58 protein-coding genes, 1 tRNA gene and 1 riboswitch (2 of these 60 only partly in view) are annotated in these 55,743 nt (G+C 60.0%); of the genes, 30 read left to right on the plus strand and 29 right to left on the minus strand.

Annotated features, from left to right (window positions below):
* A protein-coding gene (locus OP496_RS03050; protein ID WP_280562373.1) for a site-specific integrase crosses the window boundary here: on the minus strand, positions 1-275 show its beginning. 856 nt of this gene lie to the left of the window's left edge; 275 of the gene's 1,131 nt are visible here — the first part of the coding sequence; its start codon is at positions 273-275; its stop codon lies off the left edge, out of view.
* 304 nt (positions 276-579) lie between these two features.
* Here OP496_RS03050 and OP496_RS03055 point away from each other — a divergent pair, with 304 nt between their 5' ends.
* Positions 580-1,545 carry a DNA-binding protein gene (locus OP496_RS03055; RefSeq protein WP_280561986.1) on the plus strand — a complete coding sequence of 322 codons (966 nt, stop codon included), beginning with the start codon at positions 580-582 and terminating at the stop codon, positions 1,543-1,545.
* Between the two features lie 118 nt (positions 1,546-1,663).
* On the opposite strand, the gene nfuA is transcribed toward OP496_RS03055, so the two are convergent.
* Positions 1,664-2,254 carry a Fe-S biogenesis protein NfuA gene (gene nfuA, locus OP496_RS03060; protein ID WP_280561989.1) on the minus strand — a complete coding sequence of 197 codons (591 nt, stop codon included), beginning with the start codon at positions 2,252-2,254 and terminating at the stop codon, positions 1,664-1,666.
* Between the two features lie 215 nt (positions 2,255-2,469).
* On the opposite strand from nfuA, the gene metH reads away from it, so the two are divergent.
* The 3 genes from metH (at position 2,470) to OP496_RS03075 (ending at position 8,483) form a co-directional block, all read left to right on the plus strand.
* Complete coding sequence (gene metH / locus OP496_RS03065) at positions 2,470-6,207, plus strand: methionine synthase (RefSeq protein WP_280561991.1); 3,738 nt, start codon at positions 2,470-2,472, stop codon at positions 6,205-6,207.
* Between the two features lie 133 nt (positions 6,208-6,340).
* Complete coding sequence (locus OP496_RS03070; RefSeq protein WP_280561993.1) at positions 6,341-7,993, plus strand: nitrite/sulfite reductase; 1,653 nt, start codon at positions 6,341-6,343, stop codon at positions 7,991-7,993.
* Complete coding sequence (locus tag OP496_RS03075; RefSeq protein ID WP_280561995.1) at positions 7,986-8,483, plus strand: DUF934 domain-containing protein; 498 nt, start codon at positions 7,986-7,988, stop codon at positions 8,481-8,483. The genes OP496_RS03070 and OP496_RS03075 overlap by 8 nt, the downstream gene beginning before the upstream one ends.
* 115 nt (positions 8,484-8,598) lie before the next feature.
* On the opposite strand, the gene smrA is transcribed toward OP496_RS03075, so the two are convergent.
* Positions 8,599-9,192 (minus strand): DNA endonuclease SmrA, encoded by a 594-nt coding sequence (gene smrA / locus OP496_RS03080; protein WP_280561996.1) that lies wholly within the window; start codon positions 9,190-9,192, stop codon positions 8,599-8,601.
* 157 nt (positions 9,193-9,349) lie between these two features.
* Here smrA and OP496_RS03085 point away from each other — a divergent pair, with 157 nt between their 5' ends.
* The gene (locus OP496_RS03085; protein ID WP_280561997.1) at positions 9,350-9,772 is read left to right on the plus strand and encodes a gamma-glutamylcyclotransferase; all 423 of its coding nucleotides are present in this window, start codon (positions 9,350-9,352) and stop codon (positions 9,770-9,772) included.
* 72 nt (positions 9,773-9,844) lie between these two features.
* Here OP496_RS03085 and OP496_RS03090 read toward each other — a convergent pair whose 3' ends face one another.
* A complete protein-coding gene (locus tag OP496_RS03090; RefSeq protein ID WP_280561999.1) occupies positions 9,845-11,065 on the minus strand; it encodes a YihY family inner membrane protein in 1,221 nt (406 codons plus the stop codon).
* Between the two features lie 63 nt (positions 11,066-11,128).
* Here OP496_RS03090 and arsC point away from each other — a divergent pair, with 63 nt between their 5' ends.
* From arsC to pdxH, 6 genes are read left to right on the plus strand one after another with little or no spacing between them, the layout of a single operon-like run.
* Entirely contained in the window at positions 11,129-11,476 is a 348-nt protein-coding gene (gene arsC, locus OP496_RS03095) for an arsenate reductase (glutaredoxin) (protein WP_280562000.1), read from the plus strand.
* A 27-nt stretch (positions 11,477-11,503) separates the two neighbouring features.
* A complete protein-coding gene (gene wrbA, locus OP496_RS03100) occupies positions 11,504-12,133 on the plus strand; it encodes an NAD(P)H:quinone oxidoreductase (RefSeq protein WP_280562002.1) in 630 nt (209 codons plus the stop codon).
* Complete coding sequence (locus OP496_RS03105) at positions 12,130-12,525, plus strand: DUF2069 domain-containing protein (RefSeq protein ID WP_280562003.1); 396 nt, start codon at positions 12,130-12,132, stop codon at positions 12,523-12,525. The genes wrbA and OP496_RS03105 overlap by 4 nt, the downstream gene beginning before the upstream one ends.
* Positions 12,526-12,528: 3 nt before the next feature.
* Entirely contained in the window at positions 12,529-13,797 is a 1,269-nt protein-coding gene (locus OP496_RS03110; protein ID WP_280562004.1) for a hypothetical protein, read from the plus strand.
* A gap of 26 nt (positions 13,798-13,823) precedes the next feature.
* Positions 13,824-14,015, plus strand: a complete 192-nt coding sequence (locus OP496_RS03115; RefSeq protein ID WP_280562005.1) for a hypothetical protein — start codon at positions 13,824-13,826, stop codon at positions 14,013-14,015.
* On the plus strand, positions 14,012-14,659 hold the full coding sequence (gene pdxH, locus OP496_RS03120) for a pyridoxamine 5'-phosphate oxidase (RefSeq protein ID WP_280562006.1): 648 nt from the start codon (positions 14,012-14,014) through the stop codon (positions 14,657-14,659). Before OP496_RS03115 ends, pdxH begins: the two co-directional genes overlap by 4 nt.
* Before the next feature lie 118 nt (positions 14,660-14,777).
* On the opposite strand, the gene OP496_RS03125 is transcribed toward pdxH, so the two are convergent.
* The 4 genes from OP496_RS03125 to OP496_RS03140 all read right to left on the minus strand — a co-directional run bounded on the left by OP496_RS03125 (position 14,778) and on the right by OP496_RS03140 (position 20,908).
* Positions 14,778-15,662 (minus strand): glycine betaine ABC transporter substrate-binding protein, encoded by an 885-nt coding sequence (locus OP496_RS03125; protein ID WP_280562007.1) that lies wholly within the window; start codon positions 15,660-15,662, stop codon positions 14,778-14,780.
* Positions 15,663-15,765: 103 nt separating this feature from the next.
* Positions 15,766-16,611: a proline/glycine betaine ABC transporter permease gene (locus tag OP496_RS03130; protein ID WP_280562008.1), complete on the minus strand. Its 846-nt coding sequence runs from the start codon at positions 16,609-16,611 to the stop codon at positions 15,766-15,768.
* Entirely contained in the window at positions 16,611-17,819 is a 1,209-nt protein-coding gene (locus tag OP496_RS03135) for a glycine betaine/L-proline ABC transporter ATP-binding protein (protein WP_280562010.1), read from the minus strand. Before OP496_RS03135 ends, OP496_RS03130 begins: the two co-directional genes overlap by 1 nt.
* A gap of 341 nt (positions 17,820-18,160) precedes the next feature.
* Positions 18,161-20,908, minus strand: coding sequence for a bifunctional acetate--CoA ligase family protein/GNAT family N-acetyltransferase (locus tag OP496_RS03140; protein ID WP_280562011.1), 2,748 nt, complete (start codon positions 20,906-20,908; stop codon positions 18,161-18,163).
* A gap of 199 nt (positions 20,909-21,107) precedes the next feature.
* On the opposite strand from OP496_RS03140, the gene OP496_RS03145 reads away from it, so the two are divergent.
* Together OP496_RS03145 and OP496_RS03150 are read left to right on the plus strand one after the other, a co-directional pair.
* Entirely contained in the window at positions 21,108-22,046 is a 939-nt protein-coding gene (locus tag OP496_RS03145) for a histone deacetylase family protein (RefSeq protein WP_280562012.1), read from the plus strand.
* Positions 22,047-22,128: 82 nt separating this feature from the next.
* Positions 22,129-22,761 carry an XRE family transcriptional regulator gene (locus OP496_RS03150; RefSeq protein ID WP_280562013.1) on the plus strand — a complete coding sequence of 211 codons (633 nt, stop codon included), beginning with the start codon at positions 22,129-22,131 and terminating at the stop codon, positions 22,759-22,761.
* A gap of 91 nt (positions 22,762-22,852) precedes the next feature.
* Here OP496_RS03150 and OP496_RS03155 read toward each other — a convergent pair whose 3' ends face one another.
* Complete coding sequence (locus OP496_RS03155) at positions 22,853-24,301, minus strand: APC family permease (RefSeq protein ID WP_280562014.1); 1,449 nt, start codon at positions 24,299-24,301, stop codon at positions 22,853-22,855.
* 266 nt (positions 24,302-24,567) lie between these two features.
* Between OP496_RS03155 and OP496_RS03160 the strand changes: the two genes are divergently transcribed.
* From OP496_RS03160 to glp, 3 genes are read left to right on the plus strand one after another with little or no spacing between them, the layout of a single operon-like run.
* The gene (locus OP496_RS03160; RefSeq protein ID WP_280562015.1) at positions 24,568-24,888 is read left to right on the plus strand and encodes a DUF1244 domain-containing protein; all 321 of its coding nucleotides are present in this window, start codon (positions 24,568-24,570) and stop codon (positions 24,886-24,888) included.
* Complete coding sequence (gene moaB / locus OP496_RS03165) at positions 24,885-25,409, plus strand: molybdenum cofactor biosynthesis protein B (protein ID WP_280562017.1); 525 nt, start codon at positions 24,885-24,887, stop codon at positions 25,407-25,409. The genes OP496_RS03160 and moaB overlap by 4 nt, the downstream gene beginning before the upstream one ends.
* Positions 25,402-26,592, plus strand: coding sequence for a gephyrin-like molybdotransferase Glp (gene glp / locus OP496_RS03170; RefSeq protein ID WP_280562019.1), 1,191 nt, complete (start codon positions 25,402-25,404; stop codon positions 26,590-26,592). The genes moaB and glp overlap by 8 nt, the downstream gene beginning before the upstream one ends.
* 19 nt (positions 26,593-26,611) lie before the next feature.
* On the opposite strand, the gene OP496_RS03175 is transcribed toward glp, so the two are convergent.
* The 6 genes from OP496_RS03175 to OP496_RS03200 form a co-directional block, all read right to left on the minus strand.
* Positions 26,612-27,166, minus strand: a complete 555-nt coding sequence (locus OP496_RS03175; RefSeq protein WP_280562020.1) for an ACP phosphodiesterase — start codon at positions 27,164-27,166, stop codon at positions 26,612-26,614.
* A 33-nt stretch (positions 27,167-27,199) separates the two neighbouring features.
* Positions 27,200-27,553, minus strand: coding sequence for a TusE/DsrC/DsvC family sulfur relay protein (locus OP496_RS03180; protein WP_280562021.1), 354 nt, complete (start codon positions 27,551-27,553; stop codon positions 27,200-27,202).
* Positions 27,553-27,843, minus strand: coding sequence for a sulfurtransferase complex subunit TusB (gene tusB, locus OP496_RS03185; RefSeq protein ID WP_280562022.1), 291 nt, complete (start codon positions 27,841-27,843; stop codon positions 27,553-27,555). The genes OP496_RS03180 and tusB overlap by 1 nt, the downstream gene beginning before the upstream one ends.
* A 53-nt stretch (positions 27,844-27,896) precedes the next feature.
* Positions 27,897-28,277: a sulfurtransferase complex subunit TusC gene (gene tusC / locus OP496_RS03190; protein WP_280562023.1), complete on the minus strand. Its 381-nt coding sequence runs from the start codon at positions 28,275-28,277 to the stop codon at positions 27,897-27,899.
* 36 nt (positions 28,278-28,313) lie between these two features.
* Positions 28,314-28,706, minus strand: coding sequence for a sulfurtransferase complex subunit TusD (gene tusD / locus OP496_RS03195; RefSeq protein WP_280562024.1), 393 nt, complete (start codon positions 28,704-28,706; stop codon positions 28,314-28,316).
* Positions 28,707-29,258: 552 nt separating this feature from the next.
* Entirely contained in the window at positions 29,259-29,930 is a 672-nt protein-coding gene (locus OP496_RS03200; RefSeq protein ID WP_280562025.1) for a Bax inhibitor-1/YccA family protein, read from the minus strand.
* 171 nt (positions 29,931-30,101) lie between these two features.
* On the opposite strand from OP496_RS03200, the gene OP496_RS03205 reads away from it, so the two are divergent.
* Positions 30,102-30,192 (plus strand) — tRNA-Ser (locus tag OP496_RS03205).
* Between the two features lie 63 nt (positions 30,193-30,255).
* On the opposite strand, the gene OP496_RS03210 is transcribed toward OP496_RS03205, so the two are convergent.
* The 4 genes from OP496_RS03210 to OP496_RS03225 form a co-directional block, all read right to left on the minus strand.
* Positions 30,256-30,933: a metallophosphoesterase gene (locus OP496_RS03210; protein ID WP_280562026.1), complete on the minus strand. Its 678-nt coding sequence runs from the start codon at positions 30,931-30,933 to the stop codon at positions 30,256-30,258.
* 44 nt (positions 30,934-30,977) lie between these two features.
* Positions 30,978-31,232 carry a hypothetical protein gene (locus tag OP496_RS03215; protein WP_280562027.1) on the minus strand — a complete coding sequence of 85 codons (255 nt, stop codon included), beginning with the start codon at positions 31,230-31,232 and terminating at the stop codon, positions 30,978-30,980.
* Between the two features lie 82 nt (positions 31,233-31,314).
* Entirely contained in the window at positions 31,315-33,024 is a 1,710-nt protein-coding gene (locus OP496_RS03220; protein WP_280562028.1) for a potassium/proton antiporter, read from the minus strand.
* A 66-nt stretch (positions 33,025-33,090) separates the two neighbouring features.
* Positions 33,091-33,933, minus strand: coding sequence for a hypothetical protein (locus tag OP496_RS03225; protein ID WP_280562029.1), 843 nt, complete (start codon positions 33,931-33,933; stop codon positions 33,091-33,093).
* A gap of 84 nt (positions 33,934-34,017) precedes the next feature.
* A riboswitch (TPP riboswitch) is annotated at positions 34,018-34,122 on the plus strand.
* A 33-nt stretch (positions 34,123-34,155) separates the two neighbouring features.
* Here OP496_RS03225 and OP496_RS03230 point away from each other — a divergent pair.
* From OP496_RS03230 to OP496_RS03240, 3 genes are all read left to right on the plus strand, one after another.
* Positions 34,156-34,920, plus strand: coding sequence for an ABC transporter ATP-binding protein (locus OP496_RS03230; RefSeq protein ID WP_280562030.1), 765 nt, complete (start codon positions 34,156-34,158; stop codon positions 34,918-34,920).
* Positions 34,917-35,684: an ABC transporter permease gene (locus tag OP496_RS03235; RefSeq protein WP_280562031.1), complete on the plus strand. Its 768-nt coding sequence runs from the start codon at positions 34,917-34,919 to the stop codon at positions 35,682-35,684. The genes OP496_RS03230 and OP496_RS03235 overlap by 4 nt, the downstream gene beginning before the upstream one ends.
* 117 nt (positions 35,685-35,801) lie before the next feature.
* Entirely contained in the window at positions 35,802-36,785 is a 984-nt protein-coding gene (locus tag OP496_RS03240) for an ABC transporter substrate-binding protein (RefSeq protein ID WP_280562032.1), read from the plus strand.
* A gap of 55 nt (positions 36,786-36,840) precedes the next feature.
* On the opposite strand, the gene OP496_RS03245 is transcribed toward OP496_RS03240, so the two are convergent.
* Positions 36,841-37,608, minus strand: a complete 768-nt coding sequence (locus OP496_RS03245) for an alpha/beta fold hydrolase (protein ID WP_280562033.1) — start codon at positions 37,606-37,608, stop codon at positions 36,841-36,843.
* Positions 37,609-37,659: 51 nt separating this feature from the next.
* Positions 37,660-38,334: a 7-cyano-7-deazaguanine/7-aminomethyl-7-deazaguanine transporter gene (locus tag OP496_RS03250; protein WP_280562034.1), complete on the minus strand. Its 675-nt coding sequence runs from the start codon at positions 38,332-38,334 to the stop codon at positions 37,660-37,662.
* A gap of 496 nt (positions 38,335-38,830) precedes the next feature.
* On the opposite strand from OP496_RS03250, the gene OP496_RS03255 reads away from it, so the two are divergent.
* Positions 38,831-39,154, plus strand: a complete 324-nt coding sequence (locus OP496_RS03255) for a metalloregulator ArsR/SmtB family transcription factor (protein WP_280562035.1) — start codon at positions 38,831-38,833, stop codon at positions 39,152-39,154.
* Positions 39,155-39,172: 18 nt separating this feature from the next.
* Here OP496_RS03255 and sohB read toward each other — a convergent pair whose 3' ends face one another.
* Positions 39,173-40,222 (minus strand): protease SohB, encoded by a 1,050-nt coding sequence (gene sohB, locus OP496_RS03260; protein WP_280562036.1) that lies wholly within the window; start codon positions 40,220-40,222, stop codon positions 39,173-39,175.
* A 100-nt stretch (positions 40,223-40,322) separates the two neighbouring features.
* On the opposite strand from sohB, the gene OP496_RS03265 reads away from it, so the two are divergent.
* Entirely contained in the window at positions 40,323-40,640 is a 318-nt protein-coding gene (locus OP496_RS03265; RefSeq protein ID WP_280562037.1) for an SCP2 sterol-binding domain-containing protein, read from the plus strand.
* A 35-nt stretch (positions 40,641-40,675) separates the two neighbouring features.
* Here OP496_RS03265 and nudC read toward each other — a convergent pair whose 3' ends face one another.
* From nudC to OP496_RS03285, 4 genes are read right to left on the minus strand one after another with little or no spacing between them, the layout of a single operon-like run.
* Positions 40,676-41,470, minus strand: coding sequence for an NAD(+) diphosphatase (gene nudC, locus OP496_RS03270; protein ID WP_280562038.1), 795 nt, complete (start codon positions 41,468-41,470; stop codon positions 40,676-40,678).
* Entirely contained in the window at positions 41,467-42,228 is a 762-nt protein-coding gene (gene dnaQ / locus OP496_RS03275; protein WP_280562039.1) for a DNA polymerase III subunit epsilon, read from the minus strand. Before dnaQ ends, nudC begins: the two co-directional genes overlap by 4 nt.
* 3 nt (positions 42,229-42,231) lie before the next feature.
* On the minus strand, positions 42,232-42,699 hold the full coding sequence (gene rnhA / locus OP496_RS03280) for a ribonuclease HI (RefSeq protein WP_280562374.1): 468 nt from the start codon (positions 42,697-42,699) through the stop codon (positions 42,232-42,234).
* A gap of 19 nt (positions 42,700-42,718) precedes the next feature.
* Positions 42,719-43,522: a methyltransferase domain-containing protein gene (locus tag OP496_RS03285; protein ID WP_280562040.1), complete on the minus strand. Its 804-nt coding sequence runs from the start codon at positions 43,520-43,522 to the stop codon at positions 42,719-42,721.
* A gap of 105 nt (positions 43,523-43,627) precedes the next feature.
* On the opposite strand from OP496_RS03285, the gene gloB reads away from it, so the two are divergent.
* The 6 genes from gloB to OP496_RS03315 all read left to right on the plus strand — a co-directional run bounded on the left by gloB (position 43,628) and on the right by OP496_RS03315 (position 51,482).
* The gene (gene gloB, locus OP496_RS03290; RefSeq protein ID WP_280562041.1) at positions 43,628-44,395 is read left to right on the plus strand and encodes a hydroxyacylglutathione hydrolase; all 768 of its coding nucleotides are present in this window, start codon (positions 43,628-43,630) and stop codon (positions 44,393-44,395) included.
* A gap of 48 nt (positions 44,396-44,443) precedes the next feature.
* Positions 44,444-45,775, plus strand: coding sequence for a LysM peptidoglycan-binding domain-containing protein (locus OP496_RS03295; RefSeq protein ID WP_280562042.1), 1,332 nt, complete (start codon positions 44,444-44,446; stop codon positions 45,773-45,775).
* Between the two features lie 105 nt (positions 45,776-45,880).
* Positions 45,881-47,716, plus strand: coding sequence for an extracellular solute-binding protein (locus OP496_RS03300; RefSeq protein ID WP_280562043.1), 1,836 nt, complete (start codon positions 45,881-45,883; stop codon positions 47,714-47,716).
* A gap of 10 nt (positions 47,717-47,726) precedes the next feature.
* Entirely contained in the window at positions 47,727-48,794 is a 1,068-nt protein-coding gene (locus OP496_RS03305) for a microcin C ABC transporter permease YejB (protein ID WP_280562044.1), read from the plus strand.
* 11 nt (positions 48,795-48,805) lie between these two features.
* Positions 48,806-49,897, plus strand: a complete 1,092-nt coding sequence (locus OP496_RS03310) for an ABC transporter permease (protein ID WP_280562045.1) — start codon at positions 48,806-48,808, stop codon at positions 49,895-49,897.
* Positions 49,887-51,482: a dipeptide ABC transporter ATP-binding protein gene (locus OP496_RS03315; RefSeq protein ID WP_280562046.1), complete on the plus strand. Its 1,596-nt coding sequence runs from the start codon at positions 49,887-49,889 to the stop codon at positions 51,480-51,482. The genes OP496_RS03310 and OP496_RS03315 overlap by 11 nt, the downstream gene beginning before the upstream one ends.
* A 75-nt stretch (positions 51,483-51,557) precedes the next feature.
* Here OP496_RS03315 and rsuA read toward each other — a convergent pair whose 3' ends face one another.
* Together rsuA and OP496_RS03325 are read right to left on the minus strand one after the other, a co-directional pair.
* Positions 51,558-52,265, minus strand: a complete 708-nt coding sequence (gene rsuA / locus OP496_RS03320) for a 16S rRNA pseudouridine(516) synthase RsuA (RefSeq protein WP_280562047.1) — start codon at positions 52,263-52,265, stop codon at positions 51,558-51,560.
* 9 nt (positions 52,266-52,274) lie between these two features.
* Positions 52,275-53,078: an amidohydrolase gene (locus OP496_RS03325; RefSeq protein ID WP_280562048.1), complete on the minus strand. Its 804-nt coding sequence runs from the start codon at positions 53,076-53,078 to the stop codon at positions 52,275-52,277.
* A 211-nt stretch (positions 53,079-53,289) separates the two neighbouring features.
* Between OP496_RS03325 and rarD the strand changes: the two genes are divergently transcribed.
* Both rarD and OP496_RS03335 read left to right on the plus strand, forming a co-directional pair.
* The gene (gene rarD / locus OP496_RS03330) at positions 53,290-54,147 is read left to right on the plus strand and encodes an EamA family transporter RarD (RefSeq protein WP_280562375.1); all 858 of its coding nucleotides are present in this window, start codon (positions 53,290-53,292) and stop codon (positions 54,145-54,147) included.
* Between the two features lie 94 nt (positions 54,148-54,241).
* Positions 54,242-55,342, plus strand: coding sequence for an FAD-dependent oxidoreductase (locus OP496_RS03335; protein ID WP_280562049.1), 1,101 nt, complete (start codon positions 54,242-54,244; stop codon positions 55,340-55,342).
* Positions 55,343-55,442: 100 nt separating this feature from the next.
* On the opposite strand, the gene fliE is transcribed toward OP496_RS03335, so the two are convergent.
* Positions 55,443-55,743 carry the 3' portion of a flagellar hook-basal body complex protein FliE gene (gene fliE / locus OP496_RS03340; protein WP_280562050.1) on the minus strand. 23 nt of this gene lie beyond the right edge of the window, so 301 of the gene's 324 nt are visible here — the last part of the coding sequence; its start codon lies beyond the right edge, outside the window — the gene reads right to left on this strand; the stop codon is at positions 55,443-55,445.

A 55,743-nucleotide genomic window follows, 5' to 3' on the forward strand; every position in this document is an offset into this window, starting at 1 on the left:
GACGGTCCCTGCCACAATGCCGCCGGTTGCGGATCGGCCAGGAATCGCTCATAGGTGTCCAGGGTGTCACGTTGGACGTCGACCAACGCCTCGCCGCGCCGCTGAAGCCACAACAACAAACGTTCGGCTTCCTTGCGATACGCGCGCCAGGTCTGAGGACTCGACTGGAATTCACGCAACCAGGACGCCACGGCTTCCACATCGGTATGGGCCGAGATGTGCGCCCCACGCCTTGTGCCGCGCACCTCAACCGCTTCCTTCGCTGTTGACTCCATCGCGACGGCTCCCGTTTCGAGCGCGACGATCGCCTCGAGTTGTCCTTCCTGCTCAGGTTCTTCTGGCTTCTGCCCTCGCTCGTTCTGCATGGCGCTTGATGTCTTCTCTATCCCTATTGCCGGGCAGTGTCCGGTGTTACGCCCAAAAAATCAAGATAATGCGCGTAATCTTGAATTTTTTGCCAATTTCATAATGTATTTTACGTATTATGTTTAATGTAATATTGGCCAATTCCGAGTAACGAGGTATGCTGCAAGGAATAATCAAACGCCCTGTGTGGCGGCCGGTACATAAGGACTCGACATGGCCCGCAACGGCATTCAATACGAGGACGTGCAACACGCGATCGATACGCTGCTACGTCAAAACGACGCGCCCACCGTCCAGAAGATCCGCGACATCCTGGGCACGGGGAGCTTCACGACGATCAGCGATCATTTGCGGGAGTGGCGTTTACGGCGGGAGAAGAACCGGGATGTCACGACGAGCGACACCCCGCCTGAGGCGCTACAGGCATGGATGACGGATCTCTGGGAAAAAGCCCAGTCACTGGCGGCTGAATCCCTGGCGCATTACCGCCAGGAAGCCGATCAGCGTATCGAAGAAACGCAAGCCGAGGCCCAAGCCGCCGCTCGCAAGGCAGCGGACGCCGAAGAACGTCTAGCGGCGTTGAACACGCACTTCGAGCAGGCCCAGGCACGGCTGGAAGAAAAGGCAATGCAGCTGGCCAACGCACAAAGCGAACTGCAAGCGGCCCATCAGCAGGAAACCCAGCAAGCACGACGCGTGAAGCAGCTCGACGAGGAATGCCAGAAACATCAGCGCCAACTGGAAACCGCTCGTAGCGAGCATCGCGACGCCGTGGCGGAACTTTCGCGCGAGCATCAAACTCAGTTGAAACAAGAAGAACAGCGCCACGAAGCGGCGGAAGCACGTTTGATGGGGCTTCTCGATGACGCGCGCCAAGAGCGCCAGAATATCGAAAAACAGGCCCAAAAACGCACGGCGTCCCAGGAACAGAAACTCGAGCGTGTGCAGGCCGAACTCGCCGAGCAGCGCCGTCAGTACACGACGCTGGAGGAGAAAGCGCGCAGCGAAACCTCCCAGCGGCAGGCATTGGAAAGCAAATTGCGGGAGAGCGAAGGTCAATTACAGCAAACGCAAAGCGACAACCGGCGCGCAGAGCGTGAGCTCGAGCAGCAGCACGCCATCAATCGCGAGTTGCGCGAAAAGCTGGCGCGTCTGCCACTACCGCCCTTCGTCGTCTAGCTCGAATAAGGACACTCCCCGGCTGCCAGAGCTAGAAATGAAGAAAGCCCGCACATGGCGGGCTTTCGATACTGGCTTGGGACTTCCACGATTTGGGAGTGGTCGCGCCCAGCGCCGATCAGCGGTAATAGGCGTTGGTATCATCGGTATGGTCAGTGACGTCACGGATACCGACCAGCTCGGGGACGCGCTCGACCAGCGTCTTTTCGACCCCGTCTTTAAGGGTGATATCGACCGCAGCGCACCCTTGGCAACCCCCGCCGAACTGCAGTACGGCGAGATTCTCCTCGGTCAACTGCATCAGACGAACTTCACCACCATGCGCCGCCAGGCCGGGATTGATTTCACTGTAAAGCACGTAGTTGACGCGATCCTCAAGCGGGCTGTCGGCGTTAACCTGCGGCATCTTGGCATTAGGCGCCTTGATGGTCAGCTGGCCACCCATGCGGTCCGAGTTGAAGTCGACTACCGCCTCTTCAAGGAATGTAATGCTATTTTTCTCAAGATACACCGCGATCTTGTCCAGGTCGAGCCTTTCGTCACTCGGCTCTTCCTCACCCGGCCGGCAGTAAGCCAGGCACGTTTCGGCGTATGGCGTCCCCGGCTGGGTAATGAAGATGCGCACCGCGATGCCTTCGACGTTCTGCTTAGCCAACAGCTCGGCAAGGTACTCTTGAGCGCTGTCGGTAATTTGGATGGGCTGGCTCATAAAACGTTACTCTCTACCTGAGATGTTGTCCTCATGGTATGAAAAAGCATCGCCCGACACAATCCCGAGTATTTTGCTGGGTCTTGTCGACTGCTCACATTGCGGCGCCTCTGGTACCATTCCCGTCTCGTATACTGTCTGCGTGACATCGGCCTCGTGCCGATCTCGCTGACGTTCGCCCTATCGCTCGGATCCCGCTGGAGAAATACGTCGACATGCCTGCCGCCACTGCTTCGTCATTGACACTCGCCGCTTCGTTCTCGTCGCTTCACGAACAGCTGGCACGGCGCATCATGATCCTCGATGGCGGCATGGGCACCATGCTCCAGGGCCACGAGCTGAATGAAGACGACTTTCGGGGACAACGCTTCGCCGGCTGGCCGGGCGATCTCAAGGGCAACAATGACTTGCTGGTGCTGACGCGTCCTGATGTGGTGCGTGACATTCATCGCGCCTATCTCGAAGCTGGCGCGGACATCGTCGAGACCAATACCTTCAACAGCACCCAATTGTCGCAATCCGATTACGGCATGCAGGCCCTGGTGCCCGAGATCAACCGTGAAGCGGCGCGCCTGGCCAAGGACGTCTGCGAGGCAGTGGGCTCGGAAACCGGCGTGCCCCGTTATGTGGCTGGCGTACTGGGGCCAACCTCACGCACGGCGTCACTCTCGCCGGATGTCAACGATCCCGCCAAGCGCAATGTCACGTTCGATCAGTTGTTCGACAACTACTACGAGGCGGCCGACGCCCTGATCGACGGCGGTGTCGATCTGTTCATGCTCGAGACCATCTTCGACACACTCAACGCCAAGGCAGCCATCTATGCGCTCGAAAGGCTATTCGAGGCGCGCGGCGCGCGTTGGCCGGTGATGATATCGGGCACCATCACCGACGCCTCCGGGCGCACGCTTTCCGGACAGACCACCGAGGCGTTCTGGAACTCGATCCGTCACGCTCAACCGCTGTCCGTAGGGCTCAATTGCGCCCTTGGCGCGGCAGAACTGCGTCCCTATCTCGAAGAACTTTCCCACAAGGCCGATACTTTTGTCTCGGCGCACCCCAACGCGGGGCTGCCCAACGAGTTCGGTGAATACGACCAGACCGCCGAGGAAATGGCATCGATCGTGCGTGAATTCGCCGAAAGCGGCATGGTCAATATCATCGGCGGCTGTTGCGGTACCGCGCCGGAGCATATTGCCGCCATTCGCGAGGCGGTGAGCGAGCTGGCGCCCCGTCACGTCGCCGAGCGCCCCAAGGCCTGCCGTCTCGCAGGGTTGGAGCCATTCAACATCGAAGCGGACTCGCTATTCGTCAACGTCGGCGAGCGTACCAACGTCACTGGGTCGGCACGCTTCAAGCGCTTGATCAAGGAAGAAGACTACACCACCGCTCTCGAAGTCGCGCTGGAGCAGGTCGAGAACGGCGCTCAGGTCATCGACATCAACATGGACGAGGGCATGCTCGAGTCCCAGGAAGCCATGGTGCGCTTTTTGAACCTGATCGCCTCGGAGCCTGATATCTCGCGCGTACCGATCATGCTCGACTCTTCGAAGTGGGAGATCATCGAGGCGGGGCTTAAATGCGTCCAGGGCAAGGCGGTGGTCAACTCGATCTCGCTCAAGGAAGGCGAAGACGCCTTTCGCCAACAGGCCATGGCCTGCCATCGCTACGGGGCTGCCATCGTGGTCATGGCCTTCGACGAGCAAGGCCAGGCGGACACCTTCCAGCGCAAGACGCAGATATGCGAGCGCGCCTACCGACTGCTGGTCGACGACATCGGCTTTCCGGCCGAAGACATCATCTTCGATCCCAATATCTTCGCCATCGCTACGGGCATCGAGGAGCACAACAACTACGCCGTCGATTTCATCGAGGCTTCGCAGTGGATTCGCGAGCATCTGCCGCATGCCATGCTCTCGGGTGGCGTGTCCAACGTCTCGTTCTCGTTTCGCGGGAACAACGCGGTGCGCGAAGCGATCCACTCGGTGTTCCTCTACCATGCCATCAAGGCCGGACTGAGCATGGGCATCGTCAACGCCGGGCAGCTCGCGGTCTACGACGACCTGCCCGCTGAACTGCGCGACGCAGTCGAAGACGTGGTCCTCAACCGTCGCGACGACGGTACGGAGCGCTTGCTCGACATCGCCGACAAGTACAAGGGCGACGGGAGCGGTGGCGAGAAGAAGGAAGACCTGGAATGGCGTAGCTGGGAAGTCGAGAAACGCATCGAGCATGCCTTGATCAAGGGCATTACCGCGTACATCGAAGACGACACCGAACTGGCGCGACAACGTGCCGAGCGCCCGATCGAGGTCATCGAAGGCCCGTTGATGGATGGCATGAACGTGGTCGGCGACCTGTTCGGCGATGGCAAGATGTTCCTGCCCCAGGTGGTCAAGTCGGCGCGGGTCATGAAACAGGCGGTCGCCTATCTCATCCCTTACATCGAAGCCGAGAAGAGCGCGGGAACCCAGGCCAAGGGCAAGATCGTCATGGCCACGGTCAAGGGCGACGTTCATGATATCGGCAAGAACATCGTCGGCGTGGTTCTACAGTGCAACAACTACGAGGTCATCGACCTCGGAGTGATGATGCCGGCGGAGCAAGTCTTCGCCGCCGCGCGCGAGCACAACGCCGATATCATCGGCCTATCCGGGCTGATTACGCCGTCGCTGGACGAGATGGTCCATGTGGCCAAGGAAATGCAACGCCTGGGATTCACCATCCCATTGCTGATCGGCGGCGCGACGACCTCCAAGGCCCACACCTCAGTCAAGATCGCGCCACAGTACGAACAACCGGTCATCTACGTCAGCGATGCCTCGCGCGCCGTCGGCGTCGCCAGCCGTTTGCTATCGCCGACCCTCAAGCCGAGTTATGTCGAGGAGATACGCGAGGAATACGACAAGGTCCGCGAGCGCAACGCCAAGCGTCGCCCCAAGGCCGCCGACCTCGCTTACAATGAGGCGCGCGAACGCCAACCCGCGCTCGATTGGGCCGATTACACGCCGCCCGAACCGACCTTCAGCGGGCTCAAGATATTCGATGATTATCCGCTGGAAGAGCTGGTCGAACGCATCGACTGGACGCCCTTCTTCATGAGCTGGCAGCTATCCGGCAAGTATCCCAAGATTCTCGAGGATAAGGTGGTTGGCGAGGCGGCCCGCAGCCTGTTTGCCGATGCTCGGACGATGCTGCGCAAGCTGATCGACGAGCATCACATAACGGCGCGTGGCGTGATCGGCATGTGGCCGGCCAACAGCGTCGATGACGACAGCCTCGAGATCTATGCCGACGCCTCGCGCCGCGAGGTGATCGAGCGTCTTCATCATATTCGCCAACAGACCACCAAGAACCGCGACGGTATCTGCCAGAGCCTTGCCGACTTCATCGCGCCGCGAGACCTGGAAAACGGCGAGCCCAGCGGCAAGCAGGACTGGATCGGCGGTTTCGCAGTGACTACCGGACACGGCGCGGACGAGCTGGCAAAGCAATACGAAGCGGCCGGCGACGACTACAACGCCATCATGGTCAAGGCCCTGGCCGATCGCTTGGCGGAAGCTTTCGCCGAACGCATGCACGAGCGTGTACGCAAGGAATTCTGGGGCTATGTGCCCAATGAAGCCCTGGACAACGACGCACTGATCGCCGAGAAATACCAGGGCATCCGCCCTGCTCCCGGCTATCCCGCCTGCCCGGATCATACCGAAAAGGCGACGCTCTTCCGGCTGTTGGATGCCACGGCCAAGACGGGAATCGAGCTGACCGACAGCTACGCCATGTGGCCTTCGGCAGCGGTCTCCGGTTGGTATTTCTCGCATCCGCACTCGAAGTACTTCTCCACCGGCAAGATCGGGCGGGATCAGGTCGAATCGCTGTCGATGCGCAAGCAGATGCCGTTGAAGGAGCTCGAGCTCTGGCTGTCGCCCGTGCTGTCCTACGATCCTGAATGAGCGACGTCATCGCATGATCTTTTTAATAACATAAATGCAATAAGCTATTATTATTTATTCTTTCAAAGAATATAGAAGGCAGGGTAAGGTGCCCTGCTACGGCAATCCATGTGACTAGCAGGACACCGCCTGTATGTATCGGTACGACACGTACGACCAAACGCTCGTCGACGAGCGCGTCGCCCAGTTCCGCGACCAGATGCGCCGCTATCTCGAAGGCAAGATCAGCGACGAGGAATTTCTACCGCTGCGCGTGCAGAACGGTCTTTATGTTCAGCGCTATGCGCCGATGCTGCGTATTGCCATTCCATACGGCATGCTGGCCTCCTATCAGCTGCGCAAGCTGGGCGAGATCGCCGCACGCTACGATCGCGGCTATGGCCATTTCACTACGCGCACCAACCTGCAGCTGAACTGGCCGAAACTCGAGGACGTACCGGACATCCTGGCCGACCTGGCTAGCGTGCAAATGCATGCCATTCAGACCAGCGGCAACGACATCCGCAACACCACGACCGATCAATTCTCCGGCATCGCCGGCGACGAAGATGTCGATCCCCGCCCTTGGTGTGAGTTGATTCGTCAGTGGTCGACCTTTCATCCGGAGTTCGCCTACTTGCCACGCAAGTTCAAGATCGCCGTCACCGGTGCCGAAGAAGACCGCGCAGCTATCCAGGTACACGATGTGGGTCTTCGATTCTGGCGCAATGAAGCGGGTGAGGTCCGCGTCAAGGTGCTGGCCGGTGGCGGGCTGGGCCGCACGCCGATGATCGGCGCCGTGATGTGTGAAGACCTGCCGTGGCAGCACCTGCTGACGTATCTCGAAGCCATCCTGCGCGTCTACAACCAATACGGACGGCGCGACAACAAATTCAAGGCGCGTATCAAGATTCTGGTCAAGGCGCTGGGCATCGACGAATTCCGGCGTCGCGCCGAAGCGGAATGGGCGCATCTTAAAGATGGTCCTCAGACGCTGACCGACGAGGCGATTTCCGCCGTGGCTGACCACTTCGTCGAGCCGCCACGTCGTGCCGTGGCTGAGGATGCCATCCAGGCCTACGAGCGGTTGCGTGGTGAAAACCGCGGCTTCGCACGTTTCGTGACCAATAACGTCACCGATCACAAAGTCCCCGGTTACAAAGCCGTGACGCTATCGCTCAAGCGCCACGACCATTCGCCCGGCGACGTGACCTCCGGAGACATGGCTGCCGTCGCGGACCTGGCCGACGAATTCGGTCATGGCGAGCTGCGCGTCACGCACGAGCAGAACCTAGTGCTAACCGATGTGCCAGTTGATCGTATGGAAGCACTCTGGCAACGACTCGAGACGCTGGGCATGGCCAATCCCACTGTAGGTACCCTGGCCGACCTGATTTGCTGCCCCGGTGGCGATTACTGTTCGCTGGCCAATGCTAAGTCGATCCCGGTTGCCCAGGAAATCCAGCAGCGCTTCGAGAACCTCGACTTCCTGTATGACCTGGGGCCGCTGGAGCTCAATATCTCCGGCTGCATGAACGCCTGCGGACATCACCACGTGGGTCACATCGGCATTCTTGGCGTCGACAAGAAAGGCGAAGAGTATTACCAGATTTCACTGGGTGGTAGTCAGGGCAACGAGTCTTCACTGGGCAAGATTCTGGGTCCGTCTTTCTACCGGGAAGACGTGACCAACGTGATCGACAAACTGTTGCAAGTCTATGTCGGCGAACGTACGCCCGACGAGACGTTCATCGACACCTATCGCCGCATCGGCTTGAAACCCTTCAAGGAGCATGTCTATGCCTGATCAGTCACGCACCCTGATCGCCGAGCGCCGCGTCCAGGACGATGAATGGGTACTTTGCGAGGCAGATGCATCACGCCCCCAGAACGAGCGCATCATCGTCCCGCTGGTGGAATGGCAGGAAATGTCCCGCGACGACGTCGCGCCGTTGCTGGCCAGCGATACCGAGCTCACACCCGCACTCGCCGAGCAACTGCTCGATGCGCCGCTGATTGCCATCGACTTTCCCAAATTCACCGATGGACGCGGCTACAGCATTGCGCGTCAGCTTCGAGAGCGTCATGGGTATCAGGGGCAGATTCGCGCAGTCGGCGACGTCCTGATCGATCAACTTTATTACATGTCGCGCTGTGGCTTCGATGCCTTCCTGCTACGCGAAGATCAAGTCATCGAGGACGCACTCAATGCCCTGGACACGTTCAGCCTCAGCTATCAGCCTGGCACTGACACGCTGGAGCCTCTGTTCAGACGGCGTATGCGCGAAAGCGCCTGATCTGGCCAGGCATTGGCCGACACGCTCACACGAGAACGTCGTCGGCCTTTTCCTCGCTTCTTCCCCCGTTTTTTCTCTCCGACAGCCCGCTTTTTCTCCCCCTACAGAAAGGGAGTCAGCCACGCCGTTTCTGCTGGCGCTCGCGATTTCTGGCGCGGGCACGCTCCGACTTTCGCAACATGGCATAGGTGGCGCCCAAGCCACTATGACTTTTATGCGCCGAGGCATAGGCCTGCACATCGTCGAACTGCGCTAGCCACTTACCGACATAGGAACGCACGATATTCGCATGCCCTTCGGCTTCCTTGCTGCGACCATGCACGATCAACACACAGCGCAAATCATGCTCGCGCGCGTCTCTTATGAACCGGAACAGTTCGCGGCGGCATACCTCAAGCGGCCTCTTCTGTACGTGCAAATACGCCTCCGGGGCATAACCACCATGTCGCAAACGCTCGAGCACACCGATCTGAATGCCATCTCGGCGATACTCGATGGGGTCGGCCGGCCCTATCAGATCGACGAATTCATCGGATAAGAAATTGCTCTCCTTGTCGTCGGCCTCGGCCTGAGCACGGCGTGTCAATTGAGCCTCGGAAGGGGCGGAGGGTGAATGCTCGACATCCGCCTTGTCGCGTCCTTTGGTCAAGGGCTGAACGTCTTCTCCTAACGCCTGCCGAAATAGATCGTCCCGCATGTGCTGGCTCATTGGTTTGCTCTCCTATGGCCCACGATCTCGGGAAGCCTTGACGATTCCCAAGCTAACGAGATAATGCCACACTCCCCGCCCTTGGCGGCAAGTACAAACGTCGGTGTCCTACCTCATTCGTCCGCTTCCTCGCACTTCAAGAGCTCGGGAGATGTCAATGCGCTGGGTTTATAGAATCGGGGGTGCCGCTGTGATCGTTATCGTCTCCGTGTTCGGCTACCTCTGGTATACCTTCCAGAGCCCCTATGGCTATGAGGCGCCTACCAATCCACCGATCATGGATGGTCGTCTCGAGCATCATACGGTGTTCGTGTATGGCACCCTGCGTTATGCGCCGATCCGCTGGCTGGTCATGCGACGTGCCGGCCCCAAGACACCCTCCAGGCTTCGAGGTTATGCGCGTGATGAGCTGGATATTTCACCGGCACCAAACCAGCAGGTCGATGGATACACCCTTTCGGTCACTAGCGATGAGCTCAAACGCTTGGACCGATACGAACACTTGGGAGAGCGTTATCGACGCGTAAACGTCAAACTCGCTAGTGGGCAAAGTGCTTGGGTCTATCAACGCTTGCAATGAACCGAGAAGTTTTAGCCTTGAGCATTAATGATAGATAACGGTATAAAAGTATTTTGCTGCAATGAAACTTCATCATTCGCGCACCGAGTGCAGTAAGTACTCCATAGGCTGCGTCAATATCTGCTGGCGGTGATCTTCGGCTTCCTGGAGTGCAGCATGCACGAGCGTCATTTCACTCGTCGGCGCATTTTCGCCGAGTGGCACCGGCCACGGCATGGCGCGCTGAAACTCCCAGAGCGTCAGCACGCTCAGGTCGCGCCCCAGCATCCAGCGATCATTGTCGAGCTGAGCGGCAACTCCCAGCTTTTCCAGAGGCACCATCACTTGCGTGTACCGCGATCCCAGGCACATCACCAATTCTCGATCAGCCAGAGACCGTCCATGCTGATGCGCTTCATGAAGCCGGGACACTACCCCAAAAGCTTGCCAGAACGGCGGCCAATAGCGCCATTCGACACGTCGCCGCTCACTCAGCCAAGCGGCCAGCTCGGCTCCGACCAAAACAATCGTCCAGGACAGAAACACCCATATCAGAAACAAGGGCACGGCAGCGAAGGTGCCGTAGATCACCTGATAGGAGGGAAAATAGGTGACATACAGCGAAAAGGCGCCCTTGGCAAGCTCCAGCGCCAGTGCCGCCATCCCCGCCCCGGCCACAGCATGCCGAAATCGTACGCGGCAATTGGGGACTGCCATGTAGATGAAGACGAAGGCCGTGAAACTCAACGTCAACGGCAATAAGCGCAAGAAGGTTGCCGGCCCGCCCAGTACATCAGCAGCGCCGCGTACCAGCGTCAATGACGCCAGATAGGAAGACAACAGAAACCCCGAACCGATCAACAGCGGACCGAGCGTCAACACCGCCCAATAGAGCAGAAAGCTGGACACTCCCCGCCGACTGCGCGACACATGCCAGATCGTGTTGAATGCCCTTTCGACGGTCACCATCATCATGACGGCCGTCACCAACAGGAAGATCAGCCCGATCAACGTCAGGCTACGCGCCTGGCGAGAGAAGTCACGCAGGTGCTCGACCAGCGCCGATCCCGTGGCGGGCACGAACTGGCTGAAGATCAGGCCCTGAAGTTGTTCGCTGATTCCCTGAAAGCTGGGGATGGCCGACAGCATCGCATAAACGACGGTCATGAAAGGAACCACGGCGAACAAAGTGGTATAGGTCAACGCCGAGGCAGTCTTGAGCCCATCGTGAGAATCGAAACGCTGTATCAGTTCGCGCAGGCTACGCAGAATGAAGGCGGGCCAGCGGCGGTCGAGGAGTTGTGGGCGTCGCATGTGGCACTCTACAATGCTTGGCTAATTATTTGATTGGTCGCCCCCAACTGCCGGAGTCAAGGCATGACGACTTTTACACTTTACCACAACCCGCGCTGTTCCAAGTCGCGAGAGGCCTTGGCCCTGCTCGAGGCCCGCCACATCGACGTCAACGTGCATCGCTATCTCGATGCGCCACTCGACATCTCGCACCTTCGTGGACTCGCACAGCGCCTCGAGGGTGGCGTGCCGGCCCTGATGCGCACCAACGAGGCCCAATGGAAAGCTTTGGCGCTCCAGAATCCCAGCGACGAGGAACGCTTGCAGGCCATTGCCGACTATCCTCGGCTCATGCAACGTCCGATACTCGACGATGGTACGTACGCCCGCATCGGTCGTCCCCCGGAAGCTCTTCTCGATTTGATCGAATGATCGATGTCCCATGACACGAGGCCAACCATGACTCGCCCCGCTTCTGAAACACCCTATGTACTCGTCCTGTTCTATTCGCGGAACGGCGCCACGCGAGAGATGGCGGAACAGCTCGCCGCCGGCGTAGAAAACACCTCCGGCATCGCGGCACGGCTACGTACCGTTCCCCCCGTTTCCACGACGTGCGAAGCGGTCGACCCGCAAATTCCTGCCGAAGGGGCTGTCTACGCGACCCTGGACGACCTCCGCCACTGCCATGGCCTGGCGTTGGGCAGCCCCACGCGGTTTGGCAACATGGCCTCGCCCCTCAAATACTTCCTGGATACCACCAGCGAGCTTTGGATTAACGGCGTCCTCGCCGACAAACCCGCCACCGCGTTCACCTCCACGGCCAGCCTGCACGGCGGACAGGAAGCCACGCTATTGACCATGCTGATTCCCCTGCTGCATCACGGCATGGTCTACGCAGGCGTGCCCTATCGCGAGACACGCCTACTGACAACGCACTCCGGTGGTACACCCTATGGCACGAGCCATCTTGCCGGCGCACAGGCAGATCGCCACCTGGATGAGGACGAAACGGCACTGGCACGTGCACAGGGCGAGCGGCTGGGACGCCTCGCTCTGGCCATGCGTTCACTTCATGAGGCGACATGATGCGTCAACAGCTCGATCAACTGGCGACACGCCACGGGTTAGCATACGTCACGATACAAGCACGTCGAGGCGTCTGGGGTAGCTTGGCGGCACTGGCCATCTTGCAGCTTATCGGCGGCTGGCAACTACATGCCAGTGGTCAGGTCGGCCTGATGCCGATCGCCGTCCGCCTCTTGCCGCTGGTGCTCTTCTTGCCCCCTATAATCACCCGACGCCCGCGTGGGCACGTCATGCTCGCATTCGTCAGCCTGCTGTATATCTTGCAGGGGCTGATGATCGCCCAGCTACCGGGCCGGCTGGCATGGGGGACGCTGGAAACACTTGCGGCCCTCGTCTTGTTCGTTAGTGCTGCCGCGTATGCACGCTGGCGCCGACAACAGCTGACAGGCTGAGAAATGCCACTGCGTCCGTCGAGCTGCCTCATCCTCGCGATGCTCGTCGTCAGCATCGCTTGCGCCTTGCTCCACCTGCCGTTATGGCCGGCCGCAATTCTGGGATGGCTCGCCACATTTCGCCTGAGCTTGCAACTGCCACGCGCCTCCCAACGACAAGCCATGTGGCTGGGTCTCGTCGGAGTGATCATCTGGGGAGTCGCTCTATGGCGCGAGACGCCAGCCTCGCTGGTTGCCGGACTCAGCGTCAATCAGCCCTTGCTGATGATGTTCGCCGGCGTCAGCTTTCTCTCCATGGCGCGTCCGCTCGAGGATAATGATACCCAGAGCGAACGGCGCGGTAGCTTCTGGGGCACGTTGCTGGGCGTGCATCTCTTCGGGGCGGTCATCAATCTTTCCGTGCTGTTTCTGTTCGGGGATCGCATGCAACGTCAAGGACGCCTGACGCGCCAACAGGCCATCGTCCTAGGACGCGCCTTCCCGGCAGCAGCGGCCTGGTCGCCGTTCTTCGTCGCCATGGGGGTCGCCCTGACCTATGCGCCGGGCATCGACTTCCTTGCGTTGCTCCCGTGGGGACTTTTTGCATCGTTGCTCCTGCTGGCGCTGGTAACAATCGATGCGCTGCGCCTACCCGGTGAATTCATCGGTTACCCGCTCGGCAAGAGCAGTCTTGTACTCCCCGGCGTACTGGCGTTGAGCGTCATCGTGGCGCATTTCATCTGGCCGAGCTTATCCATTCCCTTGATCATCAGCATCGTATCGCCACTGTTCGCAACGCTGCTGGTCCCCTCGCGCGAGCGCCGTGACCGACTGCATAAACAACTCAACGATGGATTGCCGCGCCTGGGGCCCCAATTCGCATTATTTCTCGCCGCCGGGCTCATCTCAAGCGGTCTTGCCGCTCTGCTGGCCAGTGCGCCGGACCGACAGTTCCTTCCGCTTGATCATTTCGGGAGTTTCGCCGCCTGGATCACGCAAGGTATTCTCGTGATATTGGCGTTCGTGGGTATTCACCCGCTTGTCGGCATCGCCACGATCGCGCCGCTGGTGCAACCCCTGGGACCGGACCCAACCTTGCTGGGCATGCTGTTTCTAATGAGTTGGGCGCTAGGGACCGGCTGTAGCCCCTTGTCGGGCAGCAACCTCGCGCTATGCGTTCGCTACGGCATCAAGTCCCGGGACATGATGCGCTGGAACTTGCCCTACGCGTTACTCGGCTGGCTGGCATGTGGCGCGGTATTTGCCTTGTATGCCTGGTGGCAGACACTCTGATCTCACCCTGCACAAGGATGACACTCATGCTGCGTGCGCTCATCACGGAGGAAGCCTCTGCCATCGACACGACGACTTTTACCTATCTCGACCGCCTGGAGCGCTATCCTGATGGGTATGACTGCGTTCGCCTGGATAAGCCGGCATTCACAGGAAATGTCCGTCGAATGCCGCCGCCCAATAATGATGAATGCACACTTAGGAGAGGAAGACCATGAATTACGATATCGCTGACCTGCGACGCGAGTACGCCGGCGAGACGCTCTCCGACGAACACACGCCGGCATCGCCCATCGACTTATTTCAGGCCTGGTTCTCGGCCGCCCGTGAGCATGAACCGCAAGATCCCAACGCAATGACGTTGGCCACCGTCGATAGTCAAGGGCTCCCTCACGCCCGCGTAGTATTGCTCAAGCATTTCGACGAGCAAGGTTTCGTATTCTTCACCAACTACCAAAGCCACAAAGGCAGTGAGCTGGCCAATGTTCCTCATGCCGCCCTGGTGCTCTGGTGGCCCACCCTTCACCGACAGATACGTATCGAAGGACGCGTGGAAAAAACCGAGGCCAGCATTTCAGATGAGTATTTCGCCAGCCGTCCTCGGGACAGCCAGCTAGGCGCTTGGATTTCCCAGCAAAGCGTGGAAATCCCCGACCGCGAATGGCTGGAAGAACGCAAGCAACGCTTCGAACAGGTCTATTCCGACCAAAGCGTCGAGCGCCCGCCTCATTGGGGAGGCTATCGTGTTCGACCGTATATTCTGGAGTTCTGGCAAGGCCAATCCAATCGTCTCCATGATCGTATTCGCTATCGCCATCACGAGCAGGATGCAGCCTGGAGCAAAACGCGCTTGGCGCCTTAATCTTGAGGCTTGACCATCCAGCGTTTTGATTAAGCCCATCATATAAAACGCCCGGTCCTTCAAGGACCGGGCGTCTGGTTCAACGCTCCTCGACAAATAATGTCGAAAGTAACGCTTATCAGCTGTCGCCGTTCACCCACTCATCGACGACATCGGGGTGCTCGTCGACCCACTTCTTGGCGTTTTCGTACGGATCGGAACCTTCTTCCTGATTCATGAGCATCACTTCGCCCATCTGATCCGGGGTCCACTCGAAGTTATCGAGAATCGCGTAGGCTTCCGGCATATCGTCCTTCAGCCCTTGGCGCACGACAGTATTGATGTGCTCGGCGCCACCGTAGGCATTCTTGGGATCGTCCAGATACTTGAGGTCCCAACGTGCGAACATCCAGTGCGGCGTCCAACCGGCGACCACGATATCTTCATCGTTCTTGATGGCGCTATCCAGCGCAGCGGTCATGGTGGCGCCGCTACCTGATTGCAGGTTGATAGCATCACCAAGACTGTACTCTTCAATGGCCTTCTCGGTCAGGTTCATGAGGCCAGCACCGGGATCGATCCCCACGATCTCGTCATTGACGACATCGGCTTTGTCATCAAGTTCACCGATAGATGAGATATCGGTATAAGAAGGAACTACAAGCCCTAGCTTGGTACCCTCAAGATTCGGCCCCAGGTTCTCGACCTCGTCGCCCACCTCCTTCAGGTACTGCTCATGCGTGGAAGGCAACCATGCCGCCACCATGCCATCAGCATCGCCATAAGCGACGGCTTGCCACATCGCAGCGGCAGACAGTGACGACATCTTCACGTTATAGCCTTGCTCTTCGAGCACTGCTCGAACCACGTTGGTGGAGGCTACTTCGGAAGACCACTCGACATAGGCGAGCGTGATATCACCCTTGCTATCCTGCGCTTGCGCGATGCCCGCATTGAGCCCTGCACCGGCAGCTATCATGATGGCGCCATAGCGTACCGCTTTAGTCAATGGAGTGCGTGTCATCGTTATTCCCCTTCTATTATTGATGGGAGATCCTACCGGAACGGCCAACGACCGTTTTTTTCGAGCACATGCTCGATACATGGCGCTTTATTACGCCTTGCTTCTAGCTAGTTTTCTTTTTCGGCTTGCGAAGCGCTTGCGTGATGCGATCCAGCAACATGGCAAGGATTACCACTGCAATACCGGCTTCGAAACCATCGCCGGGACGCAGGCGCTGGATAGCACGCCATACTTCGCTACCCAGGCCATCGGCCCCGATCATCGCCGCGATCACGACCATCGACAACGCTAGCATGATCGTCTGATTGATGCCGGCCATGACCGTCGACAAAGACAGAGGAAACTGTATCTTGATCAGCTTCTGACTACGCGTGGCACCGAACGCATCCGCCGCTTCTATCAAGTCCTTGGGCACCTGTCGAATACCCAATGTCGTGAAGCGTATCGCCGGCGGCATCGAAAAGATCACCGTGGCAAAAATGGCCGACACCGACCCAATGCCGAAAAACGGAATGGCCGGAATCAGATAAACGAAGGCCGGCATGGTCTGCATGAAATCCAGAACCGGCATGATGACACTATAGAAGCGATCCGACATGGCCGCGAGCACCCCAACAGGCATGGCAATGACGACCGCGACCACGGTGGCGATCACCACCAGCGTCAAGGTCTCGATCATCGGGTCCCAAAGGCCAAGATTCCAGATCAAGGCCAGACCCAACACTGCCCCGATACCGAGACGCAGGTTGGCAACTCGCCAGCAGATCAGCGCAATGATCGCCATCAGCGCCCATTCGGGTAGCCACATCAGCCCCTCGTTGAGCACCGTGATCCCACTCTGTGTGACCCGTGAGATGCCTCGCGTCACCACGGAGTAATGCGATGTCAGAAAGTTAAGTCCGTCTTCGATGCCCCCGCCGAGGGGAATGCGTGGAATATCAATTGCCATCAGTGCTCTCCCGCTTCAGCCAGTTGTTCGAGTACCGCGCCTTTCACGACCACGCCCAATAGACGCTGATTATCGTCGACGATGGCAATCGGGTAGCTTTTGTCATTGAACATGGCAAAGAGGTTGTTCATCGGTTCATCCGGACCGGCCTTCGGGAAGTCGTTCTGGATCAACTCGCTGACCGTATCCTTACCCGCCTTGGCGGCGGCATCGACGTCGTCGACACTCACGATCCCCATCAGGGTGCGGTCGCGACCGACGACATAAATGGAGTCCAGCCCATTGTCGCTCATCTTGCGCAATACGGTGCGCGGTCCATCGCTATCACGTGCCGTGGCACGCACAGGGCGCAAGGCACTATTTGCCGTCAAGATACGCGACATATCCACGCCTTCTACGAAGCGGGCCACGTAATCGTCTGCAGGCCGTGTCAGAATTTCTTCAGGTGTACCACTTTGCACGACCTCGCCATCCTTGAGCAGGATGATGCGATCGCCGATGCTGATCGCCTCGTCGAGGTCATGAGTGATGAAGATGGTGGTCTTCTTCATGCGATGCTGCAACTCGATCAGCTCTTGCTGCATATCCTTGCGGATGAGCGGATCAAGCGCCGAAAACGCCTCGTCCATCAGCATCACGGTGGCATCGTTGGCCAGCGCACGAGCCAAACCGACACGCTGCTGCATCCCCCCTGAAAGCTGGCTCGGATAGGCATCTTCCCACCCATCGAGCCCTACCTGCTTGAGGGAATTGCGAGCGCTTTCCACGCGAGAGGCTTTCTCGACACCACGCACCTCAAGACCGTATTCGGCGTTTTCCTGCACGGTTTTATGCGGAAATAGCGCGAAATTCTGAAAAACCATCGAAAAGTGACGACGCCGGCATTCCAGCAACTCTTTCTCGCTGAGCTTGGGAATGTTCTGGCCATCAATCACGATATCGCCCTCGGTGGGCTCGATGAGGCGGTTTAGACAGCGGATCAGCGTCGATTTCCCGGAACCCGACAGACCCATGATGACGAGAAGTTCGCCTTCACGTACGTCGAAGTCGATATTGGAAAGACCCAGGGTCTGGCCGGTTTTCTCAAGAATCTCGGGACGCTTTTTCCCTTGGTTACGCAGCTCAAGTGCTTTCTTCGGCTGGGAGCCGAACACTTTGCTCAGGCCGCGCACCTGAATCTTGATGTTGGTTTCGTCTGTTTCAGTCATAGGCTTGCCTGCTTTGGTCAAGTCGTCGCCATGCCCTTGCGAAGCAAGAGCGCTCGGCAATGTCACGTTGCGAGTATCTGGCGGGTCAGTTCCTGGCTCTTATTATGGTCATGGAGATGATAAGAGATGATCATGAAGATAAAATTTCGTTATGTTTCGTGCCGAATCATACCTACTTATTGATAACGCTTCAAATAAAAACAGCTGATGATTGATCTATGGTTCAATAACCCGGCACGCGCCGCCAAGCATCTCGATCATACTCGCTAGCCGAGCTCGGCTAGCGACGGAGGCGACCTTCAGCAGCTTCGTCGCGACATCGGAAGATCAACCAAGGGGTCTTATTCCGTCGGACTCTCAAGCCGGTGGCGTTGCCAGTCGTTGCTCGGCTCGTTGAGCCGCAAGGAGGCCTCGACCACCTGCTCTTCCATGTCATAGCGAAAACTGAAGCCCAAGTGTTTCAGCAATGCGCGCATGGGCTGATTGTCGAGCATCACCGTGCCGACCATCTCGAGGATGCCGAGGCCCTTGCAGTAGCGGATCATCTTCTCCATCAGCAGGCTACCGAGACCATGTCCGTGGAGATCATCGCGAATGATTACGGAAAATTCCGTGCGGATATTGTCCGGATCGTTCCACACACGCACTACGCCCAGCATTTCCTTACTGCCATCGGGTCGCGCATGCTCGGCGATGAACGCCATTTGGCGGTCGTAATTGATCTGCGACAGCACGGCCAGATCGCGCTGCGTCAGATCTGCCTTGTGGTGGAAGTAACGAAAGCGAATGCTTTCCTCGGAAAGCCGCTCGTGGAAGAGCGTGATCAGCGGCGCGTCCTCGCCCCGGATCGGGCGCACTTCAACATCCATGCCATTGCCTAACGCGCGCCATTCACGCAGTTCCTCGGGATACGGCATGATCGCATGGTACGCGGGCTGGCCCAGATCCATGGCAAAGTCCACCGCCACGACACCATCACGATTGAGCAATAGCGGATTTAGCTCCAACCCCTGGAGTTCAGGCAAATCCGACGCGATCTGCGAGAGTTTGACCAGCAGTTCGCAGAGGCGCTCGACGTCCTTTTCGGGATCAGAGGCGTGCTCACGGATCAGGCGATACGCATGCGTACGCGATACCAGCTCGTTAGCCAGCGTCATGTTCAGCGGCGGCAAGGCCACCTGACGATCCGCCAGCACATTGATCTTGTAACCGCCGATGCCGAAGACAATGACCGGCCCGAACACCGGATCACGCGTGATGCCTGCGCAAAGTTGCATCGACGCCTTGCCGCGCTGCATGCGTTGCAGGCAGTAGCTGAAAATCGGGCTTTCGGGGAATTTTTCGCGGACCTTGTCACCCAGACGCCGCACACCATCGGCCACCTGCTCCGGCGTCTCGAGATCTTGTATCAATCCCGCAGAGAGCTTATGTGGGTGCTTGCGATAACGGAACGGCACGCAGTTATTGGCATGCACGATTTTCAGTGCCATGGGGCCATCGATATCCCGCGCGGCTTGAAGCGCTTCCTCGGGGCCGAAGATATACTGGCTCGGTGCCGAGGGTATGCCATAGGCGGCCAGAACCTCCGCCGTTTCCTGATGCGTCAGGAGATCGCGCTCACGCTGCTTGGCCGAGGCGATCAAACGATGGCAGCGGGCGCGGATGTCGGGGTGTGTCGTGAAGGGCAGGCTTGGCGGGGTTTCCTGCAAAAGCGTCTGCACACGTTGATAATCAACCATGTGCATGAAAGCCTTGACGGCTTTCTCTGGTGAGATATAGGTGGGAATGCCCGCCAGATTGCACTCATGGCGCGCCTTTAGCGCTTCCTCGAGTCCCATCCAACTAGTCAGCAGGTTGCGCTTGAAGCGTTTGCGATTGGCGATCAGCGCCTCGGCTGTGGTCTTGGAGGGCGCCAGGCGAGTCGGCGCATGCACCACCAGTACGGCATCCACGTTGGCATCGGCCGCCACGATTTCCAGCGCCTCTACGAACCGCTCGGGCGAGGCGTTACCGCCCAAATCGACGGGATTGCGCCCCGGCAAACTGACATCGAACTCCCCCTGCACCAGCGCATCGCGAGTAACATCGTTGAATTCCGCCAGCTTGCCGCCAGCAAGCACCAGCTTGTCGATCGCCAAGAGCGCCGGCCCCAACCCATTCGCTACGATAGCCAAGCGATCACCGCGCAACGGACGCATCCGCGTCAGTGTCTCCAGTGCATCGAACAACTCATCGGAATCGTCCACGCGCACGACCCCGGCGCGCGCCAGCGCCGCGTCGAATATCACATCGCGATTATCGATCCCCGGCGTCTGCGGTTCATGCGTCAGTGTCGACTGCACCGAGCGTCCGCTCTTGATCGCCAGCACCAACCGGTGTCGTGAGGCATCGCGCAGCGCGGTCATGAAGTGCTGCGCATCGTGCACCCGCTCCAAATGCAGCAGCAAGGCGCGTGTCGGCGAGTACTGGTTGATGTAATCCATGAGGTCGGACAGCATCACATCGACGCTGTCACCCAGCGTTACCAGGTGCGAAAAGCCGATGTCTCGCCCCGCCGCCCAGTCGATCATGGCATTGCCGAGCATCCCCGATTGCCCCAGATAGGCGACGCGCCCTGCCTTGATCGGCTGGCTGGCATAAGTGGCGTTGAGCTTGTTGCCGGGCACCACGATCCCCAGACACTCCGGCCCCAACACGCGGATCCCCGAGCGCAGCGCCGCCTTGAGCATACGCTCTCGCAGCGAGCCGCCATCCTGGGTGCGATCGTCGAGATAGGAGCCCCCGGAAAGCACCAAGGCCGCGCGTGCCCCCAGCTTGCCCAGCGCTTCGATGCTACGCGGCACACCCTCCATTGGATTGCAGAGAATCGCCAAGTCCGGCACGGCGGGCAAATCCGCAATGCGCTTTACGCAGGACACGCCATACACCGCGTCATAACCACGTGGGTTAACCGCCCACAGCGTGCCGGAAAACCCCGCTTCGAGCAGGTTGCCAAGCACCATGCCGCCCATCGAATGCGGCTTCTCCGAAGCGCCGATCACTGCCACGCTATGTGGCGCGAAAAAGTGACGCAGAAAACGCGTTCCCACAGCAATCTCTCCCGCTTGATTTGCCGCTCACCATCGCGCGGCGCGGACGGCCTAGTCTCAACATGGCCTCTCGCCAAAACCGCGATGACACCGTTCGACCTATGGGCACTGTTCTCACATCCTATCAGGCCTTAAAGTCCCACGCGGACAGCATGCGCCCATCGTCTCAACCGATAGACGTCCTCTGGATGGAGTTCCCATGATCACTGCGTATATTACTCACCCCGGTTGCATGCGGCATTTCATGGGGCCTAGCCATCCCGAGAGCCCCAAGCGCCTTGAAGCCATACGCGCTCGCTTGGCCTTGAGCGGTGTATTGACGCATACCATGCAATCCGAGGCACAGCCGGTAAAAGCACAGACGCTTGCCCTCGCGCATTGTCCGCAGTATCTGGAGATGCTCGAGGCCAATGCCCCGCAGGAAGGCTTGAGCGAGCTCGATGGCGAGACCTACATGAACCAGGACACGCTCGGCGCCGCAGGCGTCGCCGCCGGCGCGGTCGTACGTGGCGTCGATCAGGTCTTCCGGCACCAGGCGGACAACGTCTTCTGCGCCGTGCGTCCGCCCGGGCACCATGCAGAACGCTGCTCGGCGATGGGCTTTTGTTTCTATAACAACGTTGCCATCGGGGTGGCTCACGCCCGCCAGCGTTATGGCATCGAGCGCGTCGCCGTGCTGGATTTCGATGTCCATCAGGGCAACGGCACGGTCGATATCTTCAAGGACGACCCCGGCGTCCTGGTCTGTTCGAGCTTTCAATCGCCCTTCTACCCTTGGCGCTATCAGGATGGCGCGTGGGGCAACGTCATCAATACTCCCTTGGCCGCAGGGGCCAAGGGCAATGAGTTTCGCCGCCGCGTGGAAACGCAGTGGCTTCCCGCGCTGCAAGCCTTCAAACCGCAATTGATCATGCTCTCGGCAGGGTTCGATGCTCACAGCAACGACCCCATGGCAGAGCTCAATCTTGTTGAATCCGATTATTTCTGGGTCACGCAACTCGCCTTGGATATCGCCCGTGTATACGCCGAAGGACGCTTAGTCTCGGTACTCGAGGGGGGCTACCATCTGGACGCCTTGGGTACCAGTGTCGAGGCACATCTCAAGGCGCTGCTGGGCTTTCCTCTCGGCGACTCTTGAGTACCCCGAACGACGCCTAGCTCCCCCGCCCCATCGGGCTGTGGTATCCTAACGGAAACTTTATTTCCTATCGTGGAACCCCATGACTGCCCAAACCGATAGCGACGCCGCCCTGCGCATCGCCTCTGGACGCAAAGCGTTCGTCGAGCCGCTACGTCTGGGTGATCGCCTCAAGGAAATTCGCCTGTCCAATCACTGGACCCTGGAAGATGTCAGCCAACGTACCGGTTTGGCACGTTCGACGCTGTCCAAGATCGAGAACGATCAGACCTCACCTACCTTCAGCGCCGTACAGAAACTCATCGGCGGTCTCGGGATCGACCTACCGCAACTGCTGACGCCGCCCAAACCGCAGGCGCGCACACTCGGTCGCCGCGATCTGACGCGCGTCGGCGAAGGCCAGCAGCACCCCACGCCAACCTATGAGCACGAACTTCTCTCGTGGCAGATGGCCCAAAAGCGAATGATTCCCTTCAAGACCATCGTCCGCGCCCGTAGCTTCGATGAATTCCAGGAGTGGGTGCGCCATGACGGCGAGGAATTCCTGATGGTGCTCGACGGCGACATCCTGCTTTATACCGAGTTCTACGAGCCGCTACGCCTGACCCACGGCGACAGCATCTATTTCGACAGCGACATGGGCCACGCCCTGGTGTCCGTCAGCGACTCGGACGCCGTAGTGCTTTCCGTATGCACGCGCGGCGAGAACGCGTGATACCTGATACATGAAAGCGCCCGGCCTCGAGCCGGGCGCTTACTTCATTTACGCTAGACATGTCGGGAGACATGCACCCTTACCGATACCTTCAATCGATATCCTTGACGGCACTATCGCCGGAAAGCTCACGGGCCATCATGCGGTCACTGTATGCCACGCCGTAGCGCTTGCGTGCCCACAGGTACATCACCAGTCCGAGCAGCATCCACGCCCCGAAGACGACCCACTCGATCGGTAACAGTGCAGACGGACTGCCTGGCAGATAAAGACTCACCAAGCCCAGCGACAACGCTACTGCAACGATGCCGACTAATTTGCCATAAGGCACCTTGAAAGGACGCGCCATATCGGCGTTCTTGTAACGCATCACCACAAACGACAGCGCCACGAACAAATACGCGATGACGATACCCAGTCCACCGGCGTCGACCAACCAGACCAGCATAGGACGCCCAAAAAACGGCGACAGGCAGGACACCGTGCCAATCAGGATGATCGCATTGCTTGGGGTCTTGTAACGTGGGTGAAGCTTGCCCAAAAACGCCGGCAGCATACCCGCATGGGCTAGAGCATAGACGGCACGCGAACCACCGATATAAAAGGCGTTCCAGCTAGTGATGATGCCCGCGATGCCCGCCAGCACCATTAGCTTACCGGCCCAAGGAGCCGCGAATACGGCCTGCATGGCATCCGGTACCGCCAGATGAGAAGCGCTCAAGGCTTGGGGGTCGAGCATCAGCGACGTGCCGAGGATGATCAAGGCATACCAGAACACTGCCAGGATGACCGATATCATCAACACCTTGCCGATGTCGCGGAATGGCAGATTGATTTCTTCGGCTGCCTGGGGGATCACATCGAAGCCCACGAACATGAAGGGCACCATGATCATGACCATCATGATACCGCCCACAAGGCCGTTCTCAACGTTGAACAGGGGCTCCATGTGAGCCGTTTCTCCAGTAAACAACGCCCCGGTGATGAACATCACGCCCACCACCAGGATCAGAATCGTCACCAGTTTCTGCACCAGCGCCGCCGTGCGAATGCCAATGTAGTTGATCGCCATCATGACCAGCGAGCCAACAACGCCGACTGCCACCCAGGTGGCCTTGACGTCCCAGCCGGCAACCGTCCAGAGATCGCCGACGGCATAACCGGGAAACAAGTTCTCGAATACCGTAGGCAGAGCTACGGCCTCGAAGGACACCACGCTCATGTAACCCAGCACGATGGTCCAGGTGCAGAGAAACGAGGCGAAGTGCCCCAGGGCGTGATAGCTGTATACGTGTTCGCCACCGACCTGAGGCATGGCCGAGGCCAGCTCAGAATACGTCAATCCCACCAATACGATGGCAATGCCACCGACCACAAAGGCCAGGATGGCCCCTAGGCTCCCTGCCGACTGGATCCAGTTGCCGGTCATGACGATCCAGCCCCAGCCGACCATGGCGCCGAACGCCAGCGCGAGTACCTCCTTGCGCGCAAGGACCCGCGTCAGTTCGCTTGCTTTATTGGAAGCAGTTGTTCGGTTCATCGCGATACTCGTTTATGGAAAGCGGTATTGTTGAGTGCACTTATCTTGCGTCCAGCAAGCGGCATTTGTTTCATATAATGCACACTCGTCGGCAAGATAATTGACCATGTGAATCGAGACAACCCGGGGCAAGAGGCAATATCCGTTTTTCCACGCCATGACAAGTGCTGAAACGCTGCTAGCGAAACGACACCGCCCCCGGGCGGTGTCGCTCTTTGTTATGCTAGTTTCGTCTCATGATGACATGCCCAGCGAGGAGCCTTCCCATGCAACACATCGACGCTGACACGCGCACCGAACTCGAGGCGGCCGCTTTCCGCCAGTTGCTCGATCACCTCGACGCCAACAAGGACGTGCAGAACATCGACCTGATGATCCTGGCCGACTTCTGCCGTAATTGCCTCTCCAAATGGCTGGTGGCCGCCGCCGGCGAGCGCGATATCGAGCTCGACTACGAAACGGCCCGCGAATACGTCTACGGCATGCCGTACAGCGAATGGAAAGAGCTCTACCAAGCCCCTGCCACGCCCGAGCAACTCGAGGCGCTGGATGCCCGCCAGCAGCGCAAGAAGGACACGCACGCATGAGCGATGCCACTTTCATCCCGCTCAAGATCGCCGTGCTGACCGTCTCCGATACCCGCACGGAGGAAACCGACCGCTCGGGCAACGCGCTAGTGGAACGCCTAAAGCGCGATGGGCACGAACTCGCCGACAAACGCATCGTCGTCGATGACGTCTATCGTATCCGCGCGCTCGTTGCACAGTGGATCGCCGACGATGACGTGCAAGTCATCCTCACCACCGGCGGTACCGGTTTCACCGGGCATGATTCCACCCCCGAGGCGGTCGAAGTATTGCTCGACAAGCATATCGAAGGCTTCGGCGAATTGTTTCGTCATCTTTCGTGGCAGGAAATCGGCAGTTCCACCGTGCAGAGCCGCTGCCTCGGCGGCCTGGCCAACGCGACCGTGGTGTTCTGCTTGCCGGGTTCCACCGGCGCCTGCCGCACCGCTTGGGACGGCATCCTTCACGAACAGCTCGACAGCCGCCATCAACCATGCAACTTCGCCAACCTCGTGATTCCTGGGAGAGGCCAGCATGGCTGAGCTGCAAAGCGTCGAGCGCGCGCTGGAGGCGCTGCTGAAGGATGTAAAGGCGGGAGATGTCGAGCGGATCGAGTGCGACACAGCGGCGGGCCGCGTGCTCGCCGAAACGGTCACCGCCCGCCTCGACGTACCGCCCGCCGATAACAGTGCCATGGATGGCTATGCACTACGCCATGCCGATGCCGGTCAGTGGTTGCCCATCAGCCAGCGCATTGCGGCCGGCTACGCGCCCGAGCCGCTCGCACCGGGCACCTGCGTACGCATCTTCACCGGTGGTGAAATTCCCCCGGGGGCCGACACGGTGGTGATGCAGGAACGCGTGGAAACGCAAGACGCCCAGGCGCATGTTCCCGGCGACATCACGCTGGGCGATAGCGTGCGTTGCCGTGGGCGCGACGTGAGGGCCGGCACTCCGCTTCTGGAAGCAGGTACCCGGCTCGAGGCAGCCGCTTTGGGACATCTGGCCGGCCAGGGCATCACGCAGGTCAGCGTTTATCGTCGCCCGCGCGTGGCGCTGCTCTCTACCGGCGATGAAATCATCGAGCCTGGTCAGTCGCTCGCACCGGGGCAGATCCATAACTCCAATCGGCCCATGCTCTCGCGTCTGCTCGAGCGCTTCAGCGCCGAACTGGTCATGCGCGAACACGTTGCCGACGACTTCGCGACCACCCAGCGTCTCCTGCGCGAGGCCGCCGAGCAAGCCGATTTCATCGTCACCACGGGGGGCGTCAGCGTCGGCGAAGAAGACCACGTCAAGCACGCGCTGGAATCACTGGGGCAGCTAGATCTCTGGCAGTTGGCCATGCGCCCCGGCAAGCCATTGGCACTGGGGCGCATCGGCCAGGCGCGACTGGTAGGCCTGCCCGGCAACCCCGTTTCATGCTTCGTCGGCGCCTGGGTGTATCTCCGCCCCCTCATGGGCGCCCTGCTGGGCTGCCCACGCATGGCCACGCTGCCTCGCCTGTGGGCGCGCGCGGCTTTCACCACACACACGCAAGCACGTCGCCACTACATGCGTGTGGGGCTCGAGTTCACTACCGATGGCATCGTCGCCCACGCCTTCGCCGACCAGAACTCGGCCGTGCTGTCCTCCTGCCTCGAGGCCGATGCCCTCGCGGTCGTACCCGAACACACCACTCTCGATGAAGGCGAGCGTGTGGAATGCCTATGGCTAACGGATTAATGTCACTGAAAACGAGGGCCTAGTCAGCACTCAACGCCTGATTGAGCGCTGGCCAGAGAACATGGAAGTCGTGCTCTAATGCGGGGTAGTCGGTGCGCAACCAAGGCACCAACTCCGCCAGACGATTGGGGCCACGCAAACGGCGTCCGAGGCCCGCGATCGCCTGGCAGGTGAAGTCGAAGTCGGCGTAACGACTCAGCCAGTCGTCTTCGATCAGGGCGGGAATCATGGGCGCCAAGCGGTTAGGGGCTCGCCCCTGAGCCTGGAGCACCCGGTAGCAACGCGTAATCAAGGCGACGTCGGCATGATCGCGCGCCACGAAATGGTCCCACACCAGATCCAGAGCAATGCCCACCACACGCCGCTGGGGACGCGGTGCGCGTTCTCGCACGCTACGGATCACGACGTGGTCGTCGACCCAGGCATCCACGCGACGGTGATGGCGAATACCGCGCGCGATATCCGCCGCCCAATCGCCATCGGGGTCGCCCTTGACGCCATCGGCGATCAAATTGCCGTACAGAAAGGCGTCGTTGCCACCACGTACCAGCCAGGCATGCGCAAGAAAGTTCATCGAAGGCCTAGAAACAGTTTGTGAAGACAGTGCTTAGAGACAGTTGGTCGGCTTGGGCAATCCCGCCAGGCGCGCCCCCACCTTGGCCGGACTATCGGGAAACAACCGCATCAAGTGCAGGGAGCGCCCTTTATCAGGCCCCAGCGCCTGGCTGACGGCCTTGACCAGAGGCCGCATCGCCGGGGCGTTTTCATAACGCGCATAGAAGGCTCGCAGAACCTCGAGAACCTCCCAGTGTTCAGGCGTCAGCTCGCGCCCCTCTTCGGCAGCCAGCGCCTCGGCCACGGCCGGTGTCCAGGCCGTCAGTTCGACCACGAACCCTTCGGGGTCGAGCCCGATGTCACGGCCTTCTACCGCGATATAGCGTGTCGCTTGCGTGGTCGCCATCAGAACCAGCTCACCGTGCGTTGCGCGTCCTCCGTCAGCGCCACGAAACCGTCCATGTCGACGATGATCACGCGGGCATCGCAACGCCCCGCCAGACCGCGCGATTCTAGATCCTCACGCAAGGCGAACAGGCGTCCTTCCAGACCTGGAAAATGTTGTACCTGTGCACTCACCGCGCCAAACACGCCATCTTCGATCAGCATCAACCCATCTTCCTCCCCCATCGCGCGCAATACGTCCTGAGGAACGGAGCTCGAACTCGGGGCACGATTGAGCAAGTGCAACAACATTCGCAGGTGTCTCCTAACAGCGCTTCCCAGCTAGCGTCCAGTACGGGCAGCGTTCAGAAATTGAAGATTTGACGGTGACCGGCAAGCACCGTCGACAGTTCCGGCGTCGACACTCCAATCACCGGCAAGAGCAGATCATCGCGGGTCAGCCCACGTGCCTCGAGCGAGTCGACATCGACATACAAGCGCTCGATATCGTACATCTCCAGCATCTCGAAGGTGCTTTGGGAGCCCTTCTGTCCCAACGGACCCGGGCCTTGGCCCTGGAGCAATGCCCAGACGCCGTCCCCCATCAGCAACAACGAGACGGACTGACCGAAAGCCGCCCCCACCAATGCTAGATCGAGAGCCTCGCGTAGCCATAAACCGCCGTGCGGCGCATGGCGCAACATCACCAGAAGATCGCCATGCGGTGCCTCGGTTATCTCGGACATGACAGTTCCCCGTGACATGAATGAGCGACGCCAAATTCAGGGCGCGAAGGTAATCAGCCGCTCGTGCGTCTGGCCGATGTCGAGCAACTGCCCCAGCCCCGTCAATTCGAAGGGAGGCTCGAGACTCGCCCCGCTCTTGCCATGACGCTCGGCCTCACGGGCATCCAGCAAGCCACGGCGCAACGCCGCTGCCACGCAGACCTGCAAGGCGGTTCCCTGCGTACGCTGCAAATCACACCAGGCATCGACGAGGTGTGGCTCATCCTGTGGCGGCGCCGCGAGATGTGAGGCGTTATAAACCCCATCGTGATAGAAGAACACCGTCTCGACACGATGCCCCCGTGCGATAGCGGCATGCGCGAAACGCAACGCAGAGTGCGCTGCCTGATGGCTATACGGGCCTCCTAGCACGAGTAAGGCGTAACGCATCGAAGAGTCTCCCGTCACTGACGCGGTGTATGACGCTATTGTCCTCGACGTGACGAGGTCAGGCAAATCATGGATGCGCCACATGCCATGCCATCAAACGATCATTGACGGCAACTACGTTAGCGAGTATATTTTTAACAAGCTAATTTATAGCATATCTTTAGCTAGCGATACGATCTGTTGATATCCCCAACCTTGGCCGCCTTTCTAGGCGGCTTTTTTTATGTCACACCGCCACAGAAGCGACTAATATGAGCGCCGTCACGGTTTGTGCGAATCCTCTTCAACCGTTACGAAATCCGGCTAAATTGAAAGTGTCTGTGTCGTAATGTACCGGCACATCTGCTGATTCGTGGAGGTTACGATCATGACCGTTGCCCTGCTTTCCCCGACCAAACGCCCGCCAGCGATACTGTCGATCACTCATAGCGATGGAGCGGTCCTCTCGGGCCCGACGCCCAAGTGAGAAATAGGCTGATACCCTACGCAAAAGGCCCGCACCTCCAGGGTGCGGGCCTTCGACAGCCAGGCGCCGCAGCGCCACTAGCCATATCAGTCGTTAGACATGAAGCCCAGAATAGACAACAGGCTGACAAAAATATTGTAGATCGACACGAACAGGGTAATGGTCGCCAAGATGTAGTTGGTTTCCCCCGCGCGGTGGATGATCTCGCTGGTCTGATACAGAATCGCAGCCGAAGAAAACAGCACGAAGCCTGCGGAGACTGCCAGCGCCAGCGCGGTGATATTGAAAATCATCGCCGCAACCATCGCCAGCACCAGCACGATCGCCCCGGCGATCATGAAGTTACCCAGGAAGCTGAAATCCTTGCGGGTAATCAAGGCCACGGCCGACAGCCCGATGAACGTCGCGCCCGTCATCCCCAACGCGGTCATCACCAATTGCGCTCCATTGGGCAATGACAGGTAGAGGCTCAACATCGGACCCAACGTGAAACCCATGAAGCCCGTGAAGGCGAAGATCGACAAGATGCCTGCCGCCGAATTCGCGGTCTTGTGAACCAGGAACATCAAGCCGTAGGCGCCAATCATGAAGATGAAGATATTCATCTGCCCGATGCCCATGGCCATTGCGGTTCCCGCCGTCACAGCGGAGAACAACAGCGTCATGGCCAGGAGCATATAGGTGTTGCGCAACACCTTGTTGGTACTTATTTCCGATCGCGTCTGCTGATCAGAAACCTGAGAAGTACGATATGCCATGGGATTTCTCTCCTCGGTGGCGCTGAAAACTATAAGGTAAGACCTAGGATGCCCCGCTTGAGTTCCCACTGCAAGATGGATATTCAACGCACTGGCGTTGTTTTAACTCATTGAAAGCACAAAAAGTCTTGACGACTCGATGAATGCTGGTAATATACAACGCCGTGAGCCGGAGGGATGGCAGAGCGGTTGAATGCACCGGTCTTGAAAACCGGCGAAGGTTTGTAGCCTTCCCAGGGTTCGAATCCCTGTCCCTCCGCCATTGCATCTTAACGCCCCGAGTTTCAGTAACCTACTGATCTCGGGGCGTTTTCGTTTCGGGATGTCACATCTTACGTCGCGGCTCGATACCGCTCATCAGCGTGCGTGCTTCGATGAGTGTTAGTCTTCCTGTCGTAAAGGCACCGGTGTCGATGTAGTGGACGTTCCCCAGCCACGTGGGTCGCTCTACAATGGTGTGTCCCACCACCACGGCATCGATACCGCTGACCGGAGTCTCATCGCCACGCCGGATGCGCGTTCTTCCCCAGAGCTGGTCCTGCGAAGGCGTTACGATGTCCCGCCAGTCTAAGGGGGGTTCGGCGTGGACAATGCCGAGACGCTTACCGGCGACTGATATTTCGCGCGCATAGGGCATGCAAGGCAAAGACTGCTGGAGCAGCATCTGCGCCTCGGCCAACCCCGCCTCCAGCGCCCAAGTGCCGCCGTTGATCATCCAGGCATCGCGGGTTTTTAGACTGCCTCTTTCCTCGCCCAGCAACGCTTCATACGCCAGCATTTCGTGATTGCCACGCACGGCGTAGAACCAGGATTCGAGGACGAGAGATAAACACTGGAGACTATCGGCGCCACGATCGATCAGATCCCCGACACTGAACAGTCTATCCCGTTGTCGGTCGAAACCGACTGCGTTCAACCTGTCATGAAGCAACGCCAATTGGCCGTGTATATCACCGACGATGAAATCGCGGCCGCACTCATTGGGACCGTGCCGTTGAATCACGCGAACGGCTCCTTATCAACTAACGGAAATACTTCAAAGGCCGTTTAAATATCGCGAAACGCCGCTTCTCCAACGTGCCTAGGACCACCATCACGTAAGTCGCTGCCTTCGCGCTCCAGCGCCTTCGCCAGCAGCTCATCGACGCTGGCACGCGGATGCGCGCCGGCCATCTCGACGCTCTCGAAATCACACGCCTCGCATTCCGGGCACCTTGCTTCCAGCGGTCGCCGGGCTGCCTTGATGAATACTTCAACCTGACAAGCGCGACAACGATAGAGACCCCGCTGGGGCATGAACATGACAAACTCCGCAGGACAAGACAATCTACTCAGCGTAGAACAAGATAACGCGCTGTGCGCTTATTGCATTCATGTACCTGGTTCAGTGATAAAGCCTCAACCCGACCCGCGTCACCCGGTTACCTTCCACCGCATTGACGACCCAGTGAAAGCCATGCCAGTCGACATCATCCCCTACCACGGGATGGCCACCGACGCGCAGCGACACGAATTCGCCCAGGGTCATGTTCTGTTCACCGGCGCTTAAGGTCAGCCCATAGGCATCCGCCACGTCGCTCATGACGGCTTCTCCATCCAACGTAAAGGTGCCAAAGAAGGCACGTTCACGCTTGAGCGTGGCGTCTCCGTTGAACAAGCGATTGAGCGCTGGCAGATCCTCGCTGCGCCCGATGACGCAAATGACATCGCCAAGCTTCAGTCGCGTACTGCCTTTGGCATGCAGCATGGTGTGCTTGCGAAAAAGGCCGGAAATCAAGGCCCCTGACGGGAAACGCAGCAAGCGTATGGGCACGTCCTCGAGCGCTTCGTTCTCGACCTTGTAGACGAACATTTCATAGTCGTTTTCCGGCAGCACGCCCAGCGGGCCGCGGCGATTGGGCGTCGTGCCGGCCGGCACCTCGACGCGCATCCAACGCGCTACCCGTGCCAGGGAGGCTCCCTGCATCAATAGCGACATCAGCACCACGAAGAAGGCGACATTGAAATACAGCGTCGCATTCTCGACCCCGGCGATCACCGGAAAAATGGCGAGCACGATAGGCACTGCACCGCGCAAGCCCACCCAGGAAATGAAACCGAGTTCCCGCCAGCGAAAACTGAAGAACGGCTTGAGCGAGATCAATACGGCCAATGGGCGCGCCACGAAGATCAGGCCCAATGCCAGGACGGCCCCCGGCACCGCATAATCGATCATTTCGCTGGGTGTCACCAACAACCCCAGCACCAGGAAAAGCCCGATCTGACTCAGCCACGCCAAGCCATCGTGGACCGGCAGAATATGCGTGAGATGCCGCCCGGGCTGGTTGCCGATCATCAAGCCCGCCAGATAAATCGCCAAGAAACCACTACCACCAGCCGCGCTGGTCAAGCCAAAGATGAAAAAGCCCGACGCCAGCGCCAGTAGCGAATAGAGCCCCGACGCCAGGTCGAGCCAGCGCAGCAGCTTGGCCGCTAGCCAGCCGCCCCCGACACCGAACAACAAGCCCAACCCGAACTGCGAGGTGAACGTCATTAAGGTGTGCCCGATGCCGCTGGTACCGTTTACCAGTACTTCGGCCAGGGTGATCGTCAAGAAGATCGCCATCGGGTCGTTGGTGCCCGACTCGATCTCGAGCGTCGCGCCCACCCGTTCGTTGAGCGTCACACCCTGGCCGCTGAGCATCGAAAAGACCGCAGCAGCATCCGTGGAACCAACAATTGCCCCCACCAGCAGGCCTTCCACTAAGGAAAGGTTGAATACCCAAGTCGCAAAAAGGCCAACGAGGCCACTGGTCACGAAGACCCCCAGTGTCGCTAGGCACAGTGCCGGCTTGAGCCCCACACGGAACGTCTTGAGCCGCGTGCGCAGGCCGCCATCGAGGAGAATCATCGCCAACGCCAGGTGCCCGATCAGGTAGGCCAGCGAATAGTCGTCAAACTCGATGCCCAGTACACCTTCCTCGCCGGCCATCATGCCCAACCCCAGGAACAGCACCAACAGCGGCACACCGATACGCGACGAAACACGGCTCGCAACGATGCTCAGCGCGATTAGAAACCCCGAAAACAAAAAAAGGCTATTGATGGTATCCACGACTAACGACTATCTCCCTAAATTCAAGGGCCTAGTATGCCATGTCCCGACGCGTCATGCTGTCACCTACATTAGCCAGGCAGGATGCGTTTCCAAGATACGCCAATCGATATCGCCCTGTAATCGCATGGCCCAGATAAGAGCACGCATCCCTCGGCGGTATTCGCCAAGCGCGACATCGGGCGACTGTCGCCGATAAGCAGTGACAAAGGCGTCTCTCTCAGCGGATCTCGTGATGAGCAGCTCAACCACACAGAGATCGAACTCGATCGGCGCCCATACCAGCGCCTCCCAGTCACTCCATAGCCAACCGGTGGCACCGCACAGGAATTGATCGCTACGCAAATCGGGCAGGCACCACACCGCGCGTGACGGGACGGGAAAATCGGGAGGCGTCGGCCAATCGGCGCAACATGGATGGTGCTTCAAAAAATCATGCGCCCGTCGCGGCCACTCCGATAACATCCAGACCGCCTCCAAAGGATGTCCCCACCCCGACACCGTTTCGCGATGCAGGTGCCCCAGCTGACTTCCTAAAAGTTCAGCGAACACCTCCCCCATCCGTGCCGGCATACCATCGCTCCAGGGCAGACTCCAGAGCGGCGTCTGGTGTAGCGCGCCCAGATACGTCAAAGGCAATGGCGGAAGCGGTAAATGTATCGGCAAGGCACCGGCCAAACGTGTCAGCGCCTCGGGGCAGCGCCAGCGATCGAAGCCGAAGAGGCGATCCACCCCTTGCCAGAAGGGGTCATGAGCCGGGTGCGTGCGTGCCAGCTTGAGCAACTGCGGCGCCTCATCGTGCGTTCGCCACAACCAGTTGGCGCTGTCATCCCAGGCCAGTGGCAACGGGGCAAGCGCATGGCCGGTAAAAACCTCGACGCGATGCGTCAATGCGGGATCGGGATACATGCACACTCCTGACAACCCAAGCGATAGCGAGATGGCGCCCCTGGCACGTCTGTGCAGTCGCCACCATATCAGGATACAATAACCATCTCTGGATAGGGGTGCCCACCACGCAATGGGCTGAGAGCGCCACGCGCAACCCTGAAACCTGATCCGGTTAGCACCGGCGGAGGAAATACCAGAGCGTGCCGTCGGCACGTCCTTCGCCCCATTCATGGAGCCTTGATGACGTCCCTCGGTTTTTCCCTGTCCAAGGCGCGGCTTGCCTTTTCAGGGCAATGGCTATTCGATGGCCTTTCGGCCACCTTCGCCGCAGGCAGTTGGACAGGGCTGCTCGGCCGCAGCGGCAGCGGCAAAAGCTCCTTGCTGCGCATGATCGCCGACCTGCCCATTCCCGATACCCATGACTTGACCCTCACCACCGATGATCAACGCCCGCTGACCGGCCGCCTGGCGTGGATGGCCCAGCAGGATCAGTTGCTGCCCTGGCGCAAGGTCATCGACAACGTCCTGCTCGGTCCCGCGCTGCGTGGCCGCCCCACGGTGGCACAACGTCAGCACGCGATGACCCTGCTCAACGACGTCGGCCTCAGCGACAAAGCCGAGCAGTGGCCCAAGACGTTATCCGGCGGAGAGCGTCAACGCGTCGCGCTGGCACGGACACTCTTCGAGGAGGCGCCGGTGGTATTGATGGACGAGCCTTTTTCCGCCGTCGACGCTATCACCCGCCTGGAATTGCATGAACTCGCCGCACGCCTGCTGGCCGGGCGTACAGTGCTATTGGTGACGCACGATCCACTCGAAGCCCTGCGCCTGAGCGATCGAATCCTGATACTCGGTAATCAACCGGCGTCTTTGAGCGACTTCGATGTGCCCGGCGGACAACGTCCTCGCGCCCTCGACGCACCCGATATACAGCGCATGCAATCGCAGTTGGTGGCGCATCTTCACTCCGCCCCTCATACCAACACCAACGAGAGCGTTGCATGAGCGTATTCAAGCGTCTCTGGCCCGCTCTATTGGGAATCATCACCTTACTCGGGCTTTGGCAGGTGCTCGTCGTCGTCACCGGCGTACCCGGCTACGTGCTACCCTCGCCGCTTGCCGTCATGCAAGCGTTCACGGCGCACCAGCAACTGCTGTGGCATCATGCCGGTATCACGGTGATCGAGATTGTCGCGGGGCTGCTCATCGGGTGCATCAGCGGGCTAGGTACCGCGCTAGCCCTGGCGCGCTTTCACGGATTGCGGCGTACCCTGCTGCCGATACTGCTGATCAGCCAAGCCGTGCCCTTGTTCGCCCTCGCGCCTATTCTCATGCTATGGCTAGGTTATGGGATGACCGCGAAAATCGTCATGGCCACGTTGATCATTTACTTCCCGGTCGCCTCGACATGCTACGACGGCCTGCGCCAGACGCCCCAAGGATGGCTGGACCTGGCCCAGACACTGGGAGCCAACCGTCAACGCCGACTGTTGCGCATCCAACTGCCCGCCGCCTTACCGGCGCTGGCATCGGGCATGCGCATGGCCGCCAGTGCCGCCCCCATCGGTGCTGTGATCGGCGAATGGGTTGGCTCCAGTCAAGGCCTGGGTTATTTGATGCTCGATGCCAACGCACGCATGCAGGTCGATCTGATGTTTGCCGCCCTAATGATTCTCGTCACCTTCGGAGTCGCGCTCTACTTCACCACCGACGCCGTGATGCGACGCCTCATGCCATGGCACGAAGATCGCACCGGCGCTACTAGCTGAAAATCACCCGGGGCAGCTTCCGCCATCGCGTGGCAACGCCCCATACGCCGCCTTACACGGCGATAACGATAATGCCCGCCACGCTTCAACGGGCGGGGATCCGCAGGAGAACATCACATGCTACGTTTGACTCGACGCCTCATGGGAGCTTGCCTTGCGCTGATATTGATCGCTCCCGGCCCGGCTTGGGCTGCAGACGACGACACCACGGAGACGACATCCCTGAAGGTCATGCTCGACTGGTACACCAACCCGTCGCATGCTCCCCTGGTCATCGCCCAGCAACGCGGCTTCTTCAAGCGCCACGGGCTCGACGTGAAACTGGTCTCGCCCGCCGATCCCAGCGTCCCTCCCAAGCTGGTCGCCGCCGGCAAGGTCGACCTGGCCATCAGCTATCAGCCTCAGTTGCACCTGCAAGTCGACCAGGGCTTGCCGCTGGTGCGCGTGGGCACTCTGATCGCAACGCCGCTCAACATCACGCTGGTGCGTGCCGACAGCGATATAGAGAGCATGGAAGACCTGGCCGGCAAAAGCATCGGCTATTCGGTAGGCGGCGTCGAGGAAGTGCTGCTCAATACCACGCTCGAGCACAATGGCGTGGCGCCGGATGATGTCGAGATGGTCAACGTCAACTTTGCGTTGACACCGGCGCTGATCGGCGAAAAAGTCGATGCCGTTACCGGTGCATTTCGCAACTTCGAACTGGCACAGATGGCGCAGGAAGGCGTCAAGGGCCGCGCCTTCTATATCGAGGAAGAAGGCGTGCCCACCTACGATGAACTGATTTTCATCGCCAATCGCGACACCCTGGATGAGCATCGCGATGCCTATACCCGTTTCATGGCTGCCATCGAGGAAGCCACGGCGTGGATCATCAATCACCCTGATGAGGGCTGGGAAGCCTTCAAGGCCTCTGATCCAGCACTGGACACACCGGTCAACAAGAAAGCCTGGTACAACACCATTCCACGCTTCGCCTTGCGGCCCGCAGCCCTCGATGGGCGTCGCTACGAGGCCTTCGAGTCGTTTCTGCTCGAGCGCGGCGAGATCAAGGCCAAGAGCCCGCTATCACGCCTCGCCGTCGATCTCAGCCAGCCTTGACCCCGAGCGCGCCGACCATGCGAGAAACGTTTCCGCGCATGGTCGGCGCGTCATTTCATGTCGCTATAAAACGTGCCAAGGCTTGCTGAAACGCCTCGGGCTGCTCGGCATGCAGCCAATGCCCAGCACCGGGAATGGTCTCGATACAGGCCTCGGGCAACACCGCCTCGACCGCCGGCAAGACGTCGTCGCTCACGTAGTCGGAACGCCCGCCCCGCAGCACGAGCGTCGGTCCTGTATAGGCACCTTCCCCGTCCGGCACCGCGACGATATGGGCGTAATCTTCCTCAATCTCGTCGAGTCCCACGCGCCATATCAGCGTGGCATTCTCACCACGAGTCAGATTGGTCGCCAGGAACTGACGCGTCGCCTGCGTCTCGACGAATTCCGTCATGATCCGGTCGGCTTCCTTGCGGTCCGAAGGCGGCTGCCGTTCGACCGCACGCATGGCCTGGAAGATCGCCTCGTGTCCGTGCTCGTAAGCAATCGGCGCGATGTCGGCGACGATCAAGCGTGCCACACGCTCAGGCGCTTGACGCGCCAACGTGATGGCGACCTTGCCTCCCATCGAGTGACCTAGAAGATCGCAGCTATCAATCGCCAGACGATCCAGCAAGGCCTCGACGTCCGCTGCCTGGACGGCATAGCTCATGCCTGCCTGGTGAGGAGATTTGCCGTGGTTGCGCAGATCGACGGCGATCACACGGCGGCTTTCTTGCCAGCGCTTGATATGCGAGCGCCAATTGTCAGCGCTTCCGAACAAGCCATGCAACACCACCAGCGGACGCCCGGCGCCGCCAGTATCGACATGATGTAATTCCACAATATGCCTCGTCAGCCATTCAAGTCATGCCGGCATGATATCAGAGGCGTTTCAGGCATTGCGCCCTGACACCTGTTCGGAGGCATCGGCGACATGCGCCAGGCGACGCGTCAACGCCCCCAGCAGTACGCCATACAACGGCAGGAAGAAGGCCAGGCTGACGCTCAACTTGATGGCATAATCTACCCAGGCGATTTCAATCCAGTGCGCGCTCATGAACGCATTGGGCCCATTCCAGAAGGCGATGGCAAAAAACGCAAAGGTATCGGCCAGGTTACCCAATAGCGTCGAAAACGCCGGAGCCACCCACCAGGCGCGCAACCGTCGCATCCGATCGAAGACGTAAATGTCCAGCAATTGTCCCAGCACATAGGCCATGAAACTCGCCAGGGCGATTCGCCCCACGAACAGGCTCCAGCCACCCAGCGACGCAACGCCTTGGAAGGCACCGTCCTGAAACAGCACCGACACCACATAGGAAACCAGCAAGGCAGGCAGCATGACCCGCGCGATGGTCGTGCGCGCCCGACGTTTCCCGAACAGCCGCACGGTCAGGTCCGTAGCAAGAAAGATGAACGGAAAGCTGAATGCTCCCCAAGTAGTGTGTACGCCAAACATCGAGAACGGCAATTGCACCAGATAATTGCTGGTCGCGATGACGATGATGTGGAAACTCACGAGCCAACCCATCAAGCGGCGCGCCTGGCGAGAATCGAGGGCAAACATGCAGCACCTTTTTAGTTGCCGAAAGAGGCCGAGGGGTAAGGGAACCCTCAAGGCAGGACGGCGCGAAGGACGCCGAGCGAAAGCGGCGGGATTGTAAAGGATTTCACCGATGCCGGCCAGCGAGACGCCTCATCTGCCCTCGGCATGGGAGTACGCGTGTATCGCCAAGTGCCAAGGACGAAAAGGAACTATCGTCATTACTTCAATGCCTTACAATACAACAAGTGCCGTAGCAATGCCCCGTCCCACGGCCTGCCGATAACGCTGCAATCCCAAGCGCTGAAATACCGTTGAAGGCTACCTTGGACAGGGCTGGCGAAGTTATTGAATATTCACTAAATCAAGAATGAGTAACAGGGAATGACTGGTTGTCCCATGGGTGAAAGGACACACCCGACATAGACAGTCATTCGACACGCAAGCATCCCTTTGCCGTGGGGCGCTTATCCCTCGCCCTTCGGCAATCCATCGCCAATCCCAATGTAGGAGAGACAATATGCGTCCGCTCCAGCCTGCCTCCACCCTGATCGACGCCGGTTACGGCGCTATCGACAAAGGCACGACGCTACTCAAGGCCATGGCCAACGAAAACCGCCTGCGCATCCTGTGCCTGCTCGACAACGCAGAGCTTTCGGTGACCGAGCTGAATCGCAAGCTCAATCTCAGTCAGTCGGCGCTCTCGCAGCACCTGGCCATCCTGCGCCGTGAGAACCTGGTGGTCACACGCCGTGCCTCGCAGACCATCTACTATTCACTGGCGGGCGACGAGGCCCGCACCGTGATCGACTCGCTGGTCGCGCTCTACGCCAAACCCCGCTAAACCGGCCCTGGCAGCGGCTCAACGCCGCTGCCAACTGCTGGCTTCCAAGCGTTCCATGACGCGATCCCCAAGACGCTCGATCCCCATCGAGGCCCCCACGCCGACACGCTGCAACAGTGAATGGCGCGGCTCTAGCGTCACATGCAGGATCCGCGCTGCCTGCATGCGTGCCGCAAGATAACCGTCGCTGGTGGCGATCTCATCGATCAAGCCATCCTCGAGGGCCTGACGGCCATACCAGATTTCGCCGGTCGCCACCTTGTCGACTTCCAGCGTCGGACGCCGCTCGCCGACGTAGCGCTTGAAGAGATCATGGGTTTCCTGCAAATCGTCGAGAAACTTGGCGCGCCCCTCATCAGTATTTTCCCCGAGCATGGTCAAGGTCCGCTTGTAACGCCCCGCCGTGAGCAGTTCGACATCGATATCGTGCTTCTTGAGCAGGCGATGCACGTTGGGCATCTGCGCGACCACGCCGATCGACCCGAGGACAGCGAATGGCGCCGCGATCAAACGATCCGCGCAGCAAGCCATCATGTACCCCCCACTGGCGGCGACCTTATCGACGCACACGGTAAGATGCGCTCCGGCATCGCGCAGCCGGTCGAGCTGCGCAGCGGCAAGTCCGTAGGCGTGAACCAGGCCGCCCCCCGAGGTGAGACGCACGACCACTTCATCCTCGGCCTGCAGTTCGTCCAGCAAGAGCGAGACCTGCTCTGCAAGTTGCGGAGTGCGTGATGCCTTGAGATCGCCATCGAAGTCGAGCACCCACACCCGCGATGACACTTCGTCAGATGCGTCACCCTTTCCCTTGCGACGTGCCTTTTCCTGCTTGCGCAACGCCTTTTGTGCGTGACGCCGCCGTGCGGGCGACATCCCGGCCAGGCGTAACGATTCACCCCGCCGCCGCTGGCGCTCATTCAATGTCACCACGCGTAGGCGATGATCATCGCCTTGCCCACTGGCGCGTTGCTTGAGGGACACCACCAGCACGATCAGTACGCCCAGGGCGATTACCAGTGTCGCCAACTTGGCGGCGAACAAAGCGTATTCCGCTATCCATTCAATCACGTCGCTACCTCATGCTTGGATGACAATCAATGCAGCTCTTGTATGAAACATTTGTTTGAAATAGGCTGAAACTTCCATCAACACCATAGAGTGACCGATCATGGCCGACGCCAGCACCGTCATCGAAAAACTTCAGTCGCGCTTCGATCCTGCCGCCGCCCGAGGCATGAATGATATCTTCCAGTTCCACATCAGCGATGCCGATGACTATTACCTGCATGTTCAGGACGGCACCCTGGACGTTCAGCAAGGCGAACACGACGACCCTTCCGTCAGCCTGACCACCGACACCGAGACCCTGAAGGGCGTGATGAGCGGTGAAGTCAGCGGCATGCAAGCCTTCATGAGCGGCAAGCTGAAAGCCGCCGGCAATGTCATGCTGGCCAGCAAGCTCACCAGCCTGTTCCCCAGCAGCTAATTCTTTCCTTGCTTATTTCCACGCCATGACATCTCTCAGCGCATCGCCACTGCACTGAGGTGCGTTTCGATCAACTGACGCGAGATCGAGTGGCTGGGGGGCAATTCCGGCAAATGGCGTGGTGTGAACCAGGCAGCATCTGCGATCTCTACGCCATCGATACGGATGCGTCGGCTGGCCGCTTCGGCGAAGAACCCCAGCATCAGCGAATGCGGAAACGGCCATGATTGGCTGCGGAAGAAACTGACCCGCCCGATCTCGATCCCGACTTCCTCGTGAACTTCACGTCGCACCGCACTCTCGGCGGTTTCCCCCGGCTCGATGAACCCCGCCAAGGTGGAATAACGCCGCGCAGGGAAACGCGCGTTGCGCGCCAGCAACAGATCCCGTCCATGGGTAACCAGCGTAATGATGCACGGCGAGATGCGTGGATAGCTGCGATGACCGCACGCTTTGCACTGCATGGCAAACTCGTGCGAAAGACGCTGCATCGGCGTTCCGCAGCGTCCACAAAAACGATGATCGCGCGCCCAGGCAAAGACTTGCAGCGCCGTCGCCAGCAGATCGCCCTGTGCGGCGGGTAATCGCGCCAACCAATCACGCGCCGCAGGCCAGCTCGACTCGCCAGCCTCGTGCACCATCGCCACCGGCAAGCCTTGCCACATCCCCAGCGGCATGGCCTGTTCGGGCCAGGCAGCCGGGGATTGCAAAATACCCGTCTCTTCACCAGGGGCGATACCCGCTTCGCCGAAACGAATCCAATACCCCCAGCGCGGCGTCTGCGCACCGGGCAGTTCTCTCACGAATGCCGGAGTCGAAGTGGTCGTCATGCGGGCCCCTGAGACGTGTCGTCCAACGTGTCCCAATGACACTCACCCGCCGCCTGGCGAATGCTATCGAGCTTGGCCCGGTGCGCACTCAATTCCGTCTCGCTGGGTCGTGTCACCGCCAGCGTTACCCCTTCTCGGGCCACACGCCGAATACCACTAACGCTATTCGCACCCTCCGCGTCGCCGCCAGCGGCACCTTCGACACCGGCAAGTGAAAGCGCCGTCTGCCCCCCGGTCATTGCCAGATAGACATCGGAGAGAATCTCGGCGTCCAGCAAGGCCCCGTGGAGCACCCGACGACCGTTATCGATGGCGTAACGCTTGCACAACGCGTCCAGATTATTGCGCTGTCCAGGATGCAGCTTACGCGCCATGGCCAAGGTATCGAGCACACCGCAATGATCCGCGACCGGACCCAGCCGTGGCCCACTCCGCTTGTTCTGCAGCAGGCCGAACTCATGGTCGATGAAGCCGACGTCGAACGCCGCGTTGTGGATCACCAGTTCGGCGCCGTAAATGTATTCCCAGAAGGCATCGGCAACATCCGCGAACACCGGCTCATCGGCGACGCGTTCATTGGTGATGCCGTGTATTTCCATGGCCTCGGCATCGATATCGCGTTCGGGATTGATGTATTGATGGAAGTTATTGCCGGTCAGCCGGCGATTGACGACCTCCACCGCCCCAATTTCGATCAGGCGATGCCCATCCTTGGGGTCGATGCCGGTCGTTTCGGTATCCAGTACGATCTGACGCATTGCTTACTTTTCTCCTGCCATGGCCCGCCGCTGAGCCGCCTGGACATCGTCGGTGGCGGCATTGGCGAGCGTATCGGCCAGTTCGTTACCTTCGTGGCCGCTATGTCCTTTTACCCAGTGCCATTCGATACGATGGCGCTGAGCCTCCTCGAGTAGTTCACGCCACAACTCGGCGTTCTTGACCGGCTTCTTGGCGGCGGTCTTCCAGCCACGCTTGATCCAGCCATGGACCCATTCGGTGATGCCTTTACGCAGATACTCGGAATCGGTCCATAGCGCCACCTCACAAGGACGCGTCAAGATACGCAGCGCCCGAATGGCGGCCGTCAGCTCCATGCGATTGTTGGTGGTCTCGGCTTCGCCGCCATTGAGGGTTTTCTCATGCTGGCTGTAACGCAGCACTGCGCCCCAACCGCCGGGCCCGGGGTTACCGCGACAGGCGCCGTCGGTATAAATAGTCACATGGGGCATATCGCCCACGGGGGGAGTATCAGTCAACCTCGGCCATCCTATCGTCGTGGGCGTGCGTGGCATGACCCGAGCGCCCGCGGTGATCGCGATGAAGCGCGGCGGGGCCGAGCCAGTTGTCCGCCATCGAATCGCGGCGCAGTAAGGTGCGCACCGGTTGTATAGGGATCTGCTTACGCCGGGCCACGATCAGATAACATCCCCCAAATGGGAGATTATAGCGACGCCCCAGCGTTTCGAGCCCCAAGTTGTGAATATGCCCGCCAGGCAGGCGAAAGCCGCAGTAGTCTACGCGGTCGATCTCGAAATCGACAAACGCCAGCCACTCCCGCAACCGGCCACTGCGCCGCCAGCGACCCTTGCAGGGCCAACGACGCCGATTGGCAGGGGACAAATGCCCCAGGACATCAGCACCAAAGGGATTCCAGCCCATCATGACCAGCAAGCCATCATCCCGCGTGACCCGTGCCGCCTCATGCACCAGATGATGCGCGTTGGGCATTACCTCCAGCAGATGATGCACCAGCACGAGATCGAGGCTTTCATCGGGAAGCGGCAAGGCGCTGGGATCGCATATCAAGGAGGCATCATCCTGAGCCAAGGCGCGCGTCGGCGCCCAGCTCATCGCATGACGAATGGGGCACATATCGGTCAGCCGCGAAGCCATACCGAGCTGCAGGCTGTGAGATCCGAAGTGCGACTCGCAGAGTGGCCCCAGGCACGCACGCTGTGCCTGCCATAATGCAACGCCCTCTTCGGAGCCCCAGAAGCGGCGCCCTTCACAGATAGCCTGCGCCAACGTCATTGTCATATGCGAATTTGACACGACGGCCCATTCCCCCCAAGGTTGTCGCATTTTACGCTGCCGTGCGTCATCGTGCATGGCGCGACGAGAGGCGTGTTTCCGACGTTTGCCGAGGTCTAGCGTACTATGTTGACCGTGATTCCAATTCCTGCGTTCCAAGACAACTATATCTGGCTGCTCCGTCAGGATGCCAGCGATAAGGTAGCGATCGTCGATCCCGGCGACGCGCAACCCGTCATCGAATACCTTGAGCGTGAAAACCTGAACCTGGTAGCGATTTTGGTCACCCACCATCATCACGATCACACAGGCGGCATCGACACGTTGGTCAAACGCTACGGACCACGCGTAATAGGCCCCGACAACTCGGCCATCCCCGCCGTTGAAGAAGTCGTTGGCGACGGCGACGACTTCCGCGTGCAAGGCCGGCGCTTCGAAGTCTTCGCGGTCCCCGGTCATACACTCGACCACGTCGCGTTATATGCCCCCGGAACGCCGGGGCTGCTGTTCTGCGGCGATGTGATGTTCTCGGCCGGTTGCGGGCGCTTGTTCGAAGGCTCGCCGGCACAAATGCAGCGCTCACTCGAGCGCCTCGCGGCATTGCCCGACGACACCATGGTATTCGCGGGTCACGAATATACGCTGGCTAATCTGCGCTTCGCCCAAGCTGCCGAGCCCGACAACCCTACGCGGGACACCTACCTCGAGGAGTGCGAAAAAGCACGCCAGCTGGAGCGCCCCACGTTACCCACCAACATCGGTGTCGAGCGCCAGATCAACCCCTTCTTGCGCATCGACCAACCCGGCCTGCTCAGCGCAGTGGCCGAACAAGGTAACGCCGACGACGCCAGCAGCACCTTCGCCACCTTGCGCGAATGGAAAAACCGTTTCTAGCAACACCATGTCAAGCTGACGTCATAGCCCTCGAGAGGTTCGCTTCCCATGCACGTTCGATCGACCCGCCGCCAAGCCCTGAGCTTGGCGGGAGGTCTTTTTCTGATCACCTTGTCGCTACCCGCACTTGCGGCCAGCGACTCACCGACCGGCGGCGACACGACTGCATCGGCGTACCAAGGGACCTTCTGGCACGCACTGGAGCTTCAAAGCGCCGTGCAAGCCGATGCCTGGACGCGCCTTAAAAGCGGCTTCGGACTGTCCCACGATATCGATAATCCGCGCGTCAAGGAATGGCTCGACTACTTTTCCGAGCATCCCGAGTACGTCTCGGCCGTGGCCCAGAATGCGCGCCCCTGGCTACGCTGGGTCACCCGTCAGCTCGAAGCGCGCGACATGCCCACCGAACTGGCGCTCCTGCCGTTTATCGAAAGCGCTTACGACCCCACTGCCTCTCATCCCGGCGGCGCCTCAGGACTATGGCAGTTCATGCCGGGCACTGGCGAGGCCATGGGCCTGACCGACACATGGTGGTATGACGGGCGTCGCGATGTCATCGCCTCGACAACCGCCGCTCTCGACTATCTGCAAACACTCGCCGACCAATGGTATGAGGGCAATCTCGAGCTTGCCCTGGCCGCTTACAATGCGGGCGCGGGCACGGTCAATCGCGCCCGTGAGCGTGCCGCCGCTCAAGGCCAGCCTATCGATTACTGGCACCTCTCGCTGCCCGATCAAACCATGGATTATGTGCCCAAACTATTGGCGTTGGCCGCAGTGGTATCCGATCCGCAGCGCTACGCGATCAGCCTGCCCGATATTCCCGATCGCCCGGCCATCGCACAGGTAAAAACCCAAGGCCAACTCGCGTTGACCGATGCCGCGCAACTTGCCGGCGTTAGCGAACAACGCCTGCGCGAACTCAACCCGGCCTTTCGACGCGAAGCGACACGCCCCAGTCAAAACGCGAAGCTGGTGATTCCCGCCGACAGCCGACAGCGCTTTCTCGCCAAGCTCGAAACGATGCCTGCCGAGAAGCGTCAGGCCAAAGCGCATTATGTAGTCAAACGCGGCGATACACTCTCCGGCATCGCCGCACGTCATGACATTCCCATCAGCGTATTGCGTCAGCAGAATGCGCTCAGTGGCGATACGTTGCGCATCGGGCAATCGCTGGTGGTGCCGTCCACCGGCCATTCCCCCAACCTGGCCAGTCGCGACGCCACGCGCGAAGTCAGAGTCAAACCAGGGGACAGCTTGTCGCGTATCGCGGCGCGTCATGGCGTCAGCGTCGGCGATCTGGCACGCTGGAACCAGCTCGATAGAGGCGATTATCTGCAACCCGGGCAACGCCTGACCTTGCGCCAGGCTTCTCGCTGAGCGCATTGAGCGATACCTCTACTCAACGCGACACCGCTGGGGTAGGCTAGCAAACGGGCCGGTGTTTCACCGGCCCGTTCGCATCTTGCTTCAAGGAACCGGTTGATGCCCTCGTTCGTTATCACCTTGCTGTTGGGTTCTTGCCTATGGGCGACCAGCCTCGCGGCACTGGCCGTACCGGCCGCAGACGTGCCAACCGTCACGGGGATTTCGCTCTACGATGCGCCCGCCCTGCCCGATGACTTCTCGCACTTGCCCTACACCAATCCGGATGCCCCCAAGGGCGGTGAATTACGGCAAGCCGCACAAGGCAGCTTCGATTCGACCAACGCCTTCATCATTCAGGGCAATCCGGCCGAGGGCCTGAATCACGTCTACGATACCTTGATGGAATCCAGCGCCGATGAGCCCTTCACCATGTATGGGTTACTGGCAGGCGGTATCCGCCTCGACCCCGACCGCCACTGGATGGAAATCGACTTGCGCCCGGAAGCACGCTTCCACGACGGCCATCCTGTAACGGCGGAAGATGTCGTATTCAGCTTTCGCCTGCTGCGCGACGAGGGGCAGCCGTTCTATCGCGCCTACTACGCCGATGTCGACAAGATCGAAGCGCTGAATGACGACACCGTGCGCTTCGAATTCAGCGACAACAATTCGCGCGAGTTGCCATTGATCCTCGGCCAGCTTCCGGTGCTGCCCAAGCACTACTGGGCGTCGCGGGACTTTGCCACGCCGACATTAAACAAGCCACTGGGATCCGGCCCTTATGAAGTCGAGAGCCTTTCGCCGGGACGCCGCATCGTCTATCGCCGTGTCGAGGATTACTGGGGGCGCGACCTGCCCATCAATCGCGGCCGGCACAATATCGACCGCCTGATCTACGACTACTACCGAGATCAAACCGTGGCGCTGGAGGCCTTCAAGGCCGGCAATCTCGATCTGCGCCGCGAAAGTAGTGCCAAGAACTGGGCCACTGCTTACGATACCCCCGCGCGCGAAGAAGGCTACATCAAGCGCATGGTCGTCCCCGACGCGCAGCCCGCCGGCATGCAGGCCTTCGTCATGAACCTGCGGCGCGAGAAATTCCAGGACCGCCGCGTTCGCGAGGCGTTGACTCTGGCCACCGACTTCGACTGGCTCAACACGCATCTCTTCTACGGCGCTTACGAGGAGACCGATAGCTACTTCGAGAGCTCCGAGATGGAAGCCAGTAGCCTGCCCAGCGACGCCGAACGCGAGCTGCTCACGCCCTACCGGGACCGCCTGCCGCAGGACGTCTTCGATACGCCCTTGCCCGCTCCCCGGCCCGAGACGCTACGACAGCGCCTGAAAAAGGCACTGGGACTGTTGCGCGACGCCGGCTATGAGGTCCATGATGGCATTCTGATCAACAACGAGACCCAGCAGCCGCTGCGTCTCGAATTCCTGCTCTACGACACCCAGTTCGAACGCGTCACCCTGCCGTTGATTCACAACCTCGAGCGCCTCGGCATCGAGGCCAGCCTGCGCGTGGTCGACGTCAATCAGTTCCTGACGCGCCAGCGCAACTTCGATTTCGACCTGATCCTCGGCAGCTTCCCGCAGTCCGCCAACCCAGGTAACGAACAGCGCGAATTCTGGACCAGCGACTACGCCGACGCACCCCGCAGCCGCAACTTGATCGGCTTACAGAACCCCGCCATCGACGGTCTGGTCGACAGCCTGATCCGCGCCGACAGCCGGCAGGCACTGGACACTGCCGCACACGCCCTCGACCGCGTCCTGCGCTGGGGTTTTTACGTCATTCCCCAATGGCACCTCGATGGCACTCGCGTGGCGCTATGGGACAAGTTCGGCTACCCCCAGCCATTCCCCGAATACACCTTCGATCTATCGAGCTGGTGGGTCGACCCACAGCGCGCGTCGCGGATAGAACAACGTCAGCGTGGTGAACGCTAAGGACCGCATCGTGGCTAACTACATTCTACGCCGCCTGTTACTGATGATCCCCACCCTGTTGGGCATCTTGCTGCTCAACTTCATTATCGTGCAGGTGGCACCGGGCGGCCCTATCGACCAGATGCTGGCCCGCTTCGAAGGCATGGACAGCAACGCCAGCACGCGCCTGGAAGGCGGCGGCGAGACCTCCAACGGTGATACCCGCAACGCGCGCGGCATCGACCCACGCCTCCAAGCGGCATTGGAAAAGCAATTCGGCTTCGATGAGCCCCCCGTAGAGCGATTCTTCGGCATGCTGGCCGATTACGCCACCTTCGATCTCGGCGATAGCTTCTTTCGCGGGCGGCCAGTGACCGACCTGATCGTCGAACGCCTGCCCGTTTCGATCTCGCTGGGACTCTGGACGACGCTGCTGGTGTATTCGATCTCGATACCGCTCGGCATACGCAAGGCCCTACGCCATGGCTCGCGCTTCGATGTCTGGACCTCGGGACTGATCATCGTGGGATACGCCGTGCCGGGGTTCTTGTTCGCCATCTTCCTGATCGTGGTGTTCGCCGGCGGCAGCTACCTGGACTGGTTCCCGCTGCGCGGGCTGACCTCACCCGACTTCGGCGATCTTTCCTGGTGGGGCAAGATCCAGGATTACTTCTGGCACATCACGCTGCCCGTACTGGCCTCGGCCATCGGCAGCTTCGCCACGCTCACCATGCTGACCAAGAACAGCTTCCTCGATGAAATCCATAAACAATACGTGCTCACCGCACGTGCCAAAGGCGCCGGCGAAGGCCGCGTGCTCTACGGGCACGTATTCCGCAATGCCATGCTGATCATCATCGCGGGACTCCCCTCGGCACTGGTGGGCATCTTCTTCACCGGATCGCTGCTGATCGAGGTCATCTTCTCGCTCGACGGCCTCGGGCTGCTCGGCTTCGAGGCCGTGATGCAGCGCGATTACCCGGTCATCTTCGGCACTTTGTATCTCTACACTTTGATCGGCTTGGTGCTCAAGCTGATCTCCGATCTCACCTATGTGTGGGTCGACCCGCGCATCGACTTCGCGACACGGGGGGCATGATGACACTTCGCATGCGCGCACGGCCGTCTCCCATCGCCCGCCGCCGCTGGCAGGTCTTTCGCGGCAACGGACGCGCCTGGTGGTCGCTGTGGGCCTTCGCTCTGCTGTTGATCGTCAGCCTGGGCGCCGAGTTGATCGCCAACGACAAGCCCATCGTCATGCACTACCAAGGCCAGTGGTACGCCCCGGTGGTATTCGATTATCCCGACACCGAGTTCGGCGGCTTCCTCCCCACCACGGCCGACTATCGCGATCCCACCGTGCGGGAAAACATCGCCGCGCAGGGCTGGATGCTATGGCCGGCCGTGCCCTTCTCCTACGACACGCTGGACCGCGAGCTGACCGGGCCCGCCCCCTCGCCGCCCTCGCCACGCCACTGGCTGGGAACCGACGATCATGGCCGCGACGTCTTCGCCCGGGTGCTCTACGGCTTTCGTCTGTCGGTAGTCTTCGCCGTGGTCCTGACGCTGGGCTCCATGGCGCTGGGCGTCCTATTCGGCGGTGTACAGGGCTATTTCGGTGGCAAGGTCGATTTGATCGGCCAACGCATCATCGAGATCTGGTCGGGTATGCCGGTGCTGTTCCTGCTGATCATCCTCGCCAGCCTGGTGCAGCCCAACCTGTGGTGGTTGCTGGGCATCATGCTGCTGTTTTCCTGGCTGGGGCTGGTCGACATCGTGCGTGCCGAATTCCTGCGCGCACGCAACCTCGAGTACGTACGCGCGGCGCGCGCCTTGGGACTGCCATCGCGCCTGATCATGTGGCGCCATGTGCTGCCCAACGCCATGGTCGCCACTCTGACTTTCATCCCGTTTCTGTTCACCGGCGCGATCACCACCCTCACCGCGCTGGATTTCCTGGGCTTCGGCCTACCACCAGGCTCGCCCTCGCTGGGCGAACTCGTCGCCCAGGGCAAGAACAACCTGCAGGCCCCCTGGCTCGGCATTACGGCCTTCCTGAGCCTCGGGATCATGCTGTCGCTACTGGTCTTTATCGGCGAAGGACTGCGTGACGCCTTCGACCCGCGCCACGTGCCCAGCAGCACCCCGTCGACCTCCGCCGATACCGACGATCTACCCGGGAGAACCGCGCATGGCCAATGACGACGTCGTATTCGAACTCGATGCGCTGAGCATCGCCTTCGGCGACATGCGTGTCGTCGAGGACCTGTCACTCACCATCCGCCGTGGCGAAACCACGGCGTTGGTCGGCGAATCGGGCTCCGGCAAGTCGGTCTCCGCCCTAGGCGCCCTCGATCTGCTGCCGCCCGGCGCGCGAGTCGAAGGCGGACGCCGGCTCTGCGGAGAGTCTCTCGAAGGGCTATCACCGCGTCGCTGGAATACGCTGCGCGGCGGTCAAGTCGGCTTCGTATTCCAGGAGCCCACGACCTCGCTCAACCCCTTGCACCCGGTCGGCAAGCAGCTCAGCGAAACCCTACGTCTGCATCAAGGCTTGCGCGGCCGTGCCGCCCGTCAGCGCGCTCGGGAATTGCTGATGGAAGTACAGTTGCCACGCCCTGACGAACTCCTCGAGGCGCACCCCCATCAGCTCTCGGGCGGGCAACGTCAGCGCGTGGTGATCGCCATGGCCATCGCCAACAAGCCGCGACTGCTCATTGCCGACGAGCCGACCACGGCGCTCGATGTCACTGTTCAACAGGAAATCCTGGCCTTGCTGGCGTGGCTACGCGACGCCAATGGCATGGCCATGCTGTTCATCACCCACGACCTCAATCTGGTACGCCAGCATGCCGACAGCGTGCATGTCATGCAGCACGGACGACTCGTCGAAAGTGGCAGCATTACACGCGTCTTCGATACCCCCCGCGCGGCCTATACCCAACACCTGCTTGCCGCCAATCCCGATGGCCATGCCGCGCCGTTGCCGGAGACCCGCACGATGCTGCTCGAGGCACGCCGCCTCAGCGTCTCTTTCGCGCGGAGCAGATCCTGGTTCGGGCGCCGTCCCGCCCCCTTCGTGGCCGTCCAGCCGCTGGATATCACCCTGGCACGCGGCGAGACTCTGGGCCTGGTCGGCGAATCGGGCTCTGGCAAGACCACGCTGGCGCTGGCGCTTCTACGCCTGACCGCCGCCGACGGCGAGATCGTCTTCGATGGCGAACGCCTGGATAAGTTGCGTGGCAACGCACTACGCCGCCGTCGGCGGCGCTTTCAAGTCGTCTTCCAGGATCCTTACGGCTCGCTCTCGCCGCGTATGCCCGTCATGGATATCGTCAGCGAAGGGCTGCGTTTTCATCACCCGGCACTCAGCGACGCAGAGATCCAGCAACGTGTTGCCACCACCCTCGAAGAAGTCGGTCTGCCGGCGAATTGCGCGGCACGCTATCCGCACGAGTTCTCCGGAGGCCAACGCCAGCGTATCGCCGTGGCACGCGCCATCATTCTCGAGCCCGATCTACTCGTGCTCGACGAGCCGACCTCTGCACTCGACCGCAGCGTGCAGAAACAGCTCATCGGTTTGCTGCGCGGGCTTCAAGCGAGACGCGGGCTGAGTTACCTATTCATCAGCCATGATCTCGCCGTCGTACGCGCCATGGCGCACCGCATCGTGGTGCTTAAAGACGGCGAGATCGTCGAGCAAGGCGACTGTGAAGCGTTACTCAAGCAACCTCAAGAAGCGTATACCAAGCGTCTTCTCGAGGCCTCTGGATTGAAATTCGGCACCTGACGGACTTTTTTGTACGCCATGGCCGGGTTGTCAGGTTAAGGAGCTATAAGCGCGGGGATAAGATAACGGTATAAACTAGATGGATGCGACTTCCGCTTCGCTAAGCTCTCGCCACTCGCCTGGCGCTAGCGCTGAGTCGAGGACGATATCGCCGATCCGTTCACGATGCAGTGCCACGACCTCGTTACCCAGCGCCGCGAACATGCGCTTGATCTGGTGGTAGCGGCCTTCCTGGATGATCAGACGCGCCTGAACCACCTCATCTTCGTCCGGCGTCGGCAAACGTTCGAGGCGCGCGGGCAACGTCGGCTTATCTTCCTTTTCCAGCATTAGCCCCGCTGCCAGGAGATCTTCCGCCCCTTCCATCAGCGGTTGAGCCAGCGTCACGAGATAATGCTTGTCGCAACGTCGCTTGGGGGATGTCAGTCGATGCGACCATTGCCCATCCTCGGTGATCAACACAAGCCCTGTAGTATCGACATCCAAGCGTCCTGCGATGTGCAAGCGACTACGCTTAGTGACATCCAGCAACTCGATCAACGAGGGATAACACCCCGGCCGTGTCGTGCACTCATAGCCCGTGGGCTTATTGAGCATCAGATAGCGCACGCCGACCAGAGCCAAGGGCTCCCCCATCCAGCGTACGTCCTGTTCGTCACCGAGTTTGAAGGCGGCATTTTTGATCACATCACCATCCACCTCGACCTCGCCGCGGTGCAGGGCTTTCTTGGCTAGCGAGCGCGTCAGCTCGGTACTTTCACTTAAAAAACGGTCGAGACGCATGCAGTCAATTCACTCCTCGACCTGGAAGCGATCGGCGTCCATCCAGGCCGGAAATTTGTCACGGAACGTACTCAGCGCCTGACGATCCAGGAAGCCGGTACGCATGAAAGGCGCGTCGCGCGGCTCGTCGATCAAGGGCTCGCCCTTGAAGTCGACAAGCATCGAGTCACCCGCATACGCCAGCCCCTTGGCATCTTCTCCTACGCGATTGACGCCGATTACATAGCAGAGATTCTCGACGGCACGCGCCTGTAGCAGGGTCCGCCAAGGCTGACGACGGGGCGCGGGCCAGTTGGCAACGCACAGCAGCGCATCATACTCGAAATGCTCGCCCGGCGCGGGCTGCTGGCGCAGCCATACGGGAAATCGCAGGTCATAGCAGACACTCAACAGAATGCGAAAGCCCTTGAGCTCGACGATGACGCGCTCGCTGCCCATGCCATAGCGCTCGTGCTCGCCGGCCATGCGGAACAGGTGGCGCTTGTCGTAATGCGTGATATCGCCATCCGGGCGCGCCCAGATAAGACGATTGAAATATTCGTCGTCCTCGACCACGGCCACGCTGCCGGTCACTACGCAACCACGCTGGCGGGCTTGTTCGGCCATCCAGGCAACGGTGGCACTTTGCGCCATGGGCTCGGCCATCTCACGGGAATTCATGGTGAACCCCGTAGCGAACATTTCCGGCAGCACGATCAAGTCCGTATCGTCCGCCGAGAGCGTGCCCAGACGTTCCTCGAGCAAACGGCAATTGGCTTGGGGATCTTCCCAGCGCAGGTCGGCCTGCACCAGAGTCGTACGTAATTCACTCATTACACACCTCCCAGATTGATGCTTCAGTCTGAAGGCCAGCTCAGGGCGGCGGCAAGTCTCTTTCGTCCATGTTAGATTAGCGTTCTCCTGTTCGGCTTTATCGCCCCACGCTGAGGTCCCCATGACTCGAGAGAGTGCTAAAGAGAGTGCCCCGCAAGACACGTCTTGCGCACCGACGACTGCCGCGGATAAGGAAGCCGCCAAGGGTGTCATGTTCGGCGTGGTCGCCTATACGCTATGGGGCTGCTTTCCGCTTTTTTTCTCGCTTTTCGAGGGTGTACCCGCTTGGGAAATCCTCACCCATCGCATCCTCTGGGCGTGCCTGTTTCTGGTCCTCGTGGTGACCCTCTTAGGGCGCTGGCAGCCGGTCATGGCCGCCTTGCGCGCGCCGCATCTGCTGGTACGGGTACTCGGCTGTGCCTTGCTCATCGGCTTCAACTGGGGGCTCTATATCTATGCCGTGGAAACCCACCACGTTCTCCAGGCCAGCCTCGGCTATTTCATGACGCCACTGGTCAACGTAGCGCTGGGCATGCTGGTACTGCGCGAACGCATGTCACGTCTCCAGGGCACCGCAGTGGCCATCGCCATCATCGCCATCGGCGTTCAACTGGTGGGGCTCGGTGGTCTGCCGTGGATCAGCATTTGTCTTGCTCTCAGCTTCGGCACCTATGGCCTGTTGCGTAAGCAGGTCAGCCTGGACGGCCTTTCGGGACTGTTCGTCGAGACACTCATATTGCTGCCCCTCGGCTTGCTTGCCGTGGCCTGGTTCGAGGTTGCCGGCCTGTCCCATTTCGGGGGCACCGCGCGTAACACCACGCTGCTGGTAGCGAGTGGCGCCCTGACGGCTCTGCCATTGCTGGCCTTCGCCGGAGCCGCGCGCCGACTGCGCCTGTCGACAGTAGGGTTCTTGATGTACATCAACCCCACCTTGCAATTCTTGATCGCACTGCTGATCTTTCGTGAGCCATTAGGCACGCTGCAACTCATCACCTTCGTACTCATCTGGCTCGGATTGGCGCTATATTCGCTTTCCGCCTGGCAAGGCCGACGCGCCGGCGCCAGATAAGGCAAGCGTCACGGCGCCGATATCGTCTAGAGTGAACAAGAACGCCGTACGACCTGCTTCGCGACGGCCGCCTGGCCCGAGGAAACACGCCTTCATGACGACGCATCTGGTGCTGGTAGGTGCCGGTCACGCGCACCTCCACTTGTTGAAACACGCTACCGCATTACGTCGCGCCGGCTATCGCATCACACTCGTGGCCCCCACGCGTTTCTGGTATTCGGGCATGGCCGCACGGCTGCTCGGTGGTGCACCGCGTGATGCCTGCAGCCTCGACATCGCTGCCCTCTCCGCGCGCCATGGCATCGAGCATGTTACAGCGCCTTTCGTGGCACTCGACGTGCACACCAAGCATGTTTTCCTGGCCGACGGTCATCACATCGACTTTGATGTACTCTCGCTCAACGTGGGCAGCGACGTCGTACCGCCGACCCCAACTGGCGCGACCGTTCCTGCCTGGGGCGACGCGCGCTACTGGCACGTCAAGCCCATCGAGCGTCTCGATGCGCTACGCCAGCATGTGCTCGATACCGCCCAGCAACGCCAGGCTTTGCATATGGTCGTGGTCGGTGGCGGACCTTCCGGCGTGGAAATGGCCGCCAATCTGGCAGGGCTGAGCCAACGCCTCGGGGCCGCCAACACTATTCGGCTTGTCACGCGCCACTCACGCTTATTGCCCGCCGCACCGGAGACAGCATCACGCTGGGCCAGCAGTCAGCTCTCACGCCTGGGCGTCGACTGGCAACCCAACGTGGCCTTCGATGGTGGCGCCGGATGGCTCGACACCCTCGACGTCTTACCCGATGACATCGTCCTCGCCACGGGATTGCGCCCCGCGTACTGCGTCGCCGATCTGCCACTGGCGCTCGACGACAACGGCATCTGCATCAAGGCAACGCTACAAAGCGAGGAACACACGACGATCTTCGCCGTCGGCGACTGCGCCTCGCTGACCGATCAAAGCCTCCCCAAGCGCGGTATCGAAGGCGTTCGCCAAGGCCCCGTGCTACTGCAGAATCTGATTGCCCTGCAGAATGACACGCCACTGAGTGACTACCAGCCACCGGCAACGGCACTATCCATCGTGGACATGCACGACAAGGGATTGGCACTTTACGGAGAACACTGGCGAGGTGGCCGCTTGGCCTTGCGGCTCAAGCGCTATATCGACACGCGCTTCTTGCGACGTTACCGGTAGAGAAGTCGCGGCGTTACCGACAAGAGCAGCGTCAGCTCACGGTAAGAGCCAAGACACGTTACACCGCCGGGGTGACGGTGCCTGGGTGACCGCTATCGCATTACACCTGCATATTCATGACATCCTTATAGGCAGTCACAAAGCGGTTGCGTACCTGCTTGCCCATTTCAAAGGCAATACTGGCCTTTTGCATATCGACCATGACATCGTTGAGCTCCACGCCCGGCTCACCCGCCTCGAACGCTTTAGCCTGAGCGTTGGCACTCTGCTTTAAGCTATTGATGCGTGAAATCGCGCTGTGCAATTCACCGGTAAAACCACCGCTTCCGACTGACGTATTGACCTGGGTCCCGGGCATCTGGCCCGCCTGATTGGCCATGGACTGCATTTGCTGAAGTGCC

It is taken from the genome of Chromohalobacter sp. 48-RD10, assembly GCF_029889785.1.
Classification (GTDB): domain Bacteria; phylum Pseudomonadota; class Gammaproteobacteria; order Pseudomonadales; family Halomonadaceae; genus Chromohalobacter.

What these genes read in the sequence shown, in the direction of transcription:
- OP496_RS03055 (WP_280561986.1), top strand. Translation starts at nt 580, where the DNA reads ATGGCCCGCAACGGCATTCAATACGAGGACGTGCAACACGCGATCGAT.
- nfuA (WP_280561989.1), bottom strand. Translation starts at nt 2,254, where the DNA reads ATGAGCCAGCCCATCCAAATTACCGACAGCGCTCAAGAGTACCTTGCC.
- metH (WP_280561991.1), top strand. Translation starts at nt 2,470, where the DNA reads ATGCCTGCCGCCACTGCTTCGTCATTGACACTCGCCGCTTCGTTCTCG.
- OP496_RS03070 (WP_280561993.1), top strand. Translation starts at nt 6,341, where the DNA reads ATGTATCGGTACGACACGTACGACCAAACGCTCGTCGACGAGCGCGTC.
- OP496_RS03075 (WP_280561995.1), top strand. Translation starts at nt 7,986, where the DNA reads ATGCCTGATCAGTCACGCACCCTGATCGCCGAGCGCCGCGTCCAGGAC.
- smrA (WP_280561996.1), bottom strand. Translation starts at nt 9,192, where the DNA reads ATGAGCCAGCACATGCGGGACGATCTATTTCGGCAGGCGTTAGGAGAA.
- OP496_RS03085 (WP_280561997.1), top strand. Translation starts at nt 9,350, where the DNA reads ATGCGCTGGGTTTATAGAATCGGGGGTGCCGCTGTGATCGTTATCGTC.
- OP496_RS03090 (WP_280561999.1), bottom strand. Translation starts at nt 11,065, where the DNA reads ATGCGACGCCCACAACTCCTCGACCGCCGCTGGCCCGCCTTCATTCTG.
- arsC (WP_280562000.1), top strand. Translation starts at nt 11,129, where the DNA reads ATGACGACTTTTACACTTTACCACAACCCGCGCTGTTCCAAGTCGCGA.
- wrbA (WP_280562002.1), top strand. Translation starts at nt 11,504, where the DNA reads ATGACTCGCCCCGCTTCTGAAACACCCTATGTACTCGTCCTGTTCTAT.
- OP496_RS03105 (WP_280562003.1), top strand. Translation starts at nt 12,130, where the DNA reads ATGATGCGTCAACAGCTCGATCAACTGGCGACACGCCACGGGTTAGCA.
- OP496_RS03110 (WP_280562004.1), top strand. Translation starts at nt 12,529, where the DNA reads ATGCCACTGCGTCCGTCGAGCTGCCTCATCCTCGCGATGCTCGTCGTC.
- OP496_RS03115 (WP_280562005.1), top strand. Translation starts at nt 13,824, where the DNA reads ATGCTGCGTGCGCTCATCACGGAGGAAGCCTCTGCCATCGACACGACG.
- pdxH (WP_280562006.1), top strand. Translation starts at nt 14,012, where the DNA reads ATGAATTACGATATCGCTGACCTGCGACGCGAGTACGCCGGCGAGACG.
- OP496_RS03125 (WP_280562007.1), bottom strand. Translation starts at nt 15,662, where the DNA reads ATGACACGCACTCCATTGACTAAAGCGGTACGCTATGGCGCCATCATG.
- OP496_RS03130 (WP_280562008.1), bottom strand. Translation starts at nt 16,611, where the DNA reads ATGGCAATTGATATTCCACGCATTCCCCTCGGCGGGGGCATCGAAGAC.
- OP496_RS03135 (WP_280562010.1), bottom strand. Translation starts at nt 17,819, where the DNA reads ATGACTGAAACAGACGAAACCAACATCAAGATTCAGGTGCGCGGCCTG.
- OP496_RS03145 (WP_280562012.1), top strand. Translation starts at nt 21,108, where the DNA reads ATGATCACTGCGTATATTACTCACCCCGGTTGCATGCGGCATTTCATG.
- OP496_RS03150 (WP_280562013.1), top strand. Translation starts at nt 22,129, where the DNA reads ATGACTGCCCAAACCGATAGCGACGCCGCCCTGCGCATCGCCTCTGGA.
- OP496_RS03155 (WP_280562014.1), bottom strand. Translation starts at nt 24,301, where the DNA reads ATGAACCGAACAACTGCTTCCAATAAAGCAAGCGAACTGACGCGGGTC.
- OP496_RS03160 (WP_280562015.1), top strand. Translation starts at nt 24,568, where the DNA reads ATGCAACACATCGACGCTGACACGCGCACCGAACTCGAGGCGGCCGCT.
- moaB (WP_280562017.1), top strand. Translation starts at nt 24,885, where the DNA reads ATGAGCGATGCCACTTTCATCCCGCTCAAGATCGCCGTGCTGACCGTC.
- glp (WP_280562019.1), top strand. Translation starts at nt 25,402, where the DNA reads ATGGCTGAGCTGCAAAGCGTCGAGCGCGCGCTGGAGGCGCTGCTGAAG.
- OP496_RS03175 (WP_280562020.1), bottom strand. Translation starts at nt 27,166, where the DNA reads ATGAACTTTCTTGCGCATGCCTGGCTGGTACGTGGTGGCAACGACGCC.
- OP496_RS03180 (WP_280562021.1), bottom strand. Translation starts at nt 27,553, where the DNA reads ATGGCGACCACGCAAGCGACACGCTATATCGCGGTAGAAGGCCGTGAC.
- tusB (WP_280562022.1), bottom strand. Translation starts at nt 27,843, where the DNA reads ATGTTGTTGCACTTGCTCAATCGTGCCCCGAGTTCGAGCTCCGTTCCT.
- tusC (WP_280562023.1), bottom strand. Translation starts at nt 28,277, where the DNA reads ATGTCCGAGATAACCGAGGCACCGCATGGCGATCTTCTGGTGATGTTG.
- tusD (WP_280562024.1), bottom strand. Translation starts at nt 28,706, where the DNA reads ATGCGTTACGCCTTACTCGTGCTAGGAGGCCCGTATAGCCATCAGGCA.
- OP496_RS03200 (WP_280562025.1), bottom strand. Translation starts at nt 29,930, where the DNA reads ATGGCATATCGTACTTCTCAGGTTTCTGATCAGCAGACGCGATCGGAA.
- OP496_RS03215 (WP_280562027.1), bottom strand. Translation starts at nt 31,232, where the DNA reads ATGTTCATGCCCCAGCGGGGTCTCTATCGTTGTCGCGCTTGTCAGGTT.
- OP496_RS03225 (WP_280562029.1), bottom strand. Translation starts at nt 33,933, where the DNA reads ATGTATCCCGATCCCGCATTGACGCATCGCGTCGAGGTTTTTACCGGC.
- OP496_RS03230 (WP_280562030.1), top strand. Translation starts at nt 34,156, where the DNA reads ATGACGTCCCTCGGTTTTTCCCTGTCCAAGGCGCGGCTTGCCTTTTCA.
- OP496_RS03235 (WP_280562031.1), top strand. Translation starts at nt 34,917, where the DNA reads ATGAGCGTATTCAAGCGTCTCTGGCCCGCTCTATTGGGAATCATCACC.
- OP496_RS03240 (WP_280562032.1), top strand. Translation starts at nt 35,802, where the DNA reads ATGCTACGTTTGACTCGACGCCTCATGGGAGCTTGCCTTGCGCTGATA.
- OP496_RS03250 (WP_280562034.1), bottom strand. Translation starts at nt 38,334, where the DNA reads ATGTTTGCCCTCGATTCTCGCCAGGCGCGCCGCTTGATGGGTTGGCTC.
- OP496_RS03255 (WP_280562035.1), top strand. Translation starts at nt 38,831, where the DNA reads ATGCGTCCGCTCCAGCCTGCCTCCACCCTGATCGACGCCGGTTACGGC.
- OP496_RS03265 (WP_280562037.1), top strand. Translation starts at nt 40,323, where the DNA reads ATGGCCGACGCCAGCACCGTCATCGAAAAACTTCAGTCGCGCTTCGAT.
- nudC (WP_280562038.1), bottom strand. Translation starts at nt 41,470, where the DNA reads ATGACGACCACTTCGACTCCGGCATTCGTGAGAGAACTGCCCGGTGCG.
- dnaQ (WP_280562039.1), bottom strand. Translation starts at nt 42,228, where the DNA reads ATGCGTCAGATCGTACTGGATACCGAAACGACCGGCATCGACCCCAAG.
- rnhA (WP_280562374.1), bottom strand. Translation starts at nt 42,699, where the DNA reads ATGCCCCATGTGACTATTTATACCGACGGCGCCTGTCGCGGTAACCCC.
- gloB (WP_280562041.1), top strand. Translation starts at nt 43,628, where the DNA reads ATGTTGACCGTGATTCCAATTCCTGCGTTCCAAGACAACTATATCTGG.
- OP496_RS03295 (WP_280562042.1), top strand. Translation starts at nt 44,444, where the DNA reads ATGCACGTTCGATCGACCCGCCGCCAAGCCCTGAGCTTGGCGGGAGGT.
- OP496_RS03300 (WP_280562043.1), top strand. Translation starts at nt 45,881, where the DNA reads ATGCCCTCGTTCGTTATCACCTTGCTGTTGGGTTCTTGCCTATGGGCG.
- OP496_RS03310 (WP_280562045.1), top strand. Translation starts at nt 48,806, where the DNA reads ATGCGCGCACGGCCGTCTCCCATCGCCCGCCGCCGCTGGCAGGTCTTT.
- OP496_RS03315 (WP_280562046.1), top strand. Translation starts at nt 49,887, where the DNA reads ATGGCCAATGACGACGTCGTATTCGAACTCGATGCGCTGAGCATCGCC.
- rsuA (WP_280562047.1), bottom strand. Translation starts at nt 52,265, where the DNA reads ATGCGTCTCGACCGTTTTTTAAGTGAAAGTACCGAGCTGACGCGCTCG.
- OP496_RS03325 (WP_280562048.1), bottom strand. Translation starts at nt 53,078, where the DNA reads ATGAGTGAATTACGTACGACTCTGGTGCAGGCCGACCTGCGCTGGGAA.
- rarD (WP_280562375.1), top strand. Translation starts at nt 53,290, where the DNA reads ATGTTCGGCGTGGTCGCCTATACGCTATGGGGCTGCTTTCCGCTTTTT.
- OP496_RS03335 (WP_280562049.1), top strand. Translation starts at nt 54,242, where the DNA reads ATGACGACGCATCTGGTGCTGGTAGGTGCCGGTCACGCGCACCTCCAC.